Source organism: Gordonia westfalica (assembly GCF_900105725.1).
GTDB classification, from domain to species: Bacteria; Actinomycetota; Actinomycetes; order Mycobacteriales; family Mycobacteriaceae; genus Gordonia; species Gordonia westfalica.
In genome coordinates this window covers 2,760,096-2,817,766 of record NZ_FNLM01000034.1, presented here as the reverse complement: position 1 = coordinate 2,817,766, position 57,671 = coordinate 2,760,096, and the positions used below count along the sequence as shown (strand labels likewise).

Genomic DNA, 57,671 nt, shown 5'->3' with positions numbered 1-57,671 from the left:
GGCTGGGCGATCCGGACTTCTACGTGTCCTCGTCCTCGTCGGCCAGTCTGCCGCTCGGCCCGATCCTGCCACCGTCGATCCGCGGCGAGGCCGCGAAGGTGCCGGGGGTGACCGAGGTCGTCGGCGGGCAGTGGGCGGCGGTCAACATCGGTGAGAGCCGCGCGAATGTGCAGGGCCTGGAGCCCGGTTCGCGAGCGCCGTTCATGCGGAAGGCGACGCCGGAGGCGGTCGCGCAGGTGCTGGCGGGTGACGGTATCCTCCTGTCGAATGTGCTTGCGCGCGTGCTGGATGTGGGTACCGGCGACACCGTGACGCTGGCGACGCCGACCGGACCGCACGATGTGGTGGTCCGGGACACCGTCGACTATGTGTCCGTCGATTCCGGGGTGGCGGCGCTGTCGCAGCAGCAGCTGGGGGAGTGGTTCGGCCGCGAGGGCGACACGTATCTGCAGGTCATCACCGCGCCCGACGCCGATCCGGAGCTGGTCCAGAAGTCGCTGGAGGCGCTCGTCGCCGATGTCCCCACGACCGGCAACAAACCGATCAGCGTCTACACCGGTGCGGAAGCGTTGGCCGCCACGCAGGCGACTGTGCAGCAGGCCGGTTCGTTCACGGTGGCGATCCAGTGGATCGTGGCCGGCGCGGCGGCCATCGCGTTGCTGAACACGTTGTTGCTCTCGGTGATCGAGCGGCGTCGTGAACTCGGCGTGCTGCGCGCGATGGGTGCGTCCCGGAAGTTCATCTCGCGCATGGTGCTCGCCGAGGCCGCCGCGGTCGCGGTGGTGGGCGCCCTGGTCGGTGTGGTTCTCGGTGCGATGATGCATCTGCTGAGTGACCGGATCCTCAGTGTCACGACCTCGCTGACGGTGATCTATTCGCCGCGGCCGTCAGCCGCGCTGTTCGTCGGGATCGCGGTGGCGTTGTGTCTGGTCGGTGCGTTCCTGCCGGCGGTGCGAGCCGCGCGGATGAACATCAGTGAGTCGATTCTGAACGAGTAGTGGCGGTACCGTCGCCCATTTCTCTTGAGGCAGTTTGATCCGGTCGGCCCGGTGTCCTCACCGTCCGATCAGGATTCGGGCGGCGAGGAGCATCGTCAGCCCTCCTCCGATGACCGCCGTCCATCGTCGACCACGGTCGCCGACGAGCGCTGCGCCGAGGAACGAACCGCCCGCGGCGAGAACCAGTTGCCACGCCGCCGAGCCGATCAGTACGCCGAGAACGAATGCGGTGCCAGCGGCCGCCGTGGGTTCGACGACCGCACCGCCGGCCACGAGAGCGGCGAAGTAGATGACCGTCGCGGGGTTGATCGCCGTCACGCCGAACACGCTGACGTAGGCGCGGCCGGCGGTGCCGAAGAGGCGTGAGGGGCCGGCATCCGTTGTCCCGCTTCGGCTTCGCCAGCCCGATCGAAGCATCATCGCGCCGAGCATCAGAAGTACGAGGCCGGCCACCCAACGCAGGGGTGTCGCCACACTTCCGACAGCGGCGGTGACCGCGCTCCCGCCGATCACCGCCAAGCTCGCGTAGAGGGCGTCGACCGTCGCGGCTCCCAGGCCGCCGCCTGCTGCGACCCGCCACCCACGGCGTGCGCCGGTCATCACTATGAGTGCACCGACGGCACCGACCGGAACCGCGACGGCGAGGCCGGCAACGATCCCACCGAGCAGTGCGGTGATCACGAGTGCGCTGCCGAACCCTCCCTGCAGAGGTTCTGCTGCTGCGCGCAGGGCAGGTGCTCGTCGGCGGACCATCCAGCGGCGGTGGGAGTCGTCATGAGCCGTGAAGGTAGCAGTGCGACGCTCCGAATGCGCCGCGAGTTCTCGTGGTCAGAGCCGTGGCGTCCTCAGATCACCATGGCATTCAGCGGTGCGCCGACGTTCGGTATCGCGGCGAGGATGTTGCGACCGGCTGCTGCCACCCTAATCTGCTCGGCGTGGTCGTCGAGCCCTTCATTCTTGGGGCAGTTTGATCCGGTAGGCGGATCAAACTGCCCCAACTTTCTGGCGAAGTCTGTCTCAGGTGAGTCTCCCTGTTCTGACCTCGTACTCGATCTCGTGTCGAACCTGCTCGGCGATGTCCTGCGCGACGTCATACGGAGCTTGTTTCCATCCGTTGTGGTGCTGCCAGTCGAAGATCGCGTCGTCGTAGCGACGCCGGAACTCCTCCTCGAGTCGCTTCTCGCGGTCGAGTTCGGGGAAGCGCGCGGCGAGGTCCTTGAGGGTTGTGCCCGGCGGTGACTTGAGCGCGGCGATGATGTGGGGCTTCAGGTCTTTGAGTTCATCTGTCATGAGTTGCCTCTTGTACTGGATTCAGTCAGCTTGTAGCGGCCAACCAGGGCTCGGCTTGTCGCCTGGCGGCTTGGCTTCGGAGAGAGGGGCTTTCGCGCACGCCTCACGTTCTGCTTTGGCGGGAACCCCGTAATCTTCCAGTTCCCAGTCGCCGAACACGTTCACAGTTGGTTGATTTCTGGGGCCAGATTGGTCGGAAGGAGGGGCTTGTCCAGTTCGCCGGTAGATGAAAAATGCGTGAGGCTCGAAGCTGTAGCGATGCGGGTTCACGGAGTAGCAAACGGCTGCTCTGCCGATTTCCGCGGTGGCGGGCGGTGACACGGATTGGCCTTCTGGGTGCTGAATGTCGGGGGGAAAGGGATGACAGTGAGATAAACGGGTCCCGGCAGAAGTCGTGGCTTCCTGTCATCGTCGTAGATCTCGTCGATTGGTTGCACCCCGTGCGTCGCTTCCAGGTAGCCAGGGGGGACCACGCGGTGGTCGTGAGTGGCCATCAGAAGATGGTCGGTTTCTGCAATCCCACGGATGAACGTTCCGTCGGAGGTCTTCAGATCAAGAGCTCCGGACTCGATCCAGATTATTGGACGGTCTTCCGCTGTCGGCCAGTCAGATTCAGTGGCAGCGGGATTCTCGTCGGTGCCTGGGACGTCAGGTGTCGAACAAGCTGCACCTGCAAGTATCAGAAGAGCTGCGACGACAAGTCGAATGCGGCCCCTGAATCGCGTTATCATCGTGGCCCCTTAGTTCCAGGAACGTGAAGAATCGCAGGGTCTTCTTGGGCTTCGTCGGAGGGTGCTCCCGGAGTGTCAGGCATCTCGAACCCATCGTCGTGGTGTTGGTCCCACCGACCGAAGTGCGTCGACTCGTTGACGAACCTGCGCCAAGCACTCAGTTGCCTATCGTCGAGCGACACTTCACGATGGTAGGCCTCGCGCTCGGCCGGCGTCATCGAGGCGCGTTCGCTCAGCGTGGGCCCGTCGTTGCCGTGAATGGCTTCCCAACTGGGATTTCCGTTTTCGTCGAACCATTCCGGATGTTCCGGTCGAAGTCCGGGGTCGGCAGCGGCCATGCCGGCGAAGATCGCGAACATGGTGACATCCGGGTCGGCGAGTGTCTCTGCTCTGAGTTGGGTGAGTGCGTTGATCTCGTCTGTCGACATCGAGTCGTAGTCCGGAGCGGGCCCGAACAGCAGTTCCTCCAGTGTTCCCACCCCCATCATGGGATTCAGGGTTGCGCCAGGGAATGACTTCAGCCCAGCAATGACGACGTGAGGCTTCAGGCCGTTGAGTTCGTCTGACATGAGTTGCCCTCTTGTACTGGCTTTCAGTCAGCTTGTAGCGGCCAACCAGGGCTCGGCTTGCTATCGAGCGGCTTGACTTCGGAGACGGAAGCTTTCGCGCAAGCCGCGCGGTCGTCTTTGTTGGGTATCCCGTACGCTGCCAGCTCCCAGTCGCCGAACACATTCACAGTTGGCTGATTGCCAGGGCCACTTTGATCGGAAGGGGGCGCCTTTCCGACGCGTTTGTAGGTGAAGTTCAGGTGTGGCTCGAATCCGAACCTGACCGGATCTACCGAATAGCATACTGCCGCTCGGCCGATCTCTGATGTCTCTGGTGGGGCTGGCGTGGGGGTAGGCCCGCCGAGAATTGGCGGAAATCGGATCACTGCGAAGTAGATGGTTCCAGGAGGGATTCCAGGCTTCTTATCATTGTCGTAGAGCTCGCGTATGGGCCTCTTGTCGTTGGTGGCCTCCAGATAGCCGGGCGGAACGACATCGTGGTCGTGAGTTGCCATCAGAAGGAAATTGGTCTCGACAATTCCTCGCACGAATGTGCCGTCCGGACTGTTCAGGTCCACAAAGTCGGAACTAACCCACTGGAAGGGGTGGTCTTCGGGTGTCGGTGCATCCGTCGCAGTGGACTGAGACGCGCGCGGCGTGGGAGCTGTATCCGACGTGGAGCAAGCCGTCCCCTGAAGGAGGAGCAGGGCGCAGACCGCGAGAGTCACCAGGATCTTGTGTGCGTTCAAGCCGGCCCTCCGAGTCCGGGGATTGACAACATCGATGGATCTGGTGCAGCGTGCTCGGTCGCTTCGCCCGGCTCGTCCGGTTCCTCGACTCCATCATCGTGATGGGAGTCCCAACGGTTGTACTGGTCAGACTGATTCACAAAGTCCCGCCAGGCGTTCAGCCGGCTTTCTCGGTCAGCATCTGCGAGCTCATAGGCTTTCCGTTCCTCGGGGGTCAACGCGGCCCGTTCGCGCGGAGTCAGTTCCTTCTCTGAATGACCATGTACAGCATCCCAACTCGGATGTCCGTGCTCATCGAACCATTCTGGGTATTGGTGCCGTAGCTCAGGGTTCTCGGCAACCATTCCGGCGAAGATCGCGAACTTGGTGACATCCGGGTCGGCGAGTGTCTCTGCTCTGAGTTGGGTGAGTGCGTTGATCTCGTCTGTCGACATCGAGTCGTAGTCCGGAGCGGGCCCGAACAGAAGTTCCTCCAGTGTTCCCACCGGCATCATGGCATTCAGCGGTGCTCCGACGTTCGGTATCGCGGCAAGGATGTTTCGACCTGCTGCTGCCACCCTCATCTGCTCGGCGTAGTCGTCGAGCCCTTCCTTCTTGAGATAGTCAATCTGGGCTTCCATTCCGTCTTTCATCGCGTCCTGAAGGACACCGGCTGCGTTACCGAGTGAGGCGGCGTCGGGATCCATGCCGGCGGAATACGCCATGTAGAACTGCCATTCGGCTCCGGCTCGGTTGATGACACCGGCGGCGGTCGGGTCCGAGTTGAGAGCCATGAACAGGTTCTTCAGTTCTCCTGGTGTCAGTTTCTCGCCACCGAAGAGCGGGAACTCGGTCGGCGTCCCCGGTTGATGTGCTCCCGCGAAATCGGCGAGGAAAGGTGCGAGCGAGGTGGCCAGCGTCTGCGTCAACAACGGACTGGACTGGCCGAGGTCACGACCGATCTCCACATTGGACGAATCCCCGAAGTACTGGCCGAGCGCGCTCGCGGTGTCCGCGGCTTTGAATGCCGCGAAGGTGTTGTCGGGGTTTCCGGCGTTCTGACCCAGCCACTTGTACATGTCGCTGATTCCGCCTTGTGAGTCTCCCCATTGGTAGGCGAACAGGGCGTCCAGGTGTCGATCTGCGTCGAACTGACGCCCATCCGCGTACGTCACGTTCATCGCTTCGGCGCCGACGGTGAAGTCCCGAACCGCAGTGGTGTCGGCCGACGCCAGAGCGAGTGCGCGGTTCAGTACGTCGTGGGTGTCTGTCAGTTCTTCGCCCGCGCCTGCGATCCTTCCGGAACGTGAGGCTTCCGCGATCTCGCTCGCCTGCTTCAAGATTCCGCGATCGATGTCGGTACCCATGCGTAGTGCAGGATCGCCGGACTCGAGTAGCCCCACCAGCTTCTCGAATTCGTCGATTCGAGGAACGTGCGGGTACTCGAAGGTCGTGTGGTTGTCGTAGTCCCGCTTCTTCGCGGTCCCGGTGTGCAGCTTCTCGGTCAAGAGCGACGCCACGTTCGTCGGCAGGACCGCCATTCCGCCGGCGTCACCGGCGTCGGTGGACACAGACGGATTGCTCATGATCTGCATTCCGTTGGAGAGCAGATTCCGAACAGCGGCGCCCTGCTCCCCGGTGGCCCCGAGCCCGGCGATCTCGTCGACGGACATGCCATCCATGCCACGGAAGAGTGTCCGGAGGAAATCGTATTGACCTTGGGGGATGTTCACGGGCAGGCCTGCGTGCAGGGCCTGTAGCTGCTCAGGTGTCAGGTTTCCGGCGGCGGCGAGCGCATACATCTGTTCCTGCGACAGGCCACGGCCGCCTTCCCAATTGTCCAGGATCTTCGCTGCGCCACCGGCACTCAAACCTGCTGCGGGAGGCGTTAATTGGTCGAGCACGCCGTTTGCACCCCGGATCGCTGCCGCGGTGTCGGTATCGGCCGTGTCGAAATCTCTTGCAACCCGCTCCATCCAGAGGGTCGCGTTCTCGGCGATCCGCGCACGGGTGGCCTTCAACGTTTCGAGTGCGGTGAGTTGCTCGTCGTCTCCGGCGGCCGCGGATTCGGCAAGCGCATAGTTGTATGAGTCGGTGACCTTCCAGTTGTCCGCCACCGAGTAATCGTTTGCCTCATAGGCCGTTGCGGTCAGCTTCAGGTCGCCTGCCAAGGACGACAAATCGGTGTGCCCGGTGGTGATGGCATCGGCGAGGGAGGTGAAGGTTGCCGACACCCGCATCAGTTGGGCGTGTTCCCTGTGGGCGCGAGTTTCCGCGGCGTTCTTCGCGCCGCCGGACCAGTCCAGCCTGGTGATGGTGTCCCGTGTGGTCTGGGCGTCGGATGCGGTGTGTTCGGCGTAGCTGTTCAGTTCCTGAGCGAGCGTCGTCATCTTGTCGAAGTTGAGCTCGGCGACGATCGACCGGGTGGGGTAGACCATCAGCCGGGCTGACCCGGAAGCGGCCGGTTCAAGTCGCCTAGTGTCCTGAGTCATTAATTGTCATTCGGTTGATAGACTGGGGAATGGCAACCCGGGGTCCGCGAGCAGTGGATATTGTTCTGACCGATGACGAGCGCCGTGAGCTCGAAGGGTGGGCGCGTCGGCGAACGACGGCCTCGGGTTTGGCGATGCGATCACGAATCGTTCTCGCTGCCGCAGATGGCGGGTCGAATACCGAAGTGGCACAACGACTCGGCCTCAACCGAGGTACCGTGCGGCGATGGCGAGGCCGGTTCGTCGAGCACCGCTGCGAGGGGTTGCTCGACGAACCCCGGCCCGGGCGACCTCGAACCGTCGGCGACGAGCAGATCAAAGACCTGATCACCGCAACTCTCGAGACCACTCCGAAGAATGCGACACACTGGTCGACTCGGTCGATGGCTGAGCATCTCGACATGTCGCAGTCAACTGTTTCGCGTGTATGGAGAGCGTTCGGATTGGCTCCACACAAACAGGATTCGTGGAAGCTGTCGAAAGATCCCATGTTCACCGAAAAGGTCCGCGACGTCGTCGGGCTCTACATGAACCCACCCGAACGTGCCCTGGTGCTCTGCGTTGACGAGAAGACCCAGATCCAAGCGCTCGATCGCACCCAGCCGATCTTTCCCATGCTCCCGGGCACCCCGCAACGGGCCAGCCACGACTACGTGCGCAACGGCACCTCCAGCCTGTACGCGGCGTTGGACATCGCGTCGGGCAAAGTCATCGGTTCGCTTCACTCACGGCATCGCGCAACGGAATTCATCGGATTCCTCCGCAAGATCGACGCCGAGGTACCCGACGAGCTCGACGTCCACCTGGTCATGGACAATGCCTCCACCCACAAGACACCCGCGGTCAAGCGATGGCTGACCGCGCACCCGCGGTTTGTTGTCCACTTCACCCCCACCAGCTCATCCTGGATGAACCTCGTCGAACGCTGGTTCGCCGAACTGACCACCAAGAAACTCCAACGCTCCACCCACCGCACCGTACGAGCACTCAATGCCGACATCAGAGCGTGGATCGAGACCTGGAACGACAACCCCCGCCCCTACGTGTGGGTCAAGACCGCTGACCAGATCCTCGACTCCATCGCCCACTACTGCACACGAATTAATGACTCAGGACACTAGACCGGCAAGTCGTTTGGCCGCAGTGACATCGGTTCCCTCATAGGCGTCAGCGGACTCGTTGAGGATCGACTCCCAGGCAGCCTTGCGACCGCCGAGTGTGGCCAACGCAGACAGCAGGGATGTCTTTGTCTCGGAAAGTGCTGTCCCGGTGTCGAGTTGGTCTACACCCGCAGCCGCGAAGGTGACCGCGCGCCCGGCGGTAGACATCGAAGGTGGCCACACCGGCCCAAAGGCGACCGCCGGCGCAAACTTGGTAGCTGCTTCCCGCAACTCTTCCGGATCAACCCTCGTTGTCATCGCAAACTCCCCCCGCAGTTTGTTGCATGCTAGCCGACTCGCGGACTGGTCGATGTGCAGCCATCCACAGGCGGTCGGGGTCGTCAACAATTCTTGACAACGTCGAGATGTCAACATAACCTGACACCATGCACGACGGCCAGAAGACCGAAACGCCGGACGACGCCCAGGGCGCTGACCTCGCCGGAGATGCCGCGAGCAGCGACCCCGCGAAGGGCCTCGCAGCGGTTCGGGCGCTGCGCACGTTGGCTGACCGACTCGAAGAAGTGCAGGTCGCCAATGCTCGCGCCAATGGATGGAGTTGGCAGTCGATCGCAGAAGTACTGCAGATCAGCCGGCAGGCCGTGCATCAGAAGCACTCACAACGTGAGGTCCGCGAAGGCGGGCCCGAAGGAGACAAGAATGTTCGAACGAATCTCTCGTGATGACAAGATGCTGCTGGCCTTCGCCACGCAGGAGGCCGCCGACCTCGGACATCGGCAACTGGGCAACGACCACCTGATCCTGGGCATGCTCTGCAACGCCCGGAGTCCGCTGTTCACCATCCTGGCGGACCAGGGACTGAACCTGGCGTCGGCTCGGGAAGTGGTGCGCAAGTACCACGATGAGCATGCCGACCAGGCCGAGGCGACGGACACGAACGACGAGTCGGCCCGCAGGCGTTACGAGGAGGACCGAGAAGCGCTGCGCAGCATCGGGATCGACCTCGACAAGGTGCGCGAAGCGGTCCGCGGACGCTTCGGTGAGGATCTGTCCGACGGCTGGGGCGAACGCCCCGGACGCGGCGCGGGTCGCAGGGGAGGTCCCGACGGAGGTCGCGGACGAGGCCGAGGACACGGACGCCGGCACGGACACGGTCACGGACCGCACCGTGCTCGCGGACCCCGTCCCGATTGCGGGCCGGAGGGTTTCGGCCCCGAGGGTCCCGGCGGTTTCGGTCCCGGTGGGTTCGGCCCGGGCGGTTATGGTCCCGGCCCGTTCGGCCCCGGCGGACCGTTCGCCGGCGACGAGGGCCCCTGGGAGCCGGGCCGCGGGCGTCGCGGTCCGCGCGGGCGCGGCAACCGACCTCGCTTCGCGTCGGACACCCGCTCGGTGTTCGCCCGGGCGGTCGAGATCGCCCGCGAACGCGGCGACCGTCACCTCCGCGGTGAGTACCTGCTGCTCGGCATCATCGACACCGCCGACGACGCCTCGCGGACGCTGATCGAATCCGCCACCACCGCAGACGAACTCAAGGCCGCCGTCTGGGCGAGCCTGCCCGAGGTCGACGCCGAGGTCTGACCCGGACGAGCGAGCACAGATATGAAGAAGCCCGCCCCCTGAGCAGGGGGCGGGCTCTCGGCGTGAAGAGAATCAGGTCAGCGCCAACGACACCGCGGTGACGACGGCCCAGCCGAGCATCGCCTTGCCGGTGGTCCCGATCGACGGGATCAGTCCCGGCCCCTGTGCTCCGGTGCGGACCGGCGTGTACGCCTGCCACAGGAGTGGGAAGGCCAGCAGTCCGACGAGCGCCCACGGCGTCGCGAACGCCAGCGCCACGCTCATGACCAGCGGGGTCATGAGCAGCGCCGCGAAGAGGATTCGGGTGCGGGCATCGCCGAGCCGGACGGCGAGCGTGATCTTGCCGCTCTCGGTGTCGGTCGGGATGTCACGCAGATTGTTGACGACCAGCACGCTGCAAGAGATCGCGCCGACGCCGACCGCGCAGGCGAGGCCGACGAGGTCGACGCGATCCGACGTCGCGAACTGGGTTCCGAGTACCGCGACCAGACCGAAGAACACGAACACCGCGACCTCGCCCCAACCCGCATAGCCGTAGGGCCGTTTGCCGCCGGTGTAGAACCAGGCGCCCGCGATGCAGACCGCGCCCACCACGACCAGCCACCACGCCGTCGCGATCGCCAGCACGAGACCACACACCGCGCCGATGCCGAAGCAGATGAAGGCCGCGGCCTTCACCGAACCGGGCGACGCGAGTCGGGAGCCGACGAGGCGCAGCGGGCCGACGCGGTCGTCGTCGGTGCCGCGCACACCGTCGGAGTAGTCGTTCGCGAAGTTCACGCCGATGATGAACGCCATCGCCACCGCCAGCGCGAGTACGGCCTTCCACCACGAAATCCCTCCGTGGTGAAGGGCTGCGCCGACGCCGGCCACCACCGGGGCCACGGCGTTGGGGAGAGTCCGGGGGCGTGCGCCCTGAATCCACTGCGATGCGGTTGCCACGGATCGATCCTGCCACGACGTCGGATGCCCGCCGGCCACCCCACCAGATGTCGCGGATCGTTGCGGCGAACGACACGATTCGCGACATCTGGCGCGGCGACAATCGGGACGGAACCGCATCGACCTGCGATTACGTCCAATCAAGGTGCATATTCCACCGAAACTGCGAACTCTCGCCCTCGAACACGACGGCGTCCTCACCGCAGCCGACGCGCGGGAGCACGGAATGGATCGCTCGTCGGTGCACCGTCGGGTCGCCGCAGGTGAGTGGGTCCGGGTCCGTCCCCGGCTGTACCGGCTCGCCGACCATCCCGTCACCGACGCGACCACCGCCCGGATCGCGACGCTGTCGGTAGGGCCCTCGGCGATCCTGTCGGGCCTGGCCGCGGCCTGGTGGCACGGCATCGTCGACGACCCGCCCACGACGATCACCGTCACCGCTCCCCGCGGACGGCACGGTCCGTCGGTGAAGGGAGTGCGGATTCTCAACCGGTCCCTCGACGACGCGGATGTCCTCGTCCGACGTGACCTGCGGGTCACCGGGGTCGCCTTGTCGGCGCTCGAGGGGGCGGTCGAACTCGGTGCCGAGGTGATCGACTCGGCCCTGCAGCAACGCCGGATCAGCGTCGAACGTCTGGAGGAGGCTTACCGACGCCGGTACCGGTGTGTCGGAGCCGCCGAGATGCGTCCGATGGTCGAGCTGCTCGAGTCCGGCGCACGTTCGGCCGCGGAGCGGCTCGCGGTGACGATCCTCGACGACGCGGGGATCGTCGGCTGGGTCGCCAACCATCCCGCGTGCGGGTACGAGATCGACCTGGCATTCATTGCGCAGATGGTTGCGGTGGAACTCGACGGATTGATATTTCACAGCGTCGCCGCATGACTGCAGATGTCGCGAAAAGTGTTGCGGACCGCGACGATACGCGACATCTACGACGAGAAGCGTCGACGCAGCGCGCGCCGGTCGGGCTTGCCGGGTCCGCGCAGCGGCAGCTCGTCGACCTCGAAGACGTCCCGCGGCGCGGCGTATCGACCGAGACGTTCGCCGACCGACCCTCGAATCCGGGTGACGTCGAGGCGTTCTCCGCGTCGTGCGACCACCACGGCGACGACCTTCTCACCGAGACGGTCGTCGGGAAGGCCGACGACGACGCATTCGGCCACGGCCGGGTCGTCGGCGATCACCGCTTCGACAACCTGGGGTACGACGGTCAGCCCGCCGGTCAGGATGGCCTCGTCGGCTCGCCCGGCGATCGACAGGACACCGTCGGAGTCGAGTCGGCCCAGGTCGTCGGTGCGGAACCAGCCGGCCTCGGCGAAGGCGGGATGATCTGCGAGGTTGCGATATCCGTGCGCCACCATAGGACCGCCGAGCACGACGCGTCCCACCCCGTCCGGCGACGGGTCGTCGATGCGAACCACGACGCCGTCGAGCGGGACGCCGTCGTAGACGCAACCGCCGGCGGTCTCGCTCATCCCGTACGTGCAGACGATGGGGAGACCCTCGTCGACGGCCCTGCGCAACAGGGGAGCAGGGGTCGCCGCACCACCGACGAGCAACCCGTCGGCGGTGCGCAGCGCGGCGGTCGCACCGGGTGAGTCGAGGACCTTGAGCAACTGCGTCGGCACGAGTGAGGTGTAGCGTCGCGGCCCGTCCAGCCGGTCCAGCGCCCCGGCGAACTCGTCGGCGTCGAAGCCCGCGGCCAGGTCGAGGACGATGGGCGTGAATCCGGAGGCGATGGCCCGCAACAGGACCTGCACGCCGGCGATGTGATGCGGGGCGAGGGCGAGGAGCCAGTTGCCGGGTCCGCCGAGGCGTGCCGCGGTGGCCCGCGCCGACGCCGACAGCGTCGCGGGGGTGTGCTGCGCGCCCTTGGGTACGCCGGTCGAACCCGAGGTGGACACCACCAGCGAGACCTCGTCGGCGATCGGCTCGCCCACCGCGAGGGCATCACTCAGAAGTGTTGTCTCCCTGGCGTCGTCGGGCACGGGGACGACCGCGGTCGAACCGTCGAGGACGGCGAGCAGCTCGTCACGCCGGTCGACGACCTCTGGTCGGGCGGGAAGGTGAAGAGTACGAAGGATTTTCAGAGCTGGTCCCGGTTCGCGTCCGTGTCATTCGAGTTGGGGCCGTCGAACGGCCAGCCCGAGGACTCCAGGTGACGGCGCACGCGGGCGATGTCATCCTCGTGCGGTAGCTCGTGGGTGATCCTGGTGATGGCGACGGCCGCGTCGATCTGCGAGATCGGTTCGGGAGGCGGCGCGGACTGGCGGATCAGCCGCGACGACACCTCCTGTACCTCGTCCTCGCTGAGCTGCCGGCGCAGGAGGGCGACGAGCGGGATGTAGTCACCCTGCGGCACGCCGTCGGGATATCCGGCGCGCAGCCATTCGATGATGCGGTACAGCAACTGTGGGCGGTCCACACTCCTCACCCCCTTTCCTCGGCGGGACGCAGATACGTCGTACTCGGCGCGATTGTAGATATCGGCTCCTACAGGGACAGGTCTCGGTGGTCTTCGACGATCAACTTCGGCTCGACACGAGCGGCCAGCCGACGGCGGCGAGCCGGCCCGCGACCTGGTCGACGTCCTCGGGTGTCGGCGGTTCGTCGATGACCCGCTCGATGGCCGCGGCGATCTGGTCCTTGGTCACCGGCTCCTTGGGGCCGTACTCCTTGACCAGTTGCAGTGCGACGGTGGTGACCTCCTCCTCGGTCAGCACGCGCCGCAGCAGCGCCATCAGAGGAGGGAAATCGGTGCGCGAGACACCGTCGGGGTAGCCCTTGCGAATCCAGTTGATCACGGATTCGAAGAGGGGGGTCTCACTGCTCATGACTGATCGCGTCTCCGGGTTCTTCCACATGTGGGACCACGGTTTACCCAGGTGGGGGTCATTTGTAACCAAACGGGAAGAGCTTGATGCCGGTGTGGAAGTAGAGGGTCTGCCGGGTGATCCAGAGGAGCGCGGTGATGATGACGAGCGCGACGACGCCGAAGATCACGAAGCTCAGCACGCGCCGCGCGGGACTGCCCTTGATGATCGACCCGTCGAGGACCACGTCCGAACCCTGCTCGTGCATCCGCAGGCCGACCGCGAACAGCGCGGGCAGGCCGGCGCCGAAGAGGAGGCCGACGATCAGCACCTTGCCGATCGCTTCGACGATGTCCATCGCTGCTGGGTCCTTTCGTGTGTTCGCGCGTGGTGGGGGGTCAGGCGGACTGGGCGGTGGTGTCGGGCGTCGCCGGCGGATCGGTGGGCAGTTCGGTCGGGATCACCGATCCGGTGCTGTCGTCCCAGTCGTCGTTGACGTTGCCGGCGTCGACCTTGTTCTGCTGGGCACGCCAGTACATGTAGGCCGACGCCGCGATGAGGAGCCCGAAGATCGCCATCGCGCCCGCGACATTGCCGAGCAGGTGCGCGATGTAGAACGACGCCGCGCCGACGAGCCCGGCGGCCGGCAAGGTGGTGAGCCACGCCACTGCCATCCGTCCGGCGACGCTCCAGCGGACCTGTGCGCCGCGCTTGCCGACACCGGAACCGAGGATCGAGCCGGTGGCGACCTGCGTCGTGGACAGGGCCATCCCGGCGGCGCTCGAGGTCAGGATGATCGCCGCGGACGAGGCCTCGGCCGCCATGCCCTGCGGGGAACTGATCTCCACCAGGCCTTTTCCGAGGGTGCGGATGATGCGCCAGCCGCCGAGGTAGGTGCCGATCGCGATGGCGGCCGCGCAACTCGCTACGACCCACAGGGGGAGGCCGTGACTCACGGTCGAGGCGTCGAGGTGTCCGGTCACGATCAGGGCCATCGCGATCACGCCCATCGTCTTCTGGGCGTCGCCGGTGCCGTGGGCGAGGGAGACCAGCGAGGCGCTGGCGATCTGCCCGTACCGGAACCCCTGCTCCTTGCGGCTCTCGGCGAGGTGGCGGGTGATGGCGAAGACGAGCCAGGTCCCGCAGGCGGCGACCGCACAGGCGATCACCGGGGCGAGCAGCGCGGGCACGATGATCTTGCCGAACACCCCGTGCCAGTTCACGCCGGAGAGGCCGATCGCCGCGATCCCGGAACCGATGAGGCCGCCGAACAGGGCGTGCGAGGAACTCGACGGCAGGCCGAAGAGCCAGGTGAAGAGGTTCCAGAGGATGCCGCCGATGAGTCCGGCGAAGATGATCAGCAGTGCGGTGGTCGGGGTGAGCCCCGAGACGATCTCACCGGCGTCGGCGCCGGAGGTCTGCTGGATGTTGAGGACGTCTTTGGTGATGGTGGCCGCGACCTCGACCGAGAGGAACGCGCCGACGAGATTGAGGATGGCGGAGAGCCCGACGGCGACTTTCGGTTTCAGCGCGCCGGTGGCGATCGAGGTCGCCATGGCGTTGCCGGTGTCGTGGAAGCCGTTGGTGAAATCGAAGCCGAGGGCCGTGATCACCAACAGCACCAGGATCAGCATTTCGCCGCTCATAGATTTCATGATGAACGCTGGGCTTCGAATTTCCTAAATGTCTTGGCACGCTTTCGTGGGGATCCGTCGTGTCGTCGGCGTGTCGGCCACGTCGCCGCAGTTCAGTGCAGGTGTGTCGTACGTCGCTTTCGGAAGCGAGCGAACGCTCGGACGACCATGGTGAAACCGACGGTCGCTGTGGAAGAATCCGCGCCATGACATCGATGAAGCTGGGCATGCCGATCAACTACGCGGGCGACTTCCGCGAGACCATCAACAACCTCGCCGACTTCGAGGCTGCGGGTGTGGAGCGCATCGCGGTGCCCGAGGCCTACAGCTTCGACGCTGTCTCTCAGCTCGGCTACATCGCCGCCAAGACCGAGAAGATGGAACTGCAGACCGCGATCCTGCCGATGTACTCGCGCACCCCGACCAACCTCGCGATGACCGCGGCCGGTCTGGACTACATCAGCGGTGGCCGGGCGGTGCTCGGCATCGGAGCCTCGGGACCGCAGGTCATCGAGGGCTTCCACGGCGTGAAGTACGACTACCCGCTGGGCCGGGCCCGTGAGCACGCGGAGATCTGCCGCATGGTGTGGCGCCGCGAGAAGCTCAATTACCAGGGCAAGCACTACACCCTGCCGCTCGACGAGGAGCACGGCGGTTCCGGACTCGGCAAGTCGCTCAAGATCATCAACCACCCGGTCCGCGACAACATCCCGCTGCTGCTGGCCGCCATCGGCCCCAAGAACATCGAGCTGGCCGCGGAGATGTTCGACGAGCTGCAGCCGATCCTCTTCCACCCCGAGCAGATCGACGCCGCGTTCGGCGAGTCGCTGGCCGCCGGCAAGGCCAAGCGCGACCCGTCCCTGGGCGAGCTGGGCATCGTCGTGCAGGCCACCGCGCGGATCTCCGACGACCCGGAACAGCTGAACAACGCCAGGGAACTCGTCCGCCACCACGCCGCGCTCTACATCGGCGGCATGGGTGCACGCGGCAAGAACTTCTACAACCAGCTGGCCATCCGGTACGGCTACGTCGACGAGGCGAAGCTCATCCAGGACCTCTACCTCGACGGCAAGAAGGTCGAAGCGGCCGCAGCGGTTCCCGACGACCTCGTGAACGCCATGTCGCTCATCGGTTCCAAGACCCAGGTCGCCGAGCGCGTCGCCGCGTTCCGCGAGGCCGGGGTCACCTGCATCCTCGCCTCACCGACCGCGCCGACCCACTCCGAGCGGGTCGCCGAGGTCGAGGCGTTGCGCGACGTCTTCGGCGGCTGACCCCGCCCGGCCGGTCCTCGGCGGTCGCGGAACCTCTCAGTCAGAACACCCCAGTACGGCGGCCTTCGCGAGGCCGCCGTACTGGTATGTGTACACCGCACCCCAGAGCACCGGGTTGGGGCTGTAATCGCGCGGGACCGCGTGCATGACGACGTCGCCGCCGAAACACTGACCGAAGATGAACCGCGCCCGCACCAGGTGGTAACTCCAGCTGACGACTATGACGTCCTGCCAGTCGTGGCGTCGCGCCATCTCCTGGACGAACATCGCCTCGCCGCGCGTCGTGGAGGGTTTCGGTTCGAAACAGGTGACCGTGATCTCCGGGGTGCTCGCCGAACACACCCGCGGCATCATCGAATCCTGTTCGGTGTAGGGCCGATAGGGGTCGGAGATCAGTACGTGGTCGGCGTAACCCTTGCGCGCCAACTGGATTCCGTAGTCCTCGCGGCCGTCGTGTTCGCCGCCCAGGACGACGATGGCGTCGGCCTTGCGAAGCGGATCGTCGTGGACCCGCGTGAACAGCTGGTAGCCGAGCACGCCGCCGACGGCCACGGCGACGAGGATCGTGCAGAGCAGCACCCGGATCAGACGTCTCACCGCGGTGATCGCAACCTGTCGTCGACGACGGCCCGACCGTCGGCGGGCCCAGGCTGCCCCAGTGGCCCGCTGGTTCCCGAATTCCGCAGGGCCACAACGAGGAACACCAGCATCAGCGACAGATCGGTCACCGAGACGGGGATGGACACCGTGCTGAAGTCGAGTTGCATGCCGAGTACGAAGAAGGCGATGAAGCACCCGCCGTACAGGGCGACCTCCGGCCGGGACGATCGCAGGCAGCGGTAGGCGAGGTAACAGGCGTAGATCATGATCGCGGTGAACACGATTCCCACGATCAGCCCGCCGCGGTACACCGAGAGCAGCGGTGCGTTGGCGACGTAGTTGATGGTGAACGCCTTTTCGGGATCCTTGAATTCGGCGATGCCCCAACCGTGTCCGAACAACCAGTGTCCGCTCATCTTCTCCGGGAACTCGCGCAGGGCGTCGGTGCGTGCGGCGGAACCGGTGTCGCCGTCACCGAAGGAGGAGAAGATCCGTCGCCGGGACGCCGGGATCGCCGACAGCAGAGCCATTCCGCCGACCAGCGTGCCGACGAGCGCGGCGCGGCCCCGTGCCGACATGGTGTGGAAGGCGAGCATCAGCAGCAGGGCCAGCACGACGGAGAAGATCGCCGCGCGGCTCAGGGTCAACGCGACCGCTGCGAACAGGACCGCCGCGAGCATCCAGCGTCGGTGTCCGTCGAACACCAGCAGGCTGATCATGAGTGCCGCCAGGAAACCGATCCCCGCGGCGTTCGGGTCGATGTAGGTGCCCGACAGACGAGCCGTCACCGATGCCCCGTCGAAGACGAACCGGCCCGCCGACGACGCGTCATAACCGAAGGGGGACAGCAGATCAAAGGTTCGGGCGGACTTGTCTACCGTTTGCATCGCGAGGCCCACCGCGGCCGAGGCGGCCGAGGCGATCACGAAGACCTGTCCGAACGTCCGCAACTGGTCGGCGCGCAACCGCAGCAGCGCGACGACGAGGAGGATCGCACCCGACCACTTCACGTACTCGACGATGTCGTCGATGCTCTGCAGGGTCGCCACCACGGACAGTCCGGCGACGCCGACGAAGGCGATGAGTGCGTACTCGATCGGGGTGAAGGTCGTCACGTCGCGCGGGTGGATCACGGTGGCGAGCAGGACCGCCATCGTGAGAGTGAAGATCAGTGGTACGGGCGTACCGGGAACGTAACCCGCGGGAAGCAGGGCGACGACCACCGCGAGCGTCCACCACAACCACGTCGGATGCTGTAGTCCGATAAACGATCCCGCGATCAGGGCGATTCCCAGAAATGCCGCCGTCACGACGGACTCGCCGGCGAGAAGGCAGCCGAAGGTGCCGGCCGCCACCACGGCCACGATCGCGAGTGAACGCACAATCCCCACGCGGGAATCATTACATGAACCATCGGCGGGTATCGGGGTGAGATCTCCGTCGGGAAACAGTCGTGGGCCACAACGAGTTCGAGATCACAGCTCTCGAAGCGCGCGAGTGGCCGACTGTCGCTACAGTTAGCGCGTCGGGGAAAGACACAGGTTTCGAATACTTCGCCGTGGAAATGTTTCATAGACATTTCCACGGCCGGCTATTCGGCTCTCGGTCCTGCTCCGCCATCGTCGGGAGGAGTAGGTTTCATGCCATTCAATGAATATGTCCGCATTGTGGTCCGCTATTGGTGGGCCATCGTGGCGAGTGTTCTCGTCGGCGGGCTGGCCGGATTCGGCTATGGCATGTACTTCACATCCGTCGACTACGTGTCGTCGGCCCGACTCTTCGTCACCGCCGAGGGTGGCACATCGGTGGGTGAGTCCTACCAGAACAATCTCTTCGCCGAGGGGCGAGTCAACTCGTACGCGCAGATCGCGACGAGTGAGCAGGTGGCCACCCGTGCCTCGGAAGCGCTGGAGGGGGCCATCAGCCCCGCTGACCTGCGGTCGAAGACGACGGCGCTGCCCGTCGAGGACACCGTGATCCTGACCATCTCGGTGTCCGGACCGAGTCCGCAACGAGCGCAGTCCTATGCGGCTGCGGTCGCCCAGCAGACCGTCGAGGTCGTGCAGGAACTCGAGACGTCACGACGCGGCGGGACATCGGCGGCATCGGCAGTGCTCTACGACGAGCCCGGGCTCCCGTCGACGGCGGGCCGGCCGTGGATGTCGTGGACCGCGATCGGCGCAGGCGCCGGACTCATCGTCGGCGTCGTGATCGCGCTGCTGCTCGGTTGGCGGCGTCGCGGAACCGTCGTCGACGAGGTGACCGCCGTCGACTCGACCCACCATCCGGTGCTCGCGGTGCTGTCGCCGCAGACGATCCCGATCGAGACGCTCGGCACCGACGATTCCGCCGACCGGGACGCGGACGCCCTTCGCGGACTGCACAATCTGATCCGCTTCCTCGGCGGGCGGCGTGACGAACAAGCCCGCGCACCGCGGGTCGTCGGCTTCACCGGCGTCGGATCGGATGCGGGTGCCGGCGACGTCGCGGCACGCTTCGCCGCGACCGTGGCCGCGACGGGGAACACCGTTCTCCTCGTCGACGGCGATCTGTCCGGCGGCGGGATCACCGCCGGAACAGAACTGTCCGCGGATCACGGGCTGTCCACCGTGCTCAGCAGCAGCACCGGCAGCGTCGACCCGTACGTCGGACAAGGTGGGTTGACGATTCTCCCCGCTGGACCCGTCCCTCCGGAATCCGGTGCGCTCGTGAGCAGTCCGGTCCTGGGAACCGTGCTCGACGACCTGCGTGAGCGTTTCGACTACATCGTGATCGCCTGTCCCCGCATGGGTTCGACCTCCGATTCGATCGTCTACTCGGCCTTGGCCGATGCGATGGTCGTCGTGGTGCGCAGCGGGTCCGCAACCCGAAAAGCCCTGAGCGACAGCGTCGCGGCGATCGAACTCGTCGGAGCGGTGATCGGTACGGTACTCGTCAGCGGCAAGGCGGGGCAGGTGAAGGCGCAGGATGTGGCCGACTCCGCTGAGCCCGCCGCTGAAAGCGTTGATGCCGAAATTGTCGATTTCGAACCCGGTTCGGAGAGTGTGACCGAGACGATCCGCACCACGATCGATCATGCCTCACGTAACGGCTCCGGCTCGGCTGCCGCCGCCGGGGTCCCGTCGGACGGGCGGGGTCGTTGACGCGGGCGTCGACCCGGAGGCGGTTCGCCGCCGTCGTCGCCGCGGTGACGACGGCCCTCGTGGTGAGTGCTTGTGGTGCAGCAGGGTTCACGGATGATCCGTCCCTGAACTCGGCGATCCCGCTCGCCATCCAGCCGCCGCCGGATCTGGTCACTCCCTATCCGGAACCGATTGTCCGGGGCGCCGCGGACACCGGACGACCCGGCGCGGTAGTCGCGGTCGCCGACCCACCACGCGGCCCGATCCCGGTGATCACCGAACTCGGTGCGATCGTCAAACGAGTCGAGTACCGGTCGACGTCGGGACTGGACCGGTCGCCGACGGTCGTGTCGGGGATCGTCGTCACCCCGAAAGGCGAACCGCCGCCGGGCGGTTGGACGACGATCGCCTTCGGCCACGGTACCACCGGTGTCCTCGACGACTGCGGTCCTTCGGAACACGTCAACCTCATCGGCAGTGACGAGATCATCGCGGCTCTGGTGCTGAACGGTTTCGCCGTCGCGATGAGCGACTACGAGGGCCTCGGCATGCGGGACGTCGACCATCCGTTCCTCGACGCTCGCACCTATGGCTACAACATGATCGATGCGGTACGTGCCGCCCGCGGAGTCTTCCCGGGGCTGGGCAGGAAATGGATCTCCTACGGCGTCTCCCTGGGCGGGATGGCGTCCTGGGCGGCGGGTGAGCTCGCGCCGACATACGGCGGTGGTCTCGACCTCCTGGGCACCGTCGCACTGGTGCCCGTGTCGGACATGACCGGCCTGGTCGAACGCGCCGAGAAGGGCACGCTCACCGCCGATCAGGTCCCGATGATGGCCTACCTGATCGATTCACTCGCACGCGTGCTGCCCGACGAGTTCGACCGCGACGACTACCGCTCGGAGTTCCTGCGGAAGAACTGGTCCGAGGTACTCCGCTGCATCCCGATCGACGTCCAGCAGACCCAGCGGGTGCTGAATTCCATCGGTGTCGAGGATGTCGCACCGCACACCCCGGAGGCGGCGGCACGACTCCGCGACCACCTCGCCGCCACATCGCTCCCGGTGGGCCGGGCCACCGCGCCGATGCTCATCATGTACGGCACCGAGGACCCACTCATCGCCGCGCCGTGGACCGAACGGGCGATCCGCCGGTCCTGCGCCGCCGGGTCGCCCATCCAGGCCATGCGCCGGATCGGGGAGACCCACGCCCAGCTCGACTCCGGACAATCGGTGGCCTGGATGAAGTCCCTGGAGTCCGGGTGGAAGCCGCCGCAGAACTGCGGGGCCCGCCCATGAGGTCACCGTCGACCCGCCGACCGGCGGACTACCTTGCGATGGTGCGCCGCAACCTCGTCGTGCTCGTGGCGTCGGCGATCGCGGCCGCCGCCGTCGGCGTCGGTGCGTACACGCTGATGCCGAAAACCTTTGAGGCGCACTCGAGCGCACTGATCATCGCGCCGGGGCCGGCCAGCGTCGGTGCCGAACGCGCCAGCGACCTCGCCGGTCAGCTGCGGTCGGCGTCGTATGTGCAGCTCGCGGTGTCCGATCAGGTGCTGGCACGGGTGGCCCGGGCGGATGCCGCCGGGGTCCTCGGCGACGCCGTCACACCGGAGGATCTCCGCGCGCGGCTGACCGTCACCTCACCCCTCGACAGCGCCGTGCTCGACGTCGTGGCCACGGGTCCGACGGGGGAGTCCGCCGCACACCTCGCCGGTGCGGTGGTCGACGTCCTGCGGGTGCTGGTGACCGAACTCGAGTGGAGCGACGGCCCGGTCGCGGGTCCGTTGCACGAGATCGACGTGATCGACGTCGCCTCGGTGCCGGATTCACCTGTGCTGCCCGAGTTCTGGGGCACGATCACGACCGCTGTGCTACTCGGCCTGCTGGCGGGCCTGGTGCTCGTGATCGGCGTGGAGGTCGCGCGTGACCGGGTCGTGGATCCGCGGAGGCGCGGGTCCCGCGGACGCCAGACGCCACACATCGGGGTGCGCCTCTCGTGGGCGCGATCGGAGGGGGAGCGTGATGGGGAGACGATCGACCGGGCGCATCAGGATGACGTCGGTGCTGCTGGCCGCGGTGATCGCGGTCGCCGGCTGTTCATCCGACGCCGACGAACAAGCCACTCCGACGACCGGTGCGGGAGGCGTCGAGTATCGCGTCGACACCGACGGAGCCGGACCCGGCGCGTTGCGGGCAGCCGAGACGATGCCGTTGCTCGACCGCCGGGTGCGGGCCAATTCGCAACTGGCGCTGCGTGTCAAGTACGTGTCGACCGACGGCCGGACCGGCGAGGAGACCGAGACGTGGGGAGCGTTCTTCGCGCCCAAGGGTCCGGCGCCGGAAGGCGGACGGCCGGTCATCGTCCTGCCGCACGGCACGAGCGGTGTACTCGGCGAATGCGGTGTCACACTCAAGTCCGATCTGGGTGACCTGGCGGTCACCGCCGCGAGCTGGCTACAGCTGGGCTACGTCGTCGTCGTTCCGGATTACCAGGGCCTCGGCGATCCGGATGAGCAGCGTCCGACCCATCCGTACCTCGATGCGCGCACCTCCGGCCGCAACGTGATCGATGCGGTCCGGGCGGCCCGATATCTCGTGCCGGAGACCGGGACCCGGTGGGGAGCCCTGGGTGGCTCACAGGGCGGGCAGGCGGCGTGGGCCGCCAACGCGCTGGCCGAGACGTACGGCAGCGAACTCGATCTCGTGGGTGTCGCCGCGCTGTCGCCGGCCGCCGACGTCTCCGGGCTCGCCGACCTCGCGGCCTCCGGCACCATGACCGTCGAACAGTACGGGCTGTACAACTGGCTGCTGCTGGCACTGAACGCCGAGAACCCGGAGCTGGACCTGCGCCGGTTCGTCGGGCCCGAGGTCCTCGCGTCCTGGGATGAGTTGTCGCAGTGTTCGGCGTCCCGTGGGGCACAGCGAGCCGAGGTGCTCGAGTCGCTGAGCGCCGACGAACTCCGACCGACATCGCCCGAGGCCGTGACCGAGCTGCGGGAACTGTTGCGCGAACGCGCTGTTCCCGACCTGCCCGCAGCGGCGCCGACCATCGTGATCTACGGCGGCAAGGACGAGCTGGTCCGGTCCGGGTGGACCGCGGCGGCGGTGCGGCGCGGCTGCGCCCGTGGCGATGTCGTCCACACCCAGTTCCAACCGGCGGCCGACCACGGCGGGATCGACGGCCGCCAGGTGGTGGGCTGGCTGACCGCCCGATTCGACGACGAACCGAGCTACAACCGATGCGCAGAGATCGAGAGAGCCGGATGACCGAGAACCTGGAACGGCGGGGAGTCCCCGCCGTCGATGTCCCCGCACCCGAGAAGACACCGACCGTCGGTCGTATCCGCGGACTCGACGGTCCACGCGGCATCGCGTGCTGGGCGGTGCTGATCGTCCATGTCGCCGTGCAGAATTCGCCGGACACGATGGCGAGTTGTGGCCTCCAGCTGTTCGGGCAGGCACTGATCTTCTTCTTCGCGTTGTCGGGCTTCCTGCTGTACCTGCCGTACGTCAAGGGCCTGGTCCGCGGCCGGGAGACCCCGCCGGACGTCCGTTCGTACGCGACGCATCGTCTGCTGCGGGTGTTCCCCGCGTACCTGCTGATCTTCCTCATCACCAACTACGTTCTCCAGGCTTGTTTCGTGGTGAACGAGTTCGTCGCGAGTGAGGCCGGCAAGGACACCGGGACGGGGATGATCACCGACCCGGGGATGCTCCTGGCCAACCTGACCCTGACGCAGACCTACTTCCCGCAGTACCTCCAGACAGGCATCAGCCCATCGTGGTCGCTGACACTGGAATTCGGCTTCTACCTGTCGTTGCCGCTGTTCGGGATGGCCATGTGGTGGCTGCGGCGGCGGTTCGGAACGCATGCCGCGATCCTCGTGGTGACACCACCGGTGATCCTGATCGTGGTCGGGACGATCGGCAAGATGGTCGCGGGCCGGGTCGCCGAGGCCCAGGGCATCACCGCGGTGACCGAGCAGAACTGGGGACCCAACGCCGTCGCCGTGATCCTGCGGAGTTTCTTCGCAGCCGCCGACAACTTCGCGTTCGGCATGCTCGCCGTCGCGGCGTTCGTCGCGGTCGGCACCGGCCACATCTCGGTGCGGGGCGCCCGGCGTCTGCGTATCGCATCGGCGGTGGCGCTCGTACCGTCGTTGCTGATCATGCTGGTGCTGATCGCGGCCGGCTCGTCGTATCAGTCGACCTTCACGGCGCTGTCGTCTGCGCTGTTCATCCTGATCATCGTGCTGCCGCTGGCCGCAGGCCAGGAGGGCAGGCTGGCCACCGTCCTGGACTGGAAGCCGCTCGACTACAGCGGACGGATCTCGCTGAGCATCTACCTCTGGCATTTCCCGCTGATGATCGTGATCGGCAGACTCGGACTGCTGCAGGGTGATTCGGTGACGGGTCTCATCGTCAACGTCCTGCTCGTCGGCGCGGTCAGCCTCGTGTTCGCGAGCATCACCTATCGATACATCGAGCAGCCCGCGATGGTGGTGGCCAGGAGGATGCGCCGGCGATGATCGGCTTCGTCCGCCGGCATCCCCTCCTCGTCGCGATACCGCTCGCGCTGGTGACGCACACGGTCATGCTGGTCGTGGTGATCTCGGGTGTCCGTCTCGTCGACGTGGTCCGGGACCCCGCGGACGGACCGGTGCCGTTCGCGATCGTCGAGGGCCCCGGGAAGGTGGTGTCGGCCGAATACACCGACTCGCTGCCGATCTCGGCACGTCTCGACGACGTCCGCGCGATCCGGGTGACGTACTGGTCCACGGATGCGAACTCGGGAGAACCCACCGTCGTCAGTGGACTGGTGGTCACCGGTCCGGAACCCGACGCCGGTCGGACGCGGCCGGTCGTGGCGTTCGCGCACGGCACCACCGGCATCGACGAACCGTGCGCACCCTCCGTCGCCGCCGGGATGTACGGTCTCGGCGAACTCGCACACGGGCTCGTCAAGGCGGGTTTCGTGGTGGCACTGCCCGATTACCAGGGCCTCGGCAGTCCGGGAGTGCACCCGTATCTCGACGCCCGGACCGCGGGTATGAACGTGATCGATTCCGTGCGGGCGCTGCGGGCGGTGTTGCCCTACGCCTCCGAGAAGTGGGTCGCCTACGGCGGATCCCAGGGTGGCGGAGCCGTTCTGGCCGCCGCGATGGCGGCACCCGAGTACGGCCGAGGTCTGGCGATGCTCGGTGCGGCCGCGATGGTCCCGGCCGCGGACATCGCCGGTGTGGTCGAGAAGTCCCGGGACGGCACGATCACCGGTGACCAGCAGCTCATGCTGCAGTGGATCGTCGAGGCGTGGTCTCGTCGCGACCCGGCGGTGCGGCTCGACGACTACCGGCGAGGGGCGGCGGTGGCGGCGTGGGATACGTTGTCCGCCTGTACGGGACCGGCAGTCGCGGGCCGGGCGCAGGCGGCCGAGTCGCTGGCGCCGCGCGACATCGGTCCCGGCACGCCGGAGTCCGCGTACAGGTTGTCGGAGATCCTCGCCGGATATGCCGTACCGGTGGCCCCGACACCGGTGCCGATGTACGTCCTCTACGGCGGCCGGGACACGTTCATCGACGCGGAATGGACCGCGGCGTTCGTCGAACGGGCCTGTGAGGTCGGTGATTCGGTGACCGTCGACTACCAAGAGGACCGCGGGCACCCAGATGTGGACGCGGCCGCACTGCTGCCGTGGATCTCGGCCCGCTTCGCCGGGGAACCGGCAGCGTCGACCTGCTCGGAGAGGTGAACGTCATGCACGAACCCACGACGGGTCAGAAGATCTCGGAGTCCGACCTGCGAATCCACGGGGACGCACCGGCCAGGGCCCAGCGGATCATCCGCGCGAAGGACATGGTGAAACGACTACTCGCCGCGGGAACCGTGGTCGAACCGGCCGATCGCTACTCGGTCGTCGCGGTTCTCGGGCAGTCGAATGCGCATGGTGCCGGAATGTCCGGGGTCGGTGCACTTCCCGTCCAGCCGGATCGGCGGGTCCACCAGTGGCCGGGATGCGGCCGGCGGCGCGGACGGATACTGCAGGCCGAGGACCCATTGCTCCACGAGATCCCCGGTGCCGGGGCCGGATTCGCGACGACGTTCGGTTCCCTGCTGGCCGACCACACCGGTGAGGCAGTGCTGCTGGTCCCGTCGGCTCGCGGCGACACGTCGTTCCATCAGAAGAACGGCTACAGCTGGGATCCGGCGAACCGCACTGCGCGCGTCAATCTGTACGACCTCGCCGTACGGCAGATCGGCAATGCCCTCGCGGCCGCCGGCAGCGGTTCCCGGCTCGCCGCGATCCTGTGGCACCAGGGCGAGAGCGACGTCCCGCTGACGCCGCCCGACGTCTACCGGGATCGCCTGGACGCGCTGATCATCGGTCTCCGAGACAATTTCGGCGAGGTACCGTTCATCCTCGGCCAGATGGTGCCCGAGGAGATCGCGACCGGACACCCGAAGTATCCGGACATCGCCGCGGTGCACGCCACCACACCCGACCGGCACTCGGCGTGCGCACACGTGCCGGGACCGGACGGCATGCACAACCCGGGGGAGACGATCCACTACAACTCCGCCGGGCAGCGCGAGCTCGGACGCGCGATGTTCGAGGCCTATCGGGATCTCGCCGGCCCTTCCCACAGCGAGTGATCGCCACTTCGGTCTCGGAATCGCTTGGTGGAGCGCGCGATTCCGGTCCGAAGTGGCGATCCTGCCGGGATGCGGGGGTGCCCGGGGCTCAGTAGGCGCCGTCCTTCGCAACCACAGCTCGGGCGGTGCGCCACAGGATCGTCAGATCCTGCATGATGGTCCAGTTCTCGACGTAGGACAGGTCCAGCCGGACCGACTCCTCCCAGGAGAGGTCGGATCGTCCGGAGACCTGCCACAGCCCGGTCATGCCGGGTTTGACGAGCATCCGCCGTGCGACCCGGCCGTCGTACTTCTCCACCTCCTCGGGCAGCGGCGGGCGCGGCCCGACCAGACTCATCTGCCCGGTCAGGACGTTGAAGAGCTGGGGGAGCTCGTCGAGGCTGTAGGCGCGGATCACCTTGCCGACCCGGGTGACCCGCGGATCGTCGTGAACCTTGAACAGCAGGCCGGCGCCGTCGTCGCGGTCGCCGAGACCGCCGCGCATCCGGTCTGCGCCGATGACCATGGACCGGAACTTCCACATGCGGAAGTTCTTGTTCCCCAGTCCGACCCGGTCGGCGCGGTAGAAGACCGGGAAGCCGGAGTCGACGACCACCGCGACGCCGACGATCAGGAAGACGGGGGACAGTGCGAGAAGGAGAAGCGCTGCACCGCAGCGATCGAGAGCGGCCTTGCGGAATCGGGTCGCCGCCTCGTAGCGCGGGTGATCGATGTGCAGCAGTGGCAAACCGGCCACCGGCCGCAGCATCATCCGTGGGCCGGTGACGTCTGTGACGCCGGGCGCGACGACCATGTCGACGTCGAGTCCGTGCAGGTTCCAGGACAGGTCCTGCATCGCCTGGTGCCCGAGGGCATCGGCCGAGGTGACGGCCACCGTGGTCGCACCCGACGCCCCGACGGCGGCGAGGACGTCGTCGAAATCTCCGAGGACCGGGACCGCCGCGCCGTCGACGTCGATCTCCGCGTGGGTGCCACGATGCCCGGGCGGCAGGCAGGCGCCGACGACCTGGTACCCGAGCGGGGCCGCGGCCGCCAGGCGCCGAACGGTCGGCCGGACCGACTCGACACCGCCGACCATCAGCACCGACTCACGATGCCTGCCGGAGATTCTCGCCCGTGCGAGGAGCCGCCGGAATACGTTCCGGCCCAGCAACAAGGTGATGGTCCCCATCGGGAGGGCGAGCGCCAGGTACCCCCGCGCGATGTTCAGTCCGCCGAGGAGGTCGACGATGGCCAGTCCGCCGAAGACCGCGAAGCATGCGGTGACGACCCGGCTGTACTCCTGGGGGCCGGAGCCGAAGATCCGCCGGTCGTAGGTCTGGAAGGCGGCGAGGGCGGCCATCCAGACGACGATCAGTGCCGCGGACACGAGAATCGACGGGATGTGGACCGCGGCGGCCGAATGGAGAGAACCGCTGGGGCCGAACCGGAGCCGCTGGGCCAGGGCCACCGAGGCGACCACGACGACCAGATCGGTGCACCAGAGAGCTCTGGTGTACCGCGGAACCCATGATCGCGATCGTGATTGCCTACGGCGCAAGGCGATCAGGCGTCGTGATCCGCCCGGGAACCCCGACCCCGAATCCGCCGGGATCGTGTCGCGAGCCGAGGTCATGCGATTGCCGCCCGCCGGGATTCGTCCGCGCCCACAAGAGCGAGGTCGTGCCGGACCATTGCCTCGACCACTTCCGCGAACCTGGTCGTCGGCCGCCAGCCGAACTCGTCGCCGATCTTGCGGGGATCACCCACGAGGTCGACGCCATCCGCCGGACGCACGAAGGACGGATCGGTGGTCACGAGGTGTTCCCACGACGAGATACCGGCCACCTCGAAAGCGGTCGCGACAAACTCTCCGACGCTGTGGGATTCGCCGGTCGCGATCACGTAGTCGTCGTTCGCCCGGTTCTCGGCGAGGGTGATCATGGCGGACACGTGGTCCCCTGCCCACCCCCAGTCGCGACGCGCGTCGAGGTTGCCCAACACAAGTGGTTCGGTGCTCCCGGCCGCGATCGCGGCCACGCCGGCGGTGATCTTCCGGGTGACGAAACGGGTGGAGCGCAAGGGGGATTCGTGCGGGTAGAGGATGGCGTTGGCCACCTCCAGTCCTTTCGATCTCGCAACCCCGGCCATGGTGTGGCCGTACGCCTTCGCCGCCCCGTAGGGCGACGCCGGGGCGATCGGCGTGGTCTCGTCCTGGGGGGTGGTCGTCGAACCGGCGAAGATCTCGGCGCTGGAGGCGTTCACGACGTGGACGCGCTGGCCCAGGTCGTCGAGCGCCGACGCCGCCTCGAGTATCGCGACGGTCGACATCGCGGTCACCCGGGCGGTGGTCAGCGGATCATGCCAGCTCTCCGACACCGAGGACACGGCGCCGAGGTGGAAGATGTGATCGGGGGCGTGGTCGGTGATCACGCGGCGCGTCGATTCCGGGTCGGCGAGGTCGACCGGGCTCATCACCACGTTGCCACCGGACGCACGACCCACCGCGCGGCCGGGTCGTACCAAGGCGATGACATCCCAACCCCTCGTGACCAATTCCTCGATCAGCAGGTGCCCGTCCTGCCCGTTCGCGCCGGTGACAAGGGCACGTGGCGGGGTCATGCGACCTTGCCGGCCAGCTTCTTCGATTCGATGTCGAGATCTGCCTCGACCATCATCGTGATCAGCTCGGTGAAGCCGACCGCGGGCTTCCAGCCGAGGAGTTCACGGGCCTTGGTGCTGTCGCCGATGAGGAGATCGACCTCGGCGGGGCGGAAGAAGCGGGGGTCGATGCGGACGAGATGCTCCCAGTCGTCGATGCCCACGACCTTGAACGCGACGTCGAGCAACTCACGGATGGAGTGTGTCTCGCCGGTGGAGATGACGTAGTCGTCGGCGATGTCCTGCTGCAGCATCATCCACATGGCGCGGACGTAGTCGCCGGCAAAGCCCCAGTCGCGCTGTGCATCCAGGTTTCCCAGTGCGATCGAGTCGTCGGTGCCGAGTGCGATGCGGGCGACGGCCTGGGTGACCTTGCGGGTCACGAACTCCGGGCCCCGACGCGGCGACTCGTGGTTGAACAGGATTCCGGAGCTGGCGTGCATGCCGTAGGACTCGCGGTAGTTGATGGTCATGTAGTGGCCGAAGACCTTGCTCACACCGTACGGCGAACGCGGCCACAGCAGCGTCGACTCGCGCTGGGGTACCTCCTGCACCTTGCCGAACATCTCGGAGCTCGACGCCTGGTAGTACCGGATGTCCCTGCCGGTCGTATCCTGGTGCAGACGAACCGCTTCGAGCATGTTCAGTACGCCCGTACCGGTCACGTCGCTCGTCAGTCGGGCGTTCTGCCACGAGTAGGCGACGAACGAGACGGCACCGAGGTTGTAGACCTCATCCGGATTCGCATAGGTCATGGCCCGCATCAGGCTCGACAGATCGAGCAGATTCCCGCTGACGATGTCGACGTACGGATGCGACTCGGCGAGGCGCGCGGCCTTCGGGTTGTTCTGTCCCCGAACGAGTCCCACGACCCGGTAACCCTTCGAATGCAGGAGTTCGGCGAGGTAGAGGCCGTCCTGTCCGGTGATACCGGTGATCAATGCAGATTTCATCGACAATTCTCCCAGCGCGAGGCGAACGACATCCGTGTCGTTTCACCGACTTTCGAACACGCACTGATTCCCCGACCAGATGCATGTAAAGCTGCGAGCACAGCCTCGTCCGGATCCCGCCACCCATGTGGGTCCCCGAACTTGGCGGTACTCTCTGCGCCATGAGAATACGATCACCCCGGCATTTCCGCCTATCGAGAACCCATTTACTCTCTGCCTTTGTGGTGAGCATCTCTCTGGTGCTCGGACTCGCGATCGGTGGAAGTGTCGCCGGATCCGCGAGCTCCGCCCCTTCCTCCCCGGGCTGGTTGGGTTCCGGAAGCGCGGCCGGCCCCACCGAGGCGGCGGTCCCCGTCACCACGGCCGGGTTCGGCTTCGCCGGCGGCTCAGGACTGTTGTGGCTCAACGATGCCGACCTCGGCCGCGAACTCGACGCGGTGAAGCGGACCAAGGCGACCTGGCTGCGGGTCACGGTCGACTGGAACTCGATCGAGGCGGCCAAGAACTCCTACAACTGGTCCACACCGGACCGGATCATCAATGCGGCGCGTGCCCGCGGGCTCAAGGTCCTCGCGAATGTGGTGTCGTCGCCGCCCTGGTCCCGGCCGGCCGGAACCTTCTTCACCGCCCCGCCGACGAACAATTCCGACCTGAGCGCCTTCTTGAAGAAATTCATCGCGCGGTACGGAAGCAAGGTCACGAACTACCAGATCTGGAATGAGCCGAATCTGCCCATCTTCTTCGGGTGGACGGTCGACGCCGCCCGGTACACCTCCCTCCTGAAGGCCGCCTACAGCACTATCAAGTCGGCGCAGTGGGGTTCGACCGTCATCGCTGCAGGTCTGGCGCGTTCCGGCGGCTGGAACTCGCCGCCGAACTTCGTCACCGCCATGTACAACGCCGGCGCCAAGGGCAGCTTCGACGCGCTCGCGATGCACCCGTACGTCTTCCCCGGCGGCCTGTACGCCAACCCGGAGAACGCCGTCACCGACATCCCGGCGGTGCGCAACCTGATGATCGCGCGCGGGGACGGCGCGAAGAAGATCTGGTTCACCGAACTCGGCGCTCCCACCGGCACGGCGGCCGACGCGGTCTCGGAATGGGAACAGGCCAAACAGATCACCGATGTGATGGGCTTCGCCGTCTCGGCGGGATTCGTCGGCCCGACGTTCATCTACAGCATCCGGGACACCGGTACCAATCTGGCCGATCGCGAACAGAATTTCGGTGCCATCTACAAACACGACTGGACTCCGAAGTACGCGGCAAGCGTCCTGGGAGCGGTCTGACACCGCCACTGTCCGTGGCACATTCTCACGCCCGTTCCGCGTCGGCGAGCTCACATATCGCGAGCACGCCGCGCGGAGCGGGCGTTTCCACATTACGATCTCCTTTCGAGCGGACATCGGGGTCCGCGCGAGTGCGTGCACTCGTCATTCACGAGAATTCTTCTCGAAATTCGTCGGGGGAGAAGTGGTTCTTTGGTGCACATGATGGATGCTGGGCTCGTCGTGGAGAAGATGCCGAGAGTGGCGATCGCCCACGACTATCTGACCCAGCGGGGCGGGGCGGAGAAGGTCGTCCTGTCCCTCAGCAGGGCGTTTCCGGACGCCCCTATCTACACGCTCTTGTACGAGCCGGATCAGACCTATGAGGAGTTCCGGGACAAGACGATCATCACCTCACCGGTGAATCGTGTTGCGGCACTGCGTACCGACCACCGGTCGGCCCTGCCGGTACTGCCGTTTGCAGCCTCGCGGATGCGCATCGACGCCGACATCGTGGTGGTGAGTTCGAGCGGCTGGGCGCACGGCTTCGACACCTCCGGGTACAAGCTGGTCTACTGCTACTCGCCGGCGCGCTGGCTCTATCAGACCGATGTCTACCTCGGTGAGTCCTCCAGTACGGTCAAGAAACTCGCGATCCGACTGCTCGGGCCGGCCCTACGCCGCTGGGACCGGGCGGCCGCGCACGAGTGCGACCGCTACCTGGCGATCTCGAGTGCGGTCCGCGACCGCATCGAGGCGACGTACGGCCTCGATTCGACGGTGGTCTCGGCACCGGTGCTCCCGCCCCTCGCGCCGTCCGGGATGGCGGATGCGCCCGCCGGGATTCCGGTACGCCCGTTCCATCTGTGTGTCTCACGCCTGCTGGCGTACAAGAACGTCGACGCGGTGATCGACGCCTTCCGTGGTACGGACGATCATCTGGTGGTCGTGGGTCGCGGGCCCGAGGCGGAGCGGTTGCGCGCAACCAAGCCCGAGAACGTGACCATGCTGAGCGACCTCACCGATGCCGAGATGGGCTGGTTGTACGACAACTGTACCGCAGTGGTCGCGGCCAGCTACGAGGACTACGGACTGACCCCACTGGAGGGCGGCATGCGGGGCAAACCGTGCGCCGTACTGCGCTGGGGTGGTTTCCTCGACACCATCGCCGAAGGCGTCAACGGAGTGTTCTTCGACGCACCCGACCCGAGGAGCATCCGGGCCGCCGTCGCCGAGATCGCCACGCGCGAATGGGATGCCGAACAGATCAAGGCGCACGTCGCCCGCTTCGGCGAGGAGACATTCATCAAGGAGATCAAGAACCTCGTGTCCGAGGCAGTGGTCGCGAGAGGAGCGGAGCGAACGTGAGTACCGAAATGACGACACCGCCGGCGGCGGGACCAGCCGGACCGACGGTTCCGCAGCGCGCGGATTTCCACCCCCGGTACACCTTCACCGAGATCTCGACGATCGCCAAGGCGAAGAACCGTGTCGGAATCCTGCTGTACAACAACATCATCACCTACATCCCGTCTCATACCGTCCGGCAGGGATTCCTCCGCGCGTTCGGCGCGAAGATCGGTAAGGACACCTCGATCCTGCGCGGCTGTCAGGTCTTCGACATCGATCAGATCCGGATCGGCGAGGCGTGCTCCATCGGGTTCCGCGTCCTGTTCGACGCACGATCGGGCATCTGCATCGGTGACAACGTGGTGATCGCGAGTGACACCCAGATCATCGCCGGAAAGCACGACCCGGCGAGTCCGGAGTTCGAGGCGATTCTCGAGCCGGTGTACATCGGTGACCACGCGTGGATCGCCAGCCGCGCCACCGTCGTGAGCGGAGTGAGCATCGGACGGGGTGCCGTGGTCGCCGCGTGCGCGCTCGTCAGCAGGGACGTCGACGATCTCGACATCGTCGGCGGTGTGCCGGCCAAGACGATCTCCAAGCGACCCGAGTCGGCGTTGCGTTACCGGCCGAAGTACCGGCCGCTCTTCTACTGATGGCCGGACAGATGGCAGCAGGGCCGGTCGGGAAGCCGGGGGCGACGGACCTGGACGGGGTTCGTCTGATCTACGTCGCCGCCGAGAGGGCTGCCGGCGGAGTCGGCGCCTATTCGGAGGTGTTCGCGGGCATGCTGCGCCCTCGTGTCGCGGACTTCCACGAGGTCCGGCACCCGCGGCCGGGAACCGACACGGTTGCCGAACTGCGCGCTCGGCGGCGGGCGATCATCGAGCTCATCGACACCGCGGACGGCCGTCCGGTCGTCGTGCACGGTGAGTTCTCCGGCGGCTCGGTCGAATCCTTCTGGCCCACGGCCGGACTCGAACGTCGCCGACGTGATGTCCTGGTGAGTGCGACCGTCCACGATCCGCCCGGGCTCGTCTGGTGGCCGGGGCGCGTCGCGTTCCTCGAGCAGCGCAAGCTGCTCAACCACGCCGTGCATTTCCCGCTCCGGACGCTCTCCCGTGCGGTCGAGCGGAGGGTGGCCGGATCTCGCACGCTCTTCGCCATGAGCGATGCCGGGGTCCGATCGCTGCTCCGTGCCTATCCGGACACGACGGTGCGGCATGCCCACATGCCGGTGTGGAGCCGCGGTGAGGTGGTGTCCGCCCCGGACCGGCCGAAAGCGGTCGGACTGTTCGGACTGGTCTACCGCGGAAAGGGTTTCGAGCACGTCGAACGACTCCGGGGTCTGCTTCCCGACGACATCGTCATCCGGATCGCCGGCCGCGGGACCGAAGCGTTGCCCGCCATCGACGGTGTGGAGATCCTGGGCGGCGTCGACGACGCGGACCTTCCCGCCTATTTCTCCTCCATCCGGGCACTCATCGTGCCCTACGGTGCGCGCAGTCCCTACGGCGAGGCGTTCCCCGGTTCGAGTGTCGTCACCGACGCGATCGCACATCTCACCCCGGTCGTGTGCACCGGTCATGGTGCGCTCGGTGAGCTCCGGGCCGAAGGCGGCGTTCGCGTCGTCGACGACGACGGACGCACCGAAGACGAGACGGTGGGTGAGTTGGCGAAGGCCGCCGCGGATCTCGTCGAATCCCGAGACCGCCTGTCCGAGATGGCCGAGGCGCTGAAGGCGATGCGCGAGGTGCGCGAACCCGACGAGGTCGTCGGCGGTTACCTCGAGACCTGGGCGAGGTCGCTGTGTCGGGCCTGAGCGGCGCGACCGACACCGAGGAGAAGGCGGCCCCGGTCGACGACCGACGCAACCTGGTCAAGGCGCTCGTCGCTGCCGGGTGGACCTACGGCGGACGAGCCGCGGGTCTGGGCTGGACCATCGCCCTCACCTTTCATCTCGGCATCGGCGCCTACGGGCAGTACGCGATGGCCTTCGCGCTCGGCGCGATCATCGCGGCGCCCCTGGACAATCCGTTCGCCGTGCGGGCCATCCGCGAGGCGGAGGATGCGTTCGCGGCGGAGCGGGTGACGCGAATCCTGTTGGGGCTCGGTCTGATGGTCGTGGGTGCGTTGTGTGTGGCTGCGCCGTATCTGGTGTGGTTCGCCCTGATCGTCGCGGGTGGTGAGATCGCGTTCAACGCGGTCAAGAGCCGCGCGCTGCGCGACGGCCACCCCGATCGGGTGATGCGATTCGACACCACGCGGCAGGTCGCGAGCATCGCAATGGCCGTCGGCTACCTGCAGTTCGTACCGTCGGCAGATCTCGAGACGGCGAGTTTCTGTTATCTCGCACCGTATCTCGTCATCGCCGTGTACGCCGCGACGCTTGTCCCGCGTACCCGCCCGGGCGTCCCCGGCTCGGTTCGCCTGATCGCGATCCTGTTCGGGGAGCATCTCGCGAACGCGCTCTACATGCAGGGCGACATCCTGCTGCTGGGAGCGGTGACCGATTCCGATGTGGCGGGGTACTTCGCGATCGCGAGCACGGTCGGCTGGGCGGCCGGCCAGGTCGGGATGTCGCTCGCCGGGACCTACCACGAGCAGTTGCGTGCCGCCGGTGGCGCGGTCACCGCGGGTCCGCCGGTGAAACATGTGGTGATCATGGCGGTCGCGACCTCGGCGCTGGTGATGGTGGCCGGGTTCGTCCTGCTCGCCACCCCGTACTCATCCGAGCTCGCCTGGGCGCTGGTGGTGATCTCGTTGTTCGTCGCACTGCGTGTGATGAACAACGTGCTGACGACGGTGCTCTATGTGCAGCGACGCGATGTGGTACGTAGCGCCGCGGCCGCCGTACTGGTCCCGGTCAAGCTCGGGTTGGTCTGCGCGCTGGCAGTTTTCGGTGCGGTGGGAGCGGCGACCGCGTCGGTGGTCACCGACGCGATCCTGTTCGCGATCTATGTTCGGTCGGTGCGGCCCGAAGGGCTCGTCACCGGAGAAGACGAAACCGCAAGACAGGGGTGAGGCGTATGACGACGGTGACGTTCATGATGGCCAAGGACATCGAACACGACCACGGCGGCGACGTGGCCCTGGCCCGGGTGATCTTCGACATCGCGGCGGAATCGTTCGACCTACGGGCCGTGTGTCTCTCCAACCATCTCGCCACCGGCGACGCTCCGCGGATCTCGGCCGACGGCAGGGTGATCCGGGTGCCGAAGCCGCCTGTGCGACTCCCGGCGCTGATCGGCAACAGCGTGCGGACCCGGCGGAGCGTGTGCCACGTCCGGTTCGACACCGACGACCTGGTCCGCACCCTCGACGACCTCGACGGTGACGTCTTCCTCGCGGAGCACTCGTACATGGCCGAGTCGTACCTGCGCTCGACGCAGGTGGATCGCAGCGAACTGGTGATCAACACGGTCAACTCGGAATCCCTGGTGTGGCGGCTCACGCGCGGAGTGCCGGGGATCCTCGAGGCGAAGCGCATCCTGTCCGATGAACTCCGGGTGGCGCGCAGCGCGTCGGCGATCGGCACCTACGACCTCGAGGAGGCGCAGTTCTACCGGGAGCGCGGGTGCTCGAGTGCCCGCTGGATCGATCTCACCCTGCCGCCCGGGACGCGCGCCGGCGCCGATGCCGATGTACCGCGACTGGTGTTCATGGGAACCCGGGACTGGCCGCCGAATCAGGAGGGCTTCCTGGAGATCCTCCGCCTGTGGCCGCGCATCGCGCAGGGCATCTCGGACGCCGAGCTGTGCATCGTCGGCGCACCCAAACCGGGCGCGACACCGCCGCCGCTGCCCGACGGCGTCCGTGACATCGGCTTCGTGGAGGACCTCGACGCGTTCCTCGGCACCTGCCGTGCGCTCGTCGCCCCCATCCGGACCGGGGGCGGGGTCCGGGTGAAACTCCTCGACGCCGCCGGCCGTGGTCTGCCCGTGGTGGGCACCACCGCCGCCATCGGTTCACTCGAACCGGTCTTCGGGCTGACGGCCTACGACGATCCCGACGAGTTCGTCGAACGTGCGCGCGCGTTTCTGCTCGACGCCGATCTGGCGCGGAAAGAGGGCGCGCGGATTTTCGAGGCGAATGCGGAACGGTGGGAGCAGCGCATTCCCCATCAGGCCGTCGAAACACTTCTGAGTCGGGGGCCGGTTCCGGTCGACCATTGACGTCAGCGGATGGAGTGGTGTCGCTCGAATGGCCGACAGCCGTCTGCCCGATTTTCGCAACAGTTTGCCACGCTTACGAGAAAGTGAATCAAGCGAAATGGTGAATTGTTTTTGCGTGCTCACGTGATTGGCATCTGGTTGATTCGGCGATATCGGGTCGTTTGCCGATTATCCCGGGGTCCCCCCGAGTTGTGAGGCATCAACCCGTCCCATAGGCTCTTGGCTATCCGCGCGGTGATCCAACGGCATTCGCCTACGGCACACTGGTGTGACCGAGGTCATTCCGGCGATTGTATGCTCGGATGATGGCACCGGAGACGGTGATCGGCAAGGACGTTTTGTGTCAGGCGGTTGCTGGAGAAGACGGTGCCGACAGGACCCGGCGTGCCGCTGTGGTCACGGCCGGTTCTGGCGTACAGGTGACAGCGGTCGGACGTGACGAGGACGGCGCATGGTGAGTGGTGAGGCAGGGCGTTGAATTCCACCGTGCTGAATTCCCTCATGCTGGAAGCCGCCGTGCTGAATCCGCTGACGACGAATTCTCCGGCGACGCCGATCTTCTCCAGGGACATGCCCATTCGGGCCATGTCCACCTCGCGATTAGGATTCCTCTTCGAGAATTCCAGATTTGTTGATTCGTTTTCGGGGATACGGGGCCCCCGGATTTCGGTGATGGCACCGCTGTGCGGGCCGGGGGGATCAGACGGCCGGCGTGCCCCATGAGTTCCTGGTCCCACGGACCGGGTGAGCGACGGGCGGGCCGGCCATGAGCGACCCGATCCCGCCGCCCGAGACCCCCACTGCCGGAATCGTCCGACGATTCCGGCTCAGTGCCGCGCAACGAGCGCTGTGGTTCACCCAGCAGGCGGCACCGGATGTGCCGATCAACGTCGCGCAGTACGTCGAGATCGACGGGCCGATCGACGTCGAACTCTTCCTCCGCGTGACCAGCGAGGTGGTGCGTCGCGCCCGGTTCACCCAGCTGAGGTTCGAGGACACCGACGACGGGCTGGTGGGCGTCTACGACCCGTCGCTGCACTACTGGGCCGACGTCGTCGATCTTCGGGATCGCCCGGACCCGCGGGCGGCCGCCGAGGCGATCATGCGCGAAGACTGTGCGCGACCACTGGACCCCCGGGTCGACCGCACCGCCCGCGGCTGTCTCTTCCGACTCGGCGACGAGAAGTTCTTCGTCTACAACCGCGGCCACCACCTGCTCTCGGACGGGGTGGGCGGCAAGGACCGCATGGTCGAGGCGATCGCCGCCTATCACGCCGCGGTGACCGGCGGCACGCCTCCGGCCGTCAAACCGGTGGACCTCGATCTGCCTGCGCGCGCCGACGACGAGTACCGCGCATCGCGACGCTTCGACACCGACCGGAGTCACTGGCGACAGGCCATGGCCGGGGTGGGAATCCCCGCGTCGCTCGCCCATCGGCGCGGCGAGCCCGACGCGGTGTCGCGGCGCGTCCACGCGCCTGTGGACGCGGGCACGATGGATGCGCTCCGCCGCGCGGCCGAGGTGCGTTCGACGATCCTTCCGAACGTCATCGTCGCCGCGTTCTCGGCCTACCTGTCCCGAGCCGCGGCCGAGGGCGACGAGGTGATCTTCCAGTTCCCGGTGGCCGCGCGCACCACCGCTGCGCTCCGCTCGACGCCGCTGCCCGTCTCGAATGTGGTTCCGTTGCGTACCGGCGTCGCGGGGGAGGCGTCGGTCGCCGATGCGCTGGCCACCACACAGGCGGCACTCCTCGGCGCGCTGCGGCACCAGCGTTACCGCGGCGAGGACATCTGGGCCGATGTCGCCGCCGACGAGACCAGCGGACGCGTACGGCGCACCGCGGCGCAGGAGCGGTCCGGTCCGATGCTCAATCTCATGCTCTTCCAGCGCGAGTTCCCCTGCGGAGAGGCGCACGGCACCTTCCACATACTCACGGTCGGCCCCGCCGAGGATCTGACGATCAACATCGTCCCGGTCGCCGGCGAGGACCGGGACTCGGTGCTGATGATCGGGGTGGAGGCCAACCCCAATCGCTACGACGACGCCGAGGTCGCCGAGCATCATCGACAGTTCCTCGCGATGCTGCGCACCTTCGCCGATGCTCTTGTGCAAGCGCCGGACACCCGCATCGACGATCTCCCGCTCGCCGACCCGGTGGCGGTGGTCCGCGGCGCAGCCCTCGGGTCCGTGCCGGCCACCGTGCCCGAGGCGCTCGCCGCCGCGGCCGCGCGTCACGCGCACGGGCCGGTGATCGACGAGCCCCGCACCCGACCGCTCACGTTCGACCGGTTACACGGCCGCGCAGTGGATCTCGCTGCCCGACTCCGAACCGCCGGCGCGGCTCCGGGGGCCGTGGTGGGTATTGCGTTGCCGCCGGGCGTCGACCGGCTGACCGCGTGGTGGGCGGTGGGGGTGAGCGGTGCCGCACTCGTCCTGCTCGATCCGATCGCGCCGCGTGCGGCCGTCGCGACGCTGCCGGTGAGCGCACGTCCCGCGCTCGTCATCGCCGCACAGTCCGAGGACGCCCCGGCGTCGGACTCGGGTCCGCGCCTCCTGACACTCACGGACCTCGATGGGCTCGAGGCCTCCGCAGCGCCGGTCCGTCCACCCGAATCCGAGGACATCGCCTGCCATCTCGCGATCACGGAATCCGATTCCGGGGTCGCCACGACCGTTGCGGTGCCCCAGTGCGCGGTGGCCGCGCTGATCGCCACCGGACTGTTCGACGACCGGTCGACCGATCTCGTGTACGGCCGCCTCCTCTTCGACGCTGACGCCGGGTCGTCGGCCGCCCATCTGGAGATCATCGCGGCGGCCGCGCACGGCCTGCGGCTCGTCGTGCCCGGTGCGGACACCGCGTCGGTCACACACGTGATCGCCACGCCGGAAGATGTCCCGGGGCTCGACAAGCAGGGGCCGATGACCTCGCTCCTGGTGGCGGGGGAGGACATCGCGCCGGCCGCTCTGGTGCGCCTGGCCTTCGGTCGCGAGGTGTCGGCGCCGTACTGTCCGCGCGGCGCGTTCGGTCCGGTGACGGCGAACCGGCGGATCGCCCCCGATGCCGCCGTCGACCACCGATTGCCCAGTGGTGCACCGCGTCCCGGCACCGAGATCGCCGTTCTGGACCGTTGGCTGCGGCCGGTTCCGGCCGGGATCACGGGCGACGTCTATGTGACCGGTCCGCAGGTGATCCGGGGCGTCGCCGACGACCCGGTCGGCACCGCGGCCACCCTCGTGGCGTGCCCGTGGGACCGGGGAACACGGATGCTGCACACCGGCGACCGCGGCCACTTCGACCCGGGCACTGCCATGTTGGTGATCGACCACCGCGCAGGCGATGTGGTGACCCTCGGCGGCGTGCGGATCGATCTCGCGGCACTCGACCGGGCGGCGGGACAGGTCGCCGGTGTCGGGTACGCGGTCACGGTGGCGACCTCGGGCGGACTCGACGTCGGCGTCGTCTGCGGCACCGACGACGCCGACCACCAGCGGGTCCGGGCCGCTGTCCGGCGCCGGGTGGACGGCGAGGTGCCCGCATCGACCCGACCCCGCCGCGTGGTGATCCTCGACGAGTTGCCGACCGATGCGACCGGCAACGTCGACCGGCATGCGGCGGCCGGACTGATCGCGGAGGTACGCGAGCCACCGGCAACGTATCGGCCGCCGATGACGGCCACCGAGGTGGCGGTCGCCGACGCGGTGACCGAGGTGCTGGGCGTATCGCGTCCGTCGATGGACGACGAACTCGTCCGACTGGGCGCCACCTCACTGGGATTCATGCAGCTCGGTACCCACCTCGGCAGCAGGCTGCGCGTGGTGGTCGACATGCGCGACCTGGCGGCGGTGACGACACTCGGCGAGCTCGCCGCGGTCATCGACGCAGCCGTCCCGAGGCGGACGACATCCACCGGCGGCGTCGTCTCCTATCGGCCGACCCGCGCCCAGCAGGAGATCTGGCTGCTCAACCGCGCCGACCCTCGTGCGACGGTGTATCACCTGCCCGTGCGTCTCACGCTCGCCGAACACATCTCCGCCGACGCCGCTCGAGCCGCCCTGGTCGACGTGGCCACCCGGCACGAGGCACTGCGGACCGTGTACCCGGAGGTCGACGGGGAGCCGGTCGCACGGGTTCGCGGCCGGGCCGAATCTGCCGCTGCCGCACCGATCACCAGCGCGACCCTGAACCCGGCGGGCGTCGATCTCGCCGTGTCGGCGCCGTTCGACCTGCGGACCGGGGTCCCGTGGCGAGCGGTACTCGACGAGACCCGCGAGGCCGTCGAACTGGTTCTCGTCGCCCATCACATCGCCGTCGACGAATGGTCGCTGCACATCGTGCTGGAGGACTTCGCCCACGCCGTCCGTGCGCGCGCGGCCGGTGCGGAACCCGTCTGGGAGACCGAAGCGGTCGCGTTCAGTGAGGTCCTGGAAGCACGACCATCCGGCCCTGCGACTGCGACAGCGACCACAACTGCGAACAGGGCTGCTGCAGAGGTCTTCTGGACCCGGTTCCTCCGCGATGCCCCGGAACGTCTCGCACTGCCCGAACCGCCGGTGGGCGATCCCGCGGCGTCCGGGCTCACCGCCGGACCCGCGGTCCACACGAGCCGCCGGATCGATCGTGCGGTCACCGATGCCGCGTCCGCGCGAGCGCGAGAGAGCGGCACCACCGTCAACACGCTTCTGTGCGTGGCACTCTCGGCAACCCTAGCCGAGTTCACCGACTCCGACGACGTCGTGCTGTCGATGCCGGTGTCGGGCCGGTTCACCAGCGAGGAACTCCGCCCCGTCGGCATGTTCGTCGAGACGGTGCCGGTGCGGGTGACCGGCGCTCGCCAGACCTCGATCGCCGAAGCGCTCGCGGGCGCCGGCCGCGATCTCGGCACGGCCGTCACGTTCGCCGACACCGGACCGACCGGACTGTCCGACGTCATCTTCGCATACCATGCGACGGCACCCGATCTCGTCGCCTCGACGGTCTTCGCCGGCGGGGAGACGTTGCGCACCGGCGAGGCGCGAACCGCGTTGGAATTCACCGTGATCGACGACGGGAACGGGCTGTCCGTCACTCTGACGATCGCCGAGCACCGAGTCGATGTGGCGTCGGCCGGTCGGCTGCTCGACAGGTTCGTCGAGGCCGTTGCGGCTCTGGGCGCCTCGGCACCGGGCACGTTGATCGCCGAATGCCTGTCGCCGGGGCCGGTCGCCGATCCGGGCAGCCGCCGGACCGCCTGCGTCGACCCCGTCCGCGCCCTTCTCCGCCACGCCTCCGCGGCCCCCGAGGCGACCGCGGTCATCGCCGGTGAGGAGACGCTCGACTATCGCACTCTCGTGGACCGGGCGCGCGCGCTGGCGGCGCACCTGCGGGAGTTCGGGGTGCGGCCCGGCGACCGCGTGGCACTGCTCATGGACCGACGCGCGGACACCGTGGTGGCGATCGTCGGGACCCTCCTCGCCGACGCGGTCTATGTTCCGATCGATCCGGACCATCCGCAGGCGCGCATCGACCTGATCCTTGCCGGGACCGCCCCGGCCGCGATCGTCGACAGCCGTCTCCAGGTGACGGCCGGGGTGGGTCATCAACGCGCGCAGACGATGCCGGGCGCCGCGTATGTCATCCACACCTCCGGTTCCACCGGCCTGCCGAAGGCCGTGGTGGTGACCCGGCAGAACGTGGCCGCTCTGATGGGGGCGGGACTCGATCTCGTCGACGCGTCGGCGCAGGACGTCTGGGCCTGGGTGCACTCCTACGCCTTCGACTTCTCGGTCTGGGAGATCCTGGGTGCGCTCGCATCCGGGGGCAGCGTGGTCGTCGTGGACCATGCGACCGTGCGGGATCCCCGTGCTCTCGCCGCGGTGATCGACCGGCACGGGATCACGATCCTGTCGCAGACCCCGACCGCGTTCAGCGGAATCGTCGACCTGGCGACGACCACCAGAGCGGCGGGGGCCCCGGCCGCGCCGGAACTGACGTCACTGCGGGCCGTCGTCTTCGGCGGTGAGACCCTCGCGCCGAACACGTTGCGCGCCTGGGCGGCCGAGCATCCCCGCACCCGCCTGGTCAACATGTACGGCATCACCGAGACGACCGTCGTGCTCACCGCCGCCGACGTCGACCTCGACGACGAACGCAGCATCATCGGCACCCCGTTCGACGGCGTCGGCGCGATGGTGCTGGACCGGCGCCTGCGGCCGGTGCCGACCGGTGCGGCCGGCGAACTGTATCTCGCCGGCGAGCAGGTCGCGCTCGGCTACCTCAACGCACCGGGTCTCACCGCGACCCGATTCGTCGCGGACCCGTCGGGTAGCGGCCGGCGGATGTACCGCACCGGCGACCGCGTCCGCGAGGTCGCTCCGGGTCGTTTCGCCTACCTCGGCCGCAACGACGACCAGGTCCAGATCCGCGGCCACCGTGTGGAACTCGGTGAGATCGTCTCGGCTCTGCGCGCGATACCGGGCGTGGGCGATGCGCGCGTCCTGGTACGACCGGGCCGACGGGCGGGCGACGAGCACCTGCTGGCCTTCGTGACCGAGGACGGCCTCGCCGACTTCGACGTCCTGGACGACCTCGACGAGGCGTCGATCCTGGCCGACTGCGCGACCCGGTTGCCGGCTCACGCCGTGCCGTCCCGGGCCACGATCGTCGACGGCTGGCCGATGACCGGGACCGGGAAGATCGACCGCGACAAGCTCTTCGCGAGCATCGCCGACACCGCCCCGCCGGTCGGACGGGCGCTCGGCCCGATCGAGGAGACGGTCGCGTCGGCGATCCGTGCGGTCATCGGTGAGGACGCCGGTCACCTCGGCGCCGACACGAACTTCTTCGCCGCCGGTGGCACCTCGCTCTCGGCGGCGCGTCTGGCCGCCACGCTCGCCGGGATGGGATACCGCGTCGAGGTCGGCGACGTCTTCGAGTACCCGACCGTCGCGGAACTGGCTGCGCGGCTGGCCACACCGGGGACACCATTCGTTCCATCGCGGGTGTCCCTGTCGGGCGACGACCGCGAGATCCCCGCGGATCTCCCGCTCACACCGGAACAGATGGACGTGTGGTTGCGGTGGCGGACCGAACCGGACTTCACCGGCTACCTCCTCCCGCTGTCATTGCCGATCGATGCGGAACCCGGCGACGCGCGACGCGCGCTGGCGGCGATCGTGACGCGACACGACGCGCTGTGCACCGGATTCCCGATGCGCCAACAGGTCCCGGTACAGCGCCGGTGGGACGACGCCGCCGTTCTCGCCCATCTGGAATCCGAGCTCGATTCGGCCGGCCCGGACGTCGCCACGCAGGATGCGACCGCCGTGCTCGCGGCGATGGCCGCGCCCATCGACCTCGCCGTCTCGCTCCCGTGGCGGGTCCGGATCGTCGAGATCGACGGAACCACCTGGCTTCTCGGGGTGATCCACCACATCGCCGCCGACGGGGAGTCCTTCGCGATCCTGGCCGGCGAACTCGACACCGCTCTCTCGGGAGCGACGCTGCCGTCGAGCGGAACCGACTACCGGCGGTACTCCGTGTGGCGTGCCGAGACGCTGGAGTCGAGGCGGTCCGAACTCGCGTCGTTCTGGCGTGCGGCGTTCGTCCGGCCGGTCGAGCAGCTCCGGCTGCCCGAGGTGAACCTGCAGGCGCACACCGTTGCGGCACCCGGACAGACGATCGTGCACCGTGCGCACGGCCGTCTCGACGAGACCGTCACCGCGTCGCTGGATGCGCTGACGGTCGACCGGTCGTCGACCCCGTTCATCGCCGCGCACACCGCGCTCGCCGCCGTGCTGGCCCGGCAGTCGGGGGCCGGGGTGGTGACCATCGGTACCGCGCTGTCCGGTCGTCTCGACCCGGGCCTCGTCGGTGTGCCGGGCCTGTTCGCGCGTGCGGTGCCGCTGCACACGCCGATCGACGCGGAACTCTCCTTCGGCGAACTCCTGTCGCGGGTGACGGCGGTGGACCTCGGCGCCTTCTCCCATGCCGATCTGCCGCTCACCGAGATCTCCGAGATCGCCGACCCCGGCCGCGCCGGGGCCGGCACCCCGCTGTTCGAGGTGTCCTTCGGTGCGGTGCCGGACGCGATCGTCGAATGGGTGGAAGCCGAGTTCCCCTCCGGGGAGGTCGGCAACGCCGCCTCGGGAGTGCTGGGAATCCCGCTCTTCGGCATCGACGTCTCGATGTACCGGCATGCCGGCGCTCTGCATCTGACCATGTCCTGTACCGATTCCGTCGCGACCTCGGACCGGCTGGAAGCCCTGTGCGACCTGGTCGTCGAGACACTACGGCGCGGCGTTCTCGCACCCGCAGAACCGGTGCGGTCGCTGATGGCCCCGGCGGTCGGGGAGACGGCGACGGCGCAGTTCGAGCCGGAGATCTTCGACGCGTTGGTCACGTCGCATGACGCATCCCCGTCCGACATCGCGGTCGTCGACCCCCGTCATCGGATACCGGGATTCGGAACCGAGATCACCGAGGACGACTTCGACCGGTTGTCGACGTACCTGGCGCGCGTGCTGATCGAGCGCGGTGTGGGCGCCGGGGACGTGGTCGTCGGCATGCTGCCGAGGTCGGTGTACGGCGTCGTCGCGACCGTCGCGATCGCCCGTGCGGGCGCGGCGTTCGTCAACGTCGACCCCGCCGACCCGGCCGGGCGCCGACGCTCGATCCTCGGCCGGTGCCGCCCGACGGTGGTGCTCACGCTCGCCGGGATCGACCCTGCCGGGATCGACCCCGCCGGTGCCGCGGTCCTCGCTCTCGACGACCTGTTCGCCGGATTGCCGTCGGAGGTGCCGCCGTTCGACGACACGGAACGGGTGCGGGCCGTGATGCTGGACGACGTCGCCTACATCACGTTCACCTCCGGCACGACGGGTGTGCCCAAGGGCGTCGCGGTCACCCATCGCGGACTGGCGGGATGGGCCCGCGACACCGTCTGCCGGTTGGGTCTGGCGGCCGACGACCGGGTCCTGCACACGTACGCAACGGGTTTCGACGCCCACCTGATGGGCATTCTGCCGCCGCGGATCGCCGGTGCGACGATGATCGTGTGTCCGCCCGACGTCATCGCGGCGGACGAACTCGCCGACCTCGTCCACGACGCGGGTGTGACGGTCCTGCTCACGACCCCGTCGGTGCTCGCGACGTTGCGCCCCGGCGACCTGCCCCGCGTGCGGCACGTCGCGGTCGGCGGTGAACCGCTCGGCGCCGGCCTCATCCGCGAGTGGACGAGATCCGGCACCCTCAGCAACGAGTACGGTCCGACCGAGGCGACCGTGGCGGTGAGCAGTGCGCGCTACGCCCACGGTGCCTCGGGTGCGGTACACATCGGGCGGCCGCTCGACGGCGTGGCCATGCAGGTCCTCGACGCCGGGTTGCACCCGGTTCCGGACCACACGGTCGGTGAACTCTATCTCTCCGGGAACTGCCTGGCGCGTGGGTATCTCGACGATCCACGCGCGACCGCGAGCGCCTTCGTCGCCGGTCGGGCGGGCACACGGATGTATCGGACCGGAGACCTGGTGCATCGGCGCGGAGACGGGACCTTCGTGATCCACGGCCGCACCGACGACCAGGTCAAGATCCGGGGCGTCCGCCTCGAACCCGCGGAGATCGACGCGGCGCTGTCCCGGCTGTCCGGCGTCGCCACCTCGGTGACCGCGGCCCGCGCCACCGCCGCCGGCGAGAAGGTCCTGGTCTCCTGGGTCGTCGGCGAGCCCGATGCCGGACCCCGCATCGACGACCTCGCCTCGCAGCTGTCACATGTATTGCCGCGCACCATGATCCCGAGTGCCTTCGTCGAGGTCGCGGAACTGCCGCTCGGCCGCAACGGCAAGATCGACGTCGCGTCCCTGCCCGCGCCGGACTTCGGCGCGACCGGTGCCCCGGGTGCGGCCACGGCCGGCCGCGCGCTGACGGGGGAGGTCGAGCTGCTCATCGCGTCGGTGTGGGCGGAGGTCCTCGACCGGCCCGTCGAGAGCTTCGACGCGGACTCCGATTTCTTCGCCGACGGCGGCACCTCGCTGTCGGCCACCCAGGTCACCTCGAGGCTGTCCGCCTCCGCCGGAGCCGACATCGCTGCGCGCCTGCTGTTCGAAGCGCGGACGATCGGCGAACTGGCGCGGCGCGTCGAGGTCCTGGTCTCCCGGACCTCCGAGACCTACTCCGCGCAGTCGCCGGCGCCGGCGAGACTACCCGTCCCGGACCCCTTGCCGCTGGCATATCCGCAGCGCCGCATGTGGATTCACCACCATTTCGACCCGACCTCGACCGCGTACCACGTGCCCGTGGTCATGCGGATCCGCGGGCGCGTCGACCTCGCCCGGCTGCGCAAGGCAGTCGACGAGGTGGTCGGGGCCCACGCGGTGCTGCGGACCGTCTACCCGGACTCGCCGGCCGGGCCGGTGCAGCGGCGGGTCGAACACCGCAGCCCGGTGCTGACACATCGCCTGGTCGAGGTCGAGGTCGGGGACGGAGACGTCGGCGCTGTACTCCGTCAGCAGGTGACCGAGTATCTGCGGGCGCCGTTCGATCTCGAGAACGAGCCCGGATTCCGTGCGGCGGTCTTCGAGGCGGACACACCCGAGGGCATCGCCTCCGAGAACCCGGACCTCTACCTGGCGGCGGTGCTCCACCACATCGCGATCGACGGCTGGTCGATCCGGGTGCTGCTCGCCGACCTGATGCGGGCGTACGACGGCGAGCGGCTGGCGGTGGCGGCCGACGAGGCGTTCACCTACGCCGACTTCACGCAGTGGCAGATGGCACGCCTCGGCGACCCCTCCGATCGGGACAGCCCCTATGCGCGCCAGATCCGCTACTGGACAGCGACTCTCGCCGACGCTCCGGAACCGCTCCGGTTACCCGGCCGCCGTGACGCCGATGGCGCCGGGGTCACCGGTCGGATCACCGCGTCCGTCCCGGCCCCCGCGATCCATCAGACCGCGAAAGCGTTGTCGGCGACGGTGTTCCAGGTTGCGCACGCGGCCCTCGCGGCGACCCTCGGTCAGCTGACCGGCCACTGGGACGTCCTGATCGGCGTGCCGGTGCACGGGCGTTCGGCCGCCGAGTGGGAGCCGGTGGTTGGTATGTTCGTCAACACCGTCGCGCTGCGCACGAGTCTCCGGCCCGACACGCCGGTCCGGGAGGCCGTCGAGCGGGTACGCGACGTCGCGCTGGCCGCGCTGGCACATGGCGACGTCCCGTATGAGGACGTAGTCCGAGCGGTCCGCCCCGCGGCCCGCGACGGCGCCGACCCGCTGATCTCGGTGTTGCTCGTCAGCCAGGAGGTCGTTCCCCAGGCGTCCGGTGAGGTCGTCCTGGCCGGTGCGGTGGCCTCGCTGATCACCGAGGCGACCTCGACCGTCGACGCGAAGTACGACATCGAGGTGGTCCTCGCGGAGAGCGATGACGAACTGCACGTCAAGCTGGTGCACTCCGGAGAGATCCCGGACGGTGTGGCGCAGACGTTGCTCGACGAGTACACGACCCTGCTGCGCGGCCTGGGTGACGTCGGGAACCCGTTCCCGATCGTCGCGGCGACCGTCGACGCCGACGGGTTCGTCGCGCATGAGCCCAGGGCGGCCGAAACCGTGACGCACGCAGGCGAACCCGAAACGCTTGACCTCGCCACGGCCGACCTCGTCGCGCGCGTCGGCGCGGTCATGGCCGAGGTGCTCGAGGTCTCGGATGCCCTCGCGGAGTCCGACGACTTCTTCGCTCTCGGCGGTACCTCGTTGTCGGCCACCAGGGTGACCTCCGCACTGGGACGCCACCTCGGCATCCGGGTGCCGACGCGCGTGCTGTTCGAGCACCCGACACCCGTGGCGCTCGCGGCCGCGGTGTCCGCACTGGCCGCCGCCGATACGGCCGACACCTCCCGTGCGCCTGCCGCTCTCACCGACGAGATCCCGGACGGCCCGTCCGTGGCGATCCCGCTGGCACCGACGCAGCGCCGCATGTGGGTCGGGGCCCAGATGCTCGGGCCGGTCCCGATCTACTCGGTCCCGGTCGTCGTCGGCGTGCCGGCCGGGGTGACGAACGCCGATGTGGCCGGCGCACTCGACTCGCTCGTCGATCGCCACCCGGCGCTGCGTACCCGCTACCTGGCCACGCCCGACGGTCCGCGGCAGCAGGTCGTCGACGGATGGCGGCCGCCGATACGGCATCTCGACTCCTCCGCATTGACCGGAACGACGATCGCCGACGAGTTCTCCGCGCCGTTCGATCTCGCCGGGGATCCGCCGGTTCGGGTGTGGTTGCTGTCGGAGGGCCGCGGCGATGCAGTCGACACCGCCGAGGCGGTCGACCCCGTGCCCGTCGCGGTGGTGCTCGTCGCCCACCACATCGCGATCGACGGCGAATCGGCGGCCATCGTCGAACGGGAACTCATCGCGCTCCTGGCCGGTGAGACGCTCGACGGGAAACCGGTCGGCTTCGACGTCCTCGCGCGACGGATGGTCGCCGAGGAACAGGGTTCGCGCGCCGAACTGCTCCGTTACTGGGGGGTGGCCCTCGACGGATACGGCGGGGAGCTCGACCTCGTGGGGCACCGCCCGCCCGCCCGCGACCTGCGTACGTCGGTCGTCGAGTTCGCGGTCGACGACACCGTCGCCCGATCGATCTCGTCGGCGGCCCGCCGTGCGCAGGCCAGCGATTTCCACGTGCTTCACGCCGCCACCGCACTCGCGCTCGCGGCCCAGACCGGAGTCGACGACATCGCGGTGGCGACGCCGGCCTCGATGCGCCGCGACGAGGACAGCGCCGGAACGGTCGGGATGCTGATCTCGACGGTCGTCCTGCGCACGCGGCTGACCGCCGGCCTGACGGTGGGTGGGCTCATCGAGACCGTCCGGGACGCCGACCTCGCCGCCCTGGACCACGCTGCCATCGCCTTCGACGACGTCGTCGCGCTCGTCGATCCACCTCGAGTGCCCGGGCGCCACCCGCTCGTACAGGTCGCCTTCTCGGTGGTCGAGGCCGCCGGGATCGAGCCGGGCGGTGCCTCACCGGAACCAGGTGCGCCGCGCACCGCGATGGATTCGCACAGCGAGTTCGACGTGCACGTCGTCGCCGTCCGTTCCGGGGACACCTGGCGTCTGCAACTCCATCACGCGCGGGATCTGTTCGACGAGAACGTGATCCGCGGTCTCGGTGAACGTCTGGTGGCCGCCGTCGCGGCGGTGACGGGAGACCCGGCGAGACGCGTCGCCGCCATCGAACCGCTCACCGGGGCCGAACGCGAATTCCTCACCGGCCGTGCACGGGTCAACGCGCCCACCGGGACCGAACCCCTGCTCGCCGATCTGTTCGCCGAGGCGGTGGCGTCGCACGGCCGGCGTCCGGCGATCGCCGACGGCACCCGGACCCTCACCCACCTCGAGTTCGACGCCTGGGTGTCGGAGACGGCGCGCGCGTTCCGCGCCCGCGGTCTCGGCGCGGGCGATGCGGTGGCGGTCGTGGTCCCGCGCTCGATCGAATCGGTGGTCGCCATCTGGGCGGTGAGCCGCATCGGCGGGGTGTGCGTCCCCGTCGACGTCACCTATCCGGCGGCCCGGATCGACCACGTGGTCGACGGGGCGCGGGCGACCGCGATCGGTCCCGGTGACATTCCCGCGCAGCCGTCGGGACCCGTTGCGTCGGAACCGATCACGCGCGTCTCACCGGACTCGCTCGCCTACGTCATCACGACGTCGGGCACCACCGGCACGCCGAACATCGTCGGCGTCACCCACCGTGGCGTGCATCGCGTCGCCGCGCTCGGCGATGTGGAGTCCGGCGACCGCGTGGGAATGGCGATCAGCCCCGGCTTCGACGCGACGTTCCACGACATGCTGCTGCCGCTGGCGACGGGGGCGACGCTCGTGGTCGTGCCACCCGAGATCGTCGGTGGTCGCGAACTCGCCGGGTTCCTCGACCGCACCGGGGTCAGCGTGTTCACCGCGACCCCGTCGGTGATGCGGACCATGCAGCCGGAGTCGATCACGTCGGTGCGGCTGGTCTACATCGGCGGGGAGGCGCTGCCGGCGGACCTGGCGGCGGCGTGGTCGGAGCGGGCTCAGGTGCTGAACATCTACGGCCCGACCGAGACGACCGTGACGGTGTCCACCAGCGCCTACCGTCCGGGCGAACCGGTGCGGCTGGGTCACCCGCGTCCCGGGATCGGCGCCGAGGTCCTCGACACCCGGCTGCGGCACGTGCCGCCCGGCGTCGTCGGCGAACTCTACGTGAGCGGAACCGGTGTCGCCCGTGGCTATCTCGGGGACCGGGCGCTGACCGCCGCGACCTTCGTGGCCGGGAACGACGGGCGTCGCCGCTACCGGACCGGCGACCTCGTGCGGTGGGATCGTGGGACCGGCGAGCTCGTCTACGTCGGACGCGCCGACCGCCAGATGAAGATCCGCGGCCAGCGCGTCGAGCCCGCCGAGATCGACGCCGTGCTGGTGGGCGCCGGGGCCCGGCGATCGGTCACGGTGCTGCGGCCGGGACCGGCCGGTCCCGCACTGGTCTCGTACGTGGTCTCCGCGGTGCCCGCCGACCGGCTCGCCGACGCCTGCCGCGCGCTGCTGCCGCGGCACATGGTGCCCGGCCGGATCGTCGAGATGGCCGAACTGCCGCTGAGCGGGGCGGGCAAGATCGATCATCGGCGGCTGCCCGAGCCGGTGTGGTCGGAATCGACCCGCGAACCCGAGACATCCACGGAAAGGACGGTGCGCGAAGCGTTCCTGGCGGTGCTGGGCGACACGCCGGGCGAACACGGGCCGGGGATGGACGACGACTTCTTCGGGATGGGCGGCAACTCCCTGGCGCTGGTGCAGCTGCGCGACGAACTCTCACGCCGCACCGGGATCGTCGTGGAGGTCGCGGACCTGTTCACCCACCGCACGCCGGCCGAGGTGGCCCGCGTGGTCGAGGCCATGTCCTCGGGTGAGGGCACCGGCGTCGATCACCGCGTGGTGCCCTTGTCGGATGTGGATGCCGATACCGCGGAATCCGGCGCCCCGGTGGTGTGGTGCGTGCACACCGCCGCGGGGATCGCCGAACCGTTCCGTGCCCTCGGTGCATCACTGGACACGGCCGTCGCGTACGGCCTACAACTGCCCGAACTGGTGGTCGCCGACCGCCCACTGCCCACGACCCTGCCGGAGATCGCGGCCCTGCACGTCGCGGCGGTCCGGGCACGTCAGCCGGTCGGGCCGTACCACCTTGTCGGCTGGTCGCTCGGCGGCATCATCGCGCACGAGATGAGCCGGCAGCTCGTCGAGACCGGGGAGCGGGTCGCGGTGCTGATGGTGCTCGACCCCCGGACCCCAGAGGACCTGCAGGGCGTCGCCGACGACGAACTCCTCGGCGAGGACCACCCGCTCCGGGCCGCGGCCGAACGACACGACCCGCAGGCCCTGCGGCGATTCGAAGATCGTTCCCGGACCCTGGCGGCCGCGGCGCGGTCCTACGAACTGCGTCCGGTGCCCGTCGGTAAGGTGATCTACGTTGCCGCCGAGGACAATCCGGATGTTGAGAGCTGGGGGCGGGCGGTCCGGAACGAGGCCGGGACCGAGACACCGGCGGTGGAAGTGTTGCCCGCCGGAGTGACACACGCGCAATTGGGAGACCCCGACGTGATGCGTCGGCTGGCCAGGAGAATCGAGGAGGAATGGTGACCGGAACCGACCGGGACGCGACGTCGACGGGGCTGTCGATCCTGTTCGTCTGTACGGGCAACATCTGCCGCTCACCGATCGGTGAACGCGTGCTGGCCGGCCTGGCCGACCGCATGCGGGCGGACGGGACGGAGCTCGCCGTCACCTCGAGCAGCGCCGGTACCGGGGCACTCAACGGTCAGCCGATCCATCCGCACTCGGCCGCCGTCCTCACCGAACACGGCTACGACGCAGCGGGTTTCGAGTCCCGGTACCTGCGGCCGCCGATGCTGGCCCAGGCCGACATCGTGCTGTGCATGAGCCGCGAGCACCGCGCGGCCGCCCAGCAGATGGCACCCGCGCGCTGGAAGCGCGTGTTCACGCTCACCGAGTTCGCCGCGCTGGCGGAGTCCGGCGCCCCGGACGAGAGCGGCACCCTCGCAGCGATCATGGCGGGGCGGGGTCGCATCGATCCCAACTCGTCGCTCCTCGACATCGTCGACCCGATGGGCCGGCCGCGTGAGGACTTCGACCGCGTCTTCGCCGAGATCGAGCCGAAGGTCGAGACCGTCGCCGGATGGCTGGCGGCACAGCACATCACCGAGACGACAGGGGAGAGCCGATGATCCGCCGCATCGCCGGAAACCGGGCGGTCCAGATCGTCGCCGTGATCGTGGTGCTCGTCGCCGCGTGCGTCGCGTGGCTCGCGTACTCGGCGCTGAAGGTCAAGGGCGATCTGGAGTCGGTGCGGACCGACGCCTCGCGTGCGCGAACCCTGATGCTCGACGGTGATCAGGCCGGCGCCGCCCAGGCCGCCACGGCGGCCGCCGACAGTGCGCAGGCCGCGTCCGAGAAGTCCCACGGCTTCATCTGGTCGGCGGTGGCCGCGATCCCGGGGATCGGGTCGCCGCTCGAGTCGGTGCAACAGATGAGCGACGCCGTCGAAGCGCTCTCCTCCGAGGTACTCCTCCCGGCCGCCGACCTCGCCGGCGTGCTGAACCCGGATCGGCTGCGGACGGGGAACACCGTCAACCTCAAGCTGCTCCGGGAGGCGCAGCCGGCGCTCGCCGAGGTCGCCGAACGCTCGACCGAGGTGGCCGGCCAGGTGGCGTCGATCGATCCGAGCTGGCTCGGCGTCGTCGCCGACGCGAGAACCCAACTCGCCGAACAGGTAGATGCAGCCGAGTCCACGCTCGTCGCGACCGACATCGCCGCGCAGCTCATTCCGCCGATGCTGGGTTCGGAGGGACCGCGCAACTACTTCCTGGCCTTCCAGACACCGTCGGAAGCGCGCGGAACCGGCGGTCTCGTAGGCGGCTTCGGGTTGCTCAACGCGACCGGTGGGCGCGTGACGGTTCCGGAGCTGGGGGCCAATTCGGAGTTCCGCGACCCGGCGACGCCGAAGATCAACCTGGGGGCGGAGTACGACTCGATCTACTCCTACTACAAGCCGTACACCGACTTCCGGAACGGGAACCTGTCCGCGCACTTCCCCGACGCCGCCAAGATCTGGCTGGCCAACTGGCAGGCCCAGACCGGTCAGCGGCTCGACGGCGCCATCGCCCTCGACCCGATCGCGCTGAAGTACGTACTCGACGCCGCCGGGCCGGTGACGCTGCCCGGCGGGGAGAGGATCACCGGCGACAACGTCGTCCCCATCACGCTGTCGACCTCCTATCAGCGATTCGCCGACGACAACGAGGCACGAAAGGCGTACCTGCAGTCCATCTCCCAGGCCGTCGTCAAGAAGATGATCACCTCGGGCGGCAGCACCCGGTCGCTGCTCGAGGCGCTCGGACGCGGCGTCCACGAGCGCCGGATCATGATCTACAGCACCACGCCCGCCGAACAGGAGATCCTCGAGACCACCAAGCTCGGCCACCAGATCTCCGACACCGACTCGCCGTATCTCCAGGTGGCGATCGGCAACGCCTCGGGCAGCAAGCTCGACTACTACCTGCGCCGCGAGATCGAGTACACCGCAGGCGATTGCAGTGGCGACACCCGGGAGAGCACCATCACCGTCACCCTGACCAACACCCTCGACGAGACGGGGCTCACCGACTACGTCGCGGGCGGTCTCGGCACCGAACTGACGGTGGACAAGGGCACCAACCTGGCCAACGTGGAGTTCCTCGCCACCAAGGGTGCGGTCCTCAAGGAGATGACCCTCGGCGACGCCGGCGCCTTCTACGTCGAGCAGACCTTGCACGGGCGGCCGTACTACTCGACCCGCGTCGGGATCGGACCGGGACAGAGCGCCACGGTCACGCTGAAGATCGACGAGCCGACCGCCGCGTTCGGCGAGGCCGACGTGCCGGTGCAGCCGCTGGTCGACGATCCGACCGTCACCGTCGACGTGCCCGCGTGCGGGCCGCGGGAGTGACGTGCCCGCGGGAGTGACGTGCCCGCGTGCGGGCCGCGGGAGTGATGGTGCCCGCGTGCGGACCGCAAGAGTGACGGTGCCGCGGTGCGGGACCCCCGCTCCCTGAGGTGCGAGCGAAGCGAGCCACGAAGGGCGGCGACGTCGTCTCACCAGGCCTTCGTGGCTCGTCGCTTGCGCTCCTCGCACCTCAGGCAGCGAGTGATCAGTACTTGCGCTCCTCGCACCTCAGGCAGCGAGTGATCAGTAGTAGTAGGGGTAGTCGTCCCAGCGGGGATCGCGCTTCTCCAGAAACGCATCCCGGCCCTCGACGGCCTCGTCGGTCATGTAGGCCAGGCGGGTCGCCTCGCCGGCGAACACCTGCTGTCCCATGAGCCCGTCGTCGGTGAGGTTGAACGCGAACTTCAGCATGCGCTGCGCGGTCGGTGACTTGCCGTTGATCTTGCGGGCCCACTCGATGGCGGTGTTCTCCAGGTCGGCGTGCGCGGCGACGCGGTTGACCGCTCCCATGCGGTGCATGGTCTCCGCGTCGTAGGCCTCACCGAGGAAGAAGATCTCGCGGGCGAACTTCTGGCCGACCTGCTTGGCGAGGTAGGCGCTGCCGTATCCGGCGTCGAAGGAGCCCACATCGGCGTCGGTCTGCTTGAACCGGGCGTGTTCGGCGGAGGCGAGGGTCAGGTCGCACACGACGTGCAGCGAGTGGCCGCCGCCGGCGGCCCATCCGTTGACCACCGCGATGACCACCTTCGGCATGGTGCGGATGAGTCGCTGGACCTCGAGGATGTGGAGTCGCCCGCCCTCGGCCTTCACCCGGGCCTCGTCGACGGACTCGGAGCCCGCGCTCACGACATCAGAATCGTGGCTGGTCGCGTACTGGTACCCGGAACGTCCGCGGATGCGCTGGTCGCCGCCGCTGCAGAAGGCCCAGCCGCCGTCCTTGGGGCTCGGGCCGTTGCCGGTCAGCAGGATCGTGCCGACGTCGGGGGAGCGGCGTGCGTGGTCGAGTACCCGGTAGAGCTCGTCGACGGTGTGCGGCCGGAAGGCGTTGCGGACCTCCGGCCGGTCGAAGGCCACTCGCACGATGCCGTTCTCGCGACCCTCGCCCACGTGGCGGTGGTAGGTGATGTCGGTGAGGCCGACGAATCCGGGCACCTGCGCCCACTGGGCCGGATCGAACGGCTGGGCGGCGGTCTGGGTCTCGTCGGTCGCGCTCATGCGCTCAGAGTAGTGACCACGGGCGAGGGTCTGTTCGGCGGCACGGGGAGCCCGACACGGGGACCTGGGACAAATGACCTGGTGAAACGAAGATCGGCGGGGAACATATGTTGAGGAATTTCAGCAAATTCCCAGTTCGCAATGCTTTCATGGACCCATGAACACCTGGGGGTGGATTATCGTCGTCGCGGTTGGCTGGTGTGTGCTGGCCGCGGTCGTCGCCGTCATCGTGGGGCGGGCGGTGAAAATCCGGGATGAGAAGGAGCGCGGGCCACGCGGTGTCCCCGACTTCGTGCCGGGCTCGCCACGGGGCCTCGTCGGCCACGGGGCGTGTGTCGATCTCGACTCACACCGTCGTCCCGATCGGCACCGTTCGGCCGGCGGCGGGGAGCACCAGTCCGGCCACTGAATGGGTCTTCTTATACGGTTGACCGGTGAGTGAAGCGAACGACCGTGCCGTGGAGACCGTCGAGGAAGACCCGCATGAGGGTGGCTTCCGGGCCCATACGGCCATCACCACCGAACGCGGCGGCCCCCGGTACGGCGAGTTCAGCGAACAGGTGCGCCTGCTCATGGACAACGCGCGCTATGCCTGTCCCGACGACGAGCTCGTCGACGAACTCATCGAGCACCTGACCGCCGTCAACGAGCGGCTCGCGAAGGTCCGCATCGACGAGTGGCATTCGCCGGCCGGAACCCGCATCGACCTGCCGTCGCGCGGCAATCTCACCCTCCCGCCCTATGAGGTGGTCGAGGTCACCGACGACGCCGTCGTCGCCGACCTGGTGTTCCGCGACTTCCATCTCGGCGGCAACAACGCCGCCCACGGCGGGCACATCGCGGTGGCCTTCGACGACATCGGCGGTTTCGCGTCGGCGGTCGCGGTGCAGGCCGTCAGCCGTACCGCCTACCTGAACGTGCAGTACCGCTCGATCACCCCGCTCAACACGACGCTGCGCGTGCGTGCCTGGGCGGAGCGGATCGAGGGACGCAAGGTCTTCATCAAGGGCACCATGCACGACGGTGACCGGCTGTGCGCCGAGATGGACGCGCTGTTCATCAAGCTCAATCCCGGCCAGGCCTGATCAGGGGGCCAGTCGTCGGCTGCGCACGACCGGCTTGTCCGAGCGGGACACACGCAGCGCGATGGTGACGGCTTCGTCGTCGGCGACCGGGCACAACTCGTCCATCTCACGGCGCAGAGCGGCGAGGAGATCGCCCTGGTTCTTCGACAGCGTGCGCGCGGTCGCCTCGTCGAGGGCGTACAGGAACGCCGGCGTCATGGGGTGCACGGCGTAGCCGAGTTGTTCGGCGGTCGTCCAGAGCTGCTGGACGACGAGCCCGGCCCGCAGGTAGTCGGCCGGTGTCCGCCCACGCTGGACCAGGAGCAGGATTCCCGACGCCGTGCGGACCCGGGCCGCCGCGTCCGCACCCAGTGCGGCGCCACCGCCCCATTCGTCGAGTAGGGACATCACGTCGGCCCGCCGGAGCACGTCGATCATCCCGGCCATGGCCGGCGGCAGATCGAGGGAGGCGATGTCGATCC

Annotated in this window: 44 protein-coding genes (2 of these 44 cut by a window edge); 23 read left to right on the top strand and 21 right to left on the bottom strand. The window is 68.1% G+C overall.

From position 1 onward, the window contains the following. Positions 1-998, top strand: the end of a protein-coding gene (locus tag BLU62_RS18175; RefSeq protein ID WP_074851182.1) for an ABC transporter permease. The gene continues 1,552 nt to the left of window position 1, outside the view; 998 of the gene's 2,550 nt are visible here — the last part of the coding sequence; its start codon lies off the left edge, out of view; the stop codon is at positions 996-998. A 57-nt stretch (positions 999-1,055) separates the two neighbouring features. Here BLU62_RS18175 and BLU62_RS18170 read toward each other — a convergent pair whose 3' ends face one another. From BLU62_RS18170 to BLU62_RS18155, 5 genes are all read right to left on the bottom strand, one after another. Further along, a complete protein-coding gene (locus tag BLU62_RS18170; protein WP_084811829.1) occupies positions 1,056-1,751 on the bottom strand; it encodes a LysE family transporter in 696 nt (231 codons plus the stop codon). A 264-nt stretch (positions 1,752-2,015) separates the two neighbouring features. Next, the gene (locus BLU62_RS18165) at positions 2,016-2,288 is read right to left on the bottom strand and encodes a hypothetical protein (RefSeq protein ID WP_074851181.1); all 273 of its coding nucleotides are present in this window, start codon (positions 2,286-2,288) and stop codon (positions 2,016-2,018) included. A gap of 727 nt (positions 2,289-3,015) precedes the next feature. Beyond that, positions 3,016-3,588: a hypothetical protein gene (locus BLU62_RS18160; protein ID WP_074851180.1), complete on the bottom strand. Its 573-nt coding sequence runs from the start codon at positions 3,586-3,588 to the stop codon at positions 3,016-3,018. A gap of 23 nt (positions 3,589-3,611) precedes the next feature. After that, positions 3,612-4,145 carry a hypothetical protein gene (locus tag BLU62_RS32565; RefSeq protein ID WP_139180042.1) on the bottom strand — a complete coding sequence of 178 codons (534 nt, stop codon included), beginning with the start codon at positions 4,143-4,145 and terminating at the stop codon, positions 3,612-3,614. A 167-nt stretch (positions 4,146-4,312) separates the two neighbouring features. After that, the gene (locus BLU62_RS18155; RefSeq protein ID WP_074851179.1) at positions 4,313-6,733 is read right to left on the bottom strand and encodes a TPR repeat domain-containing protein; all 2,421 of its coding nucleotides are present in this window, start codon (positions 6,731-6,733) and stop codon (positions 4,313-4,315) included. A gap of 83 nt (positions 6,734-6,816) precedes the next feature. Between BLU62_RS18155 and BLU62_RS18150 the strand changes: the two genes are divergently transcribed. Then, positions 6,817-7,908 (top strand): IS630 family transposase, encoded by a 1,092-nt coding sequence (locus BLU62_RS18150; RefSeq protein ID WP_074847987.1) that lies wholly within the window; start codon positions 6,817-6,819, stop codon positions 7,906-7,908. Here the strand turns inward: BLU62_RS18150 and BLU62_RS32905 are convergent. Continuing rightward, positions 7,897-8,115, bottom strand: coding sequence for a hypothetical protein (locus BLU62_RS32905; protein WP_159441562.1), 219 nt, complete (start codon positions 8,113-8,115; stop codon positions 7,897-7,899). The genes BLU62_RS18150 and BLU62_RS32905 overlap by 12 nt on opposite strands. A gap of 218 nt (positions 8,116-8,333) precedes the next feature. Between BLU62_RS32905 and BLU62_RS18145 the strand changes: the two genes are divergently transcribed. Beyond that, positions 8,334-8,630 (top strand): hypothetical protein, encoded by a 297-nt coding sequence (locus tag BLU62_RS18145; RefSeq protein WP_074851178.1) that lies wholly within the window; start codon positions 8,334-8,336, stop codon positions 8,628-8,630. After that, positions 8,608-9,486, top strand: a complete 879-nt coding sequence (locus tag BLU62_RS18140) for a Clp protease N-terminal domain-containing protein (protein ID WP_074851177.1) — start codon at positions 8,608-8,610, stop codon at positions 9,484-9,486. The genes BLU62_RS18145 and BLU62_RS18140 overlap by 23 nt, the downstream gene beginning before the upstream one ends. 72 nt (positions 9,487-9,558) lie before the next feature. Here the strand turns inward: BLU62_RS18140 and BLU62_RS18135 are convergent, their stop codons facing one another. Continuing rightward, positions 9,559-10,428, bottom strand: coding sequence for a 1,4-dihydroxy-2-naphthoate polyprenyltransferase (locus BLU62_RS18135; RefSeq protein ID WP_074852998.1), 870 nt, complete (start codon positions 10,426-10,428; stop codon positions 9,559-9,561). 145 nt (positions 10,429-10,573) lie between these two features. On the opposite strand from BLU62_RS18135, the gene BLU62_RS18130 reads away from it, so the two are divergent. After that, positions 10,574-11,311: a type IV toxin-antitoxin system AbiEi family antitoxin domain-containing protein gene (locus BLU62_RS18130; RefSeq protein WP_084811828.1), complete on the top strand. Its 738-nt coding sequence runs from the start codon at positions 10,574-10,576 to the stop codon at positions 11,309-11,311. 47 nt (positions 11,312-11,358) lie between these two features. Here BLU62_RS18130 and menE read toward each other — a convergent pair whose 3' ends face one another. The 5 genes from menE to BLU62_RS18105 form a co-directional block, all read right to left on the bottom strand. Further along, positions 11,359-12,519, bottom strand: a complete 1,161-nt coding sequence (gene menE, locus BLU62_RS18125; protein WP_208863693.1) for an o-succinylbenzoate--CoA ligase — start codon at positions 12,517-12,519, stop codon at positions 11,359-11,361. Next, complete coding sequence (locus BLU62_RS18120) at positions 12,516-12,854, bottom strand: DUF3349 domain-containing protein (RefSeq protein WP_074851175.1); 339 nt, start codon at positions 12,852-12,854, stop codon at positions 12,516-12,518. The genes menE and BLU62_RS18120 overlap by 4 nt, the downstream gene beginning before the upstream one ends. A 100-nt stretch (positions 12,855-12,954) precedes the next feature. Next, entirely contained in the window at positions 12,955-13,263 is a 309-nt protein-coding gene (locus BLU62_RS18115) for a DUF3349 domain-containing protein (RefSeq protein WP_074852997.1), read from the bottom strand. Positions 13,264-13,321: 58 nt separating this feature from the next. Further along, on the bottom strand, positions 13,322-13,600 hold the full coding sequence (locus BLU62_RS18110; RefSeq protein WP_074851174.1) for a hypothetical protein: 279 nt from the start codon (positions 13,598-13,600) through the stop codon (positions 13,322-13,324). A 40-nt stretch (positions 13,601-13,640) separates the two neighbouring features. Further along, positions 13,641-14,888, bottom strand: a complete 1,248-nt coding sequence (locus BLU62_RS18105) for an inorganic phosphate transporter (RefSeq protein ID WP_208863645.1) — start codon at positions 14,886-14,888, stop codon at positions 13,641-13,643. 194 nt (positions 14,889-15,082) lie between these two features. On the opposite strand from BLU62_RS18105, the gene BLU62_RS18100 reads away from it, so the two are divergent. Then, positions 15,083-16,147: an LLM class F420-dependent oxidoreductase gene (locus BLU62_RS18100; protein WP_074851173.1), complete on the top strand. Its 1,065-nt coding sequence runs from the start codon at positions 15,083-15,085 to the stop codon at positions 16,145-16,147. A gap of 36 nt (positions 16,148-16,183) precedes the next feature. Here the strand turns inward: BLU62_RS18100 and BLU62_RS18095 are convergent, their stop codons facing one another. Further along, positions 16,184-16,744, bottom strand: coding sequence for a YdcF family protein (locus BLU62_RS18095; protein WP_074851172.1), 561 nt, complete (start codon positions 16,742-16,744; stop codon positions 16,184-16,186). Next, on the bottom strand, positions 16,741-18,138 hold the full coding sequence (locus BLU62_RS18090; protein WP_074851171.1) for an O-antigen ligase family protein: 1,398 nt from the start codon (positions 18,136-18,138) through the stop codon (positions 16,741-16,743). The genes BLU62_RS18095 and BLU62_RS18090 overlap by 4 nt, the downstream gene beginning before the upstream one ends. Positions 18,139-18,387: 249 nt before the next feature. Here BLU62_RS18090 and BLU62_RS18085 point away from each other — a divergent pair, with 249 nt between their 5' ends. Together BLU62_RS18085 and BLU62_RS18080 are read left to right on the top strand one after the other, a co-directional pair. Further along, positions 18,388-19,890, top strand: a complete 1,503-nt coding sequence (locus tag BLU62_RS18085) for a tyrosine-protein kinase domain-containing protein (protein WP_074851170.1) — start codon at positions 18,388-18,390, stop codon at positions 19,888-19,890. Continuing rightward, the gene (locus BLU62_RS18080; RefSeq protein ID WP_074851169.1) at positions 19,887-21,167 is read left to right on the top strand and encodes a lipase family protein; all 1,281 of its coding nucleotides are present in this window, start codon (positions 19,887-19,889) and stop codon (positions 21,165-21,167) included. Before BLU62_RS18085 ends, BLU62_RS18080 begins: the two co-directional genes overlap by 4 nt. A 250-nt stretch (positions 21,168-21,417) precedes the next feature. On the opposite strand, the gene BLU62_RS32900 is transcribed toward BLU62_RS18080, so the two are convergent. Beyond that, complete coding sequence (locus tag BLU62_RS32900; RefSeq protein ID WP_159441561.1) at positions 21,418-21,732, bottom strand: hypothetical protein; 315 nt, start codon at positions 21,730-21,732, stop codon at positions 21,418-21,420. 161 nt (positions 21,733-21,893) lie between these two features. On the opposite strand from BLU62_RS32900, the gene BLU62_RS18070 reads away from it, so the two are divergent. Genes BLU62_RS18070 through BLU62_RS18055 form a run of 4 tightly spaced genes read left to right on the top strand, consistent with a single transcriptional unit; the run spans position 21,894 to position 26,522 of the window. Next, a complete protein-coding gene (locus BLU62_RS18070) occupies positions 21,894-23,138 on the top strand; it encodes an alpha/beta fold hydrolase (protein ID WP_244278240.1) in 1,245 nt (414 codons plus the stop codon). After that, positions 23,135-24,400 (top strand): acyltransferase family protein, encoded by a 1,266-nt coding sequence (locus BLU62_RS18065; protein WP_074851167.1) that lies wholly within the window; start codon positions 23,135-23,137, stop codon positions 24,398-24,400. Before BLU62_RS18070 ends, BLU62_RS18065 begins: the two co-directional genes overlap by 4 nt. Further along, positions 24,397-25,620 carry a lipase family protein gene (locus BLU62_RS18060; RefSeq protein WP_074851166.1) on the top strand — a complete coding sequence of 408 codons (1,224 nt, stop codon included), beginning with the start codon at positions 24,397-24,399 and terminating at the stop codon, positions 25,618-25,620. Before BLU62_RS18065 ends, BLU62_RS18060 begins: the two co-directional genes overlap by 4 nt. 5 nt (positions 25,621-25,625) lie before the next feature. Then, the gene (locus BLU62_RS18055) at positions 25,626-26,522 is read left to right on the top strand and encodes a sialate O-acetylesterase (RefSeq protein ID WP_074852995.1); all 897 of its coding nucleotides are present in this window, start codon (positions 25,626-25,628) and stop codon (positions 26,520-26,522) included. Between the two features lie 88 nt (positions 26,523-26,610). Here the strand turns inward: BLU62_RS18055 and BLU62_RS18050 are convergent, their stop codons facing one another. The 3 genes from BLU62_RS18050 to BLU62_RS18040 are packed head-to-tail and all read right to left on the bottom strand — an operon-like array spanning position 26,611 to position 30,115. Continuing rightward, on the bottom strand, positions 26,611-28,137 hold the full coding sequence (locus BLU62_RS18050; RefSeq protein ID WP_074851165.1) for a sugar transferase: 1,527 nt from the start codon (positions 28,135-28,137) through the stop codon (positions 26,611-26,613). Continuing rightward, positions 28,134-29,123 carry a GDP-mannose 4,6-dehydratase gene (locus BLU62_RS18045; protein WP_074851164.1) on the bottom strand — a complete coding sequence of 330 codons (990 nt, stop codon included), beginning with the start codon at positions 29,121-29,123 and terminating at the stop codon, positions 28,134-28,136. Before BLU62_RS18045 ends, BLU62_RS18050 begins: the two co-directional genes overlap by 4 nt. Further along, positions 29,120-30,115: a GDP-mannose 4,6-dehydratase gene (locus BLU62_RS18040; RefSeq protein WP_074852994.1), complete on the bottom strand. Its 996-nt coding sequence runs from the start codon at positions 30,113-30,115 to the stop codon at positions 29,120-29,122. The genes BLU62_RS18045 and BLU62_RS18040 overlap by 4 nt, the downstream gene beginning before the upstream one ends. Before the next feature lie 221 nt (positions 30,116-30,336). Between BLU62_RS18040 and BLU62_RS18035 the strand changes: the two genes are divergently transcribed. The 6 genes from BLU62_RS18035 to BLU62_RS18010 all read left to right on the top strand — a co-directional run bounded on the left by BLU62_RS18035 (position 30,337) and on the right by BLU62_RS18010 (position 36,905). Then, positions 30,337-31,404: a cellulase family glycosylhydrolase gene (locus BLU62_RS18035; RefSeq protein ID WP_208863644.1), complete on the top strand. Its 1,068-nt coding sequence runs from the start codon at positions 30,337-30,339 to the stop codon at positions 31,402-31,404. Between the two features lie 201 nt (positions 31,405-31,605). Beyond that, positions 31,606-32,751 (top strand): glycosyltransferase, encoded by a 1,146-nt coding sequence (locus tag BLU62_RS18030; RefSeq protein WP_167544022.1) that lies wholly within the window; start codon positions 31,606-31,608, stop codon positions 32,749-32,751. 8 nt (positions 32,752-32,759) lie between these two features. Next, on the top strand, positions 32,760-33,386 hold the full coding sequence (locus tag BLU62_RS18025; RefSeq protein ID WP_074851162.1) for an acyltransferase: 627 nt from the start codon (positions 32,760-32,762) through the stop codon (positions 33,384-33,386). 11 nt (positions 33,387-33,397) lie between these two features. After that, positions 33,398-34,552: a glycosyltransferase gene (locus BLU62_RS18020; RefSeq protein WP_244278238.1), complete on the top strand. Its 1,155-nt coding sequence runs from the start codon at positions 33,398-33,400 to the stop codon at positions 34,550-34,552. Continuing rightward, complete coding sequence (locus tag BLU62_RS18015; RefSeq protein ID WP_208863643.1) at positions 34,540-35,754, top strand: lipopolysaccharide biosynthesis protein; 1,215 nt, start codon at positions 34,540-34,542, stop codon at positions 35,752-35,754. Before BLU62_RS18020 ends, BLU62_RS18015 begins: the two co-directional genes overlap by 13 nt. Before the next feature lie 5 nt (positions 35,755-35,759). Next, positions 35,760-36,905, top strand: a complete 1,146-nt coding sequence (locus BLU62_RS18010; RefSeq protein WP_074851160.1) for a glycosyltransferase — start codon at positions 35,760-35,762, stop codon at positions 36,903-36,905. A 278-nt stretch (positions 36,906-37,183) separates the two neighbouring features. On the opposite strand, the gene BLU62_RS18005 is transcribed toward BLU62_RS18010, so the two are convergent. Beyond that, positions 37,184-37,483, bottom strand: a complete 300-nt coding sequence (locus BLU62_RS18005) for a hypothetical protein (RefSeq protein WP_074851159.1) — start codon at positions 37,481-37,483, stop codon at positions 37,184-37,186. Positions 37,484-37,671: 188 nt separating this feature from the next. Here BLU62_RS18005 and BLU62_RS18000 point away from each other — a divergent pair, with 188 nt between their 5' ends. The 3 genes from BLU62_RS18000 to BLU62_RS17990 are packed head-to-tail and all read left to right on the top strand — an operon-like array spanning position 37,672 to position 54,913. After that, positions 37,672-52,548 carry a non-ribosomal peptide synthetase gene (locus tag BLU62_RS18000; protein ID WP_074851158.1) on the top strand — a complete coding sequence of 4,959 codons (14,877 nt, stop codon included), beginning with the start codon at positions 37,672-37,674 and terminating at the stop codon, positions 52,546-52,548. Beyond that, positions 52,542-53,153, top strand: coding sequence for a low molecular weight protein-tyrosine-phosphatase (locus BLU62_RS17995; protein ID WP_074851157.1), 612 nt, complete (start codon positions 52,542-52,544; stop codon positions 53,151-53,153). Before BLU62_RS18000 ends, BLU62_RS17995 begins: the two co-directional genes overlap by 7 nt. Continuing rightward, a complete protein-coding gene (locus BLU62_RS17990; protein WP_074851156.1) occupies positions 53,150-54,913 on the top strand; it encodes a DUF4012 domain-containing protein in 1,764 nt (587 codons plus the stop codon). Before BLU62_RS17995 ends, BLU62_RS17990 begins: the two co-directional genes overlap by 4 nt. A 240-nt stretch (positions 54,914-55,153) precedes the next feature. Here the strand turns inward: BLU62_RS17990 and BLU62_RS17985 are convergent, their stop codons facing one another. Beyond that, positions 55,154-56,125: a 1,4-dihydroxy-2-naphthoyl-CoA synthase gene (locus BLU62_RS17985; protein ID WP_074851155.1), complete on the bottom strand. Its 972-nt coding sequence runs from the start codon at positions 56,123-56,125 to the stop codon at positions 55,154-55,156. A gap of 157 nt (positions 56,126-56,282) precedes the next feature. Here BLU62_RS17985 and BLU62_RS17980 point away from each other — a divergent pair, with 157 nt between their 5' ends. Both BLU62_RS17980 and BLU62_RS17975 read left to right on the top strand, forming a co-directional pair. Continuing rightward, positions 56,283-56,534, top strand: coding sequence for a hypothetical protein (locus BLU62_RS17980; protein ID WP_084811826.1), 252 nt, complete (start codon positions 56,283-56,285; stop codon positions 56,532-56,534). 25 nt (positions 56,535-56,559) lie between these two features. Beyond that, on the top strand, positions 56,560-57,210 hold the full coding sequence (locus tag BLU62_RS17975; RefSeq protein WP_074851154.1) for a PaaI family thioesterase: 651 nt from the start codon (positions 56,560-56,562) through the stop codon (positions 57,208-57,210). Here BLU62_RS17975 and BLU62_RS17970 read toward each other — a convergent pair whose 3' ends face one another. Further along, positions 57,211-57,671, bottom strand: partial view of an Rv1355c family protein gene (locus BLU62_RS17970; RefSeq protein WP_074851153.1) — the 3' end only. Its footprint extends 1,657 nt past the window's final position; 461 of the gene's 2,118 nt are visible here — the last part of the coding sequence; the start codon falls outside the window, past its right edge — the gene reads right to left on this strand; it ends in the stop codon at positions 57,211-57,213.

Excerpts from the sequence above, each read along its gene's own strand:
- BLU62_RS18030 (WP_167544022.1), top strand. The coding sequence starts at position 31,606 with ATGATGGATGCTGGGCTCGTCGTGGAGAAGATGCCGAGAGTGGCGATC.
- BLU62_RS18115 (WP_074852997.1), bottom strand. The coding sequence starts at position 13,263 with ATGAGCAGTGAGACCCCCCTCTTCGAATCCGTGATCAACTGGATTCGC.
- BLU62_RS18010 (WP_074851160.1), top strand. The coding sequence starts at position 35,760 with ATGACGACGGTGACGTTCATGATGGCCAAGGACATCGAACACGACCAC.
- BLU62_RS18000 (WP_074851158.1), top strand. The coding sequence starts at position 37,672 with ATGAGCGACCCGATCCCGCCGCCCGAGACCCCCACTGCCGGAATCGTC.
- BLU62_RS18070 (WP_244278240.1), top strand. The coding sequence starts at position 21,894 with ATGGGGAGACGATCGACCGGGCGCATCAGGATGACGTCGGTGCTGCTG.
- BLU62_RS18085 (WP_074851170.1), top strand. The coding sequence starts at position 18,388 with ATGCCATTCAATGAATATGTCCGCATTGTGGTCCGCTATTGGTGGGCC.
- BLU62_RS18160 (WP_074851180.1), bottom strand. The coding sequence starts at position 3,588 with ATGTCAGACGAACTCAACGGCCTGAAGCCTCACGTCGTCATTGCTGGG.
- BLU62_RS18045 (WP_074851164.1), bottom strand. The coding sequence starts at position 29,123 with ATGACCCCGCCACGTGCCCTTGTCACCGGCGCGAACGGGCAGGACGGG.
- BLU62_RS18105 (WP_208863645.1), bottom strand. The coding sequence starts at position 14,888 with ATGAGCGGCGAAATGCTGATCCTGGTGCTGTTGGTGATCACGGCCCTC.
- BLU62_RS18005 (WP_074851159.1), bottom strand. The coding sequence starts at position 37,483 with ATGGGCATGTCCCTGGAGAAGATCGGCGTCGCCGGAGAATTCGTCGTC.
- BLU62_RS18165 (WP_074851181.1), bottom strand. The coding sequence starts at position 2,288 with ATGACAGATGAACTCAAAGACCTGAAGCCCCACATCATCGCCGCGCTC.
- BLU62_RS17980 (WP_084811826.1), top strand. The coding sequence starts at position 56,283 with ATGAACACCTGGGGGTGGATTATCGTCGTCGCGGTTGGCTGGTGTGTG.
- BLU62_RS18065 (WP_074851167.1), top strand. The coding sequence starts at position 23,135 with ATGACCGAGAACCTGGAACGGCGGGGAGTCCCCGCCGTCGATGTCCCC.
- BLU62_RS18050 (WP_074851165.1), bottom strand. The coding sequence starts at position 28,137 with ATGACCTCGGCTCGCGACACGATCCCGGCGGATTCGGGGTCGGGGTTC.
- BLU62_RS17985 (WP_074851155.1), bottom strand. The coding sequence starts at position 56,125 with ATGAGCGCGACCGACGAGACCCAGACCGCCGCCCAGCCGTTCGATCCG.
- BLU62_RS18145 (WP_074851178.1), top strand. The coding sequence starts at position 8,334 with ATGCACGACGGCCAGAAGACCGAAACGCCGGACGACGCCCAGGGCGCT.
- BLU62_RS17990 (WP_074851156.1), top strand. The coding sequence starts at position 53,150 with ATGATCCGCCGCATCGCCGGAAACCGGGCGGTCCAGATCGTCGCCGTG.
- BLU62_RS18110 (WP_074851174.1), bottom strand. The coding sequence starts at position 13,600 with ATGGACATCGTCGAAGCGATCGGCAAGGTGCTGATCGTCGGCCTCCTC.
- BLU62_RS18020 (WP_244278238.1), top strand. The coding sequence starts at position 33,398 with ATGGCAGCAGGGCCGGTCGGGAAGCCGGGGGCGACGGACCTGGACGGG.
- BLU62_RS18100 (WP_074851173.1), top strand. The coding sequence starts at position 15,083 with ATGACATCGATGAAGCTGGGCATGCCGATCAACTACGCGGGCGACTTC.
- BLU62_RS17995 (WP_074851157.1), top strand. The coding sequence starts at position 52,542 with ATGGTGACCGGAACCGACCGGGACGCGACGTCGACGGGGCTGTCGATC.
- BLU62_RS32905 (WP_159441562.1), bottom strand. The coding sequence starts at position 8,115 with ATGTCTACCGCCGGGCGCGCGGTCACCTTCGCGGCTGCGGGTGTAGAC.
- BLU62_RS18170 (WP_084811829.1), bottom strand. The coding sequence starts at position 1,751 with ATGGTCCGCCGACGAGCACCTGCCCTGCGCGCAGCAGCAGAACCTCTG.
- BLU62_RS18150 (WP_074847987.1), top strand. The coding sequence starts at position 6,817 with ATGGCAACCCGGGGTCCGCGAGCAGTGGATATTGTTCTGACCGATGAC.
- BLU62_RS18025 (WP_074851162.1), top strand. The coding sequence starts at position 32,760 with ATGACGACACCGCCGGCGGCGGGACCAGCCGGACCGACGGTTCCGCAG.
- BLU62_RS18140 (WP_074851177.1), top strand. The coding sequence starts at position 8,608 with ATGTTCGAACGAATCTCTCGTGATGACAAGATGCTGCTGGCCTTCGCC.
- BLU62_RS18060 (WP_074851166.1), top strand. The coding sequence starts at position 24,397 with ATGATCGGCTTCGTCCGCCGGCATCCCCTCCTCGTCGCGATACCGCTC.
- BLU62_RS18040 (WP_074852994.1), bottom strand. The coding sequence starts at position 30,115 with ATGAAATCTGCATTGATCACCGGTATCACCGGACAGGACGGCCTCTAC.
- BLU62_RS18055 (WP_074852995.1), top strand. The coding sequence starts at position 25,626 with ATGCACGAACCCACGACGGGTCAGAAGATCTCGGAGTCCGACCTGCGA.
- BLU62_RS18155 (WP_074851179.1), bottom strand. The coding sequence starts at position 6,733 with ATGGTCTACCCCACCCGGTCGATCGTCGCCGAGCTCAACTTCGACAAG.